We start from the raw sequence: 57,671 nt of genomic DNA on the forward strand, positions 1-57,671 counted from the left end.
TACGCCCGGGCGTGAAGTGAGGAAATAGCGGCCTTTTTGGGCGCTATTTCAGTGTGTGCGGTGTTGCTACTTCCTTTCCCGTCCTCACCTAACCATCTGAGCAGCAACTCTTGGATGCAAGTGATAGCATCTTATCCGCTGCTGCCCTTCAACCGCGGGAACGAGAAGCTGTTTCTCTTTCATCTGGTGGAGGATGTTCCTGGATTTCTTAATTCCGAATTGTAAATGTTCGGATACATGACGAGGAGAGATGGCTTTTCCATGTGAGAGGGCTAGTCGACAAATTGTTTGTTCAATGATACGTAACTCCCCATATTGATCTTGCTCCTTATGCTGTTCACTGAAATACTTCCCAATAAATTGCAGGATAATTTGCTCGCACATACGAGGACGATTCTTCACATCATCATAGGAAAAACGCAGTACTTTCCATCCATCGATCATCAAATGATTTTGACGAATGAGTCCATCAGAGAATTGTGTGCGACTGATCTCGCTGGCATGCGTGGCGTACCCATCAATCTCGATAGCAAGTTTCAGCCCTTGTCGCATGTAGGCAAAATCGATATAACGAGTGCCATCGCGGAAATCCTTGACCTCAAATTCTGGATGCAAATATAGAAACTCGCCTAATGCTCGCCACCACACCTGTTTCAGAAATAATCGCTCTGCATGACCATGACCTTCTAGTAATCTTCGCAATCGTTCACCCTTACGTTTCCTAGTGTGCTCCTGAATGAATGCCTCATAAGAAGTATCGAATACTGACAAATCCAATCTCGCCCCTTTGAAAAGAAAATAAAGAAGCCGCTCCCTAGCATCAGCAGAGGCTGAACTAGAAAAGCGGCGTGTGCTTCACTACCATTTTTTAACACTTTACCATAGGTATAATGGAGTGATCAAGCTAGAAGACGTTTTGGGTCCGTTGACTTGGGATTATTTAGAAATTAAGATGGGAAGAGGATATGAGAAAGGGGGCGTTCACCGGATGAGTACACCCTTAAAACCGATCCATCGAAGTCGTGCAAGGATTTATCTAGGGATCAAAGCATATCGGTTGAAACGATATTGGGCCTGGTTATTCGATGACAAAAAGTACGCCACTCATAAACAGAGCGACATGCTCCCTCAACGAGCTTTCACGCACCGTACACCGCTTCTAAGACAGTTGAAAGATGTAGATATGTGGCTTCAGCATAACAAAGTAATCAATTTGAAAAAGGCTGCAAAGCAGTTGAATGGCGTGATCATCCAGCCTGGTGAGACTTTTTCCTATTGGCGCTTGATTGGCAGTACACCCCGTAGGAAGGGATATGTCGATGGCATGGTGCTTTTTCACGGAAAGGTGAAGACAGGTGTAGGTGGCGGTTTATGTCAGCTTTCGAATTTGATCTATTGGATGACGCTGCATACGCCGCTTACGATAACGGAAAGGTATCGCCACAGTTATGATGTATTTCCAGATGCGGGGAGATCTCAGCCTTTTGGGAGCGGGGCAACGTGTTATTATAATTACTTGGATTTGCAAATTCGGAATGAGACACAAGAACCGTATCAGCTGATGATCCATGTTTCGGATACCCATTTAATTGGTGAATGGCGTACACGTAGTCGCAATCTTCATAACTATGAAATTTATGAGAAGAGCCACAGAATCACACGAGAGTACTGGGGTGGATATATTCGTCATAATGAAATTCACCGAAGGGTACTGAATCGAGAAGGGCAGCTCTTAAGGGATGAATGGGTGACGGATAACCATGCGATTATGATGTATGAACCTTTGTTGACTGCCGGAGATGGCAATAAAAATTGATGAAGAAATCTTAATTAAATTCATGGTGAAAATATACAAAAATGGTGATCTCTTCATTTTCATAATTGTAAAACCGAGTTACGCACATGCCCTTTCTTGCCACAAGGTAAGAAGGGCATTTTTGTTTGTGTTGACGAATAAATTTCCGTGAATGTGGGAAAATATGGTGTACATGTCATATCGGAATGGTGGTGGAAGACGGGGTGTTGATTCGGAGATGGTTAAAAGGGATAAAATCAGATCCAATCATGAAATCATCCGTGCCTCTAAATCAATCGATTTCAGGAGTACTTGACGATGATATTACCACGATTCAAGAGTTCTTTACTTTTGCACCAGATCTTTGTATACGTCAGTTTCAATTAAAAACCGGAGATAATGCCGTTTTGGTTTATTTGGAAGGGCTCATTGATAAATCTGCCATTAATAATAACATCTTATATCCGCTGATGTATGAGGTCGAGTCGATAAGCGATATTGGGTCCTCTTCCATTTCGATTGCAAAAACAGATGTTGCCACCTTATGGTCAGATCTTGAAAATGCGATTTTTCAGGGTAAAAGCATCCTTCTCATTCATGGACAGATGCGCTCAGTTATTTTACACACACAAGGCTGGCCTCAAAGAGCAATTAAAGAGCCCCAAATCGAATCCACTTTAAAGGGGTCACATCAAGGATTTGTCGAGACATCAGGGCAAAACATTGCCTTAATCAGACGTTATCTTCCAAATCGCGAACTGAAAATAAAAGAATACAACATCGGATCTCGGGGAAATACGAGAGTGTCTATGATGTATCTGGAAGATGTTGTGCAACCTGATTTCGTGACAGAAATGGAGGGCCGACTACTTCAAGTTAATGTGGATGCCATATTAAATACGGGTGAATTAGCGGAGTTTATTGAAGATCATCCGATTAGCCTATTCCCACAGTTGATCATGACGGAACGCCCGGATTCTGCAGCAGCCCATATTTTGCAAGGAAGAATAGTAGTCGTTGTCGACCACTCCCCTAGTGTAATCGTGGCTCCTGTAACATTCGCATCCTTCTTTCAAAGTGTTGATGATTACAGTAATCGCTGGCTCATAGCCAGTTTCCTACGTTTATTGCGCTTTCTAGCTTTAATTACAACGATCTCTCTATCGGCTGTATATATAGCCATTGTTTCGTTTCATTATGAAGTACTGCCTTTGGCTTTGTTGATATCGATTGGAGAATCCAGAGCAAAAGTTCCTTTTCCTCCGATTGTAGAAGCGTTTCTAATGGAGCTTGCGTTAGAGATGCTGAGGGAGGCGGGGTTACGTCTACCAGGCCCTATCGGCCAAACGATAGGTGTCGTCGGGGGTATTGTCATCGGTCAGGCGGCCGTGCAAGCGGGAATTGTGAGTAATATTATGGTTATTATCGTTGCCATAACGGCCATTTCCTCTTTTATTATACCTGATTATGATATGTCATCCTCTTTACGGTTGCTGCGCTTTCCGATGATGCTTTTGGCCGCAGTATTCGGTATGGTAGGCATTGTGATTGGACTGATGATTATAGGTGCTCACCTGATTTCAATGGAATCATTTGGCATATCCTATGGAAGTCCGATTGCGCCCATCCGATTGTCTGATTGGAAAGACGTGTGGATTCGACTCCCGATGTGGAAGATGAAAAAGCGTCCGGTCTCGGCCCATCCTACGCAACTTATAAGACAGGGGGCAAACAGAGAAGGTGAAGATCAGTCATGAAAAAGTATACGTTTAATCAACTTTCTTTGATCCAATACATTTTAATTATTTTTGAAACGCAAGTCGGCATCGGTATCTTATCCATTCCCCGAGATTTAGCTATTACTGCTGGTACGGATGGCTGGATATCCATTGTATTAGGTTCGATTTTGTCGACACTAGTAAGTTTAGTTGTCATTCGAATTATGAATAAAAACCCCGAATCTACGCTGTTCGAGCTATTATCACACTACTTTGGGACGATGGTGGGTAAAAGTATTTCTGTTCTTTGGATTTTGTATACGGCTTATGCAGCAAGTGTGGTATTGTTCTCAACCGTCTATATCGTAAAGCTATGGATTGTACCTGATATACAGGCATTTATCTTGATGATCCTGTTTATCATCCCGATCTATATCATTACCAAGCATGGAATAAGGGTAATCGGACTCTTTGCAGAGCTCGTCTTTACTATCTCGTTGTGGATGCCATTCTTGTTGTTATTTGCCTTAAAAGATACCCATTGGCTATTTCTACTTCCCATCGGTAAAGAAGGCTTGATGCCCATTTTGTCTACCGTAAAACCAACCATCCTGTCTTTTCTTGGATTTGAACTTGCTTTCATGTTATTTCCTTTTCTAAAGGACAAGAAATCCGCGTCCAAAGGTATTATCATTGGAAACTCGTTATCCATGATTGTTTTTGTAATCGTAACCGTAATTTGTTTTGTTAGATTCTCTCCTGATGAGATCAAAGATTACGCCTATCCCACACTCAGCCTACTGAAGCTCATCCAATTACCATTTCTAGAGAGGTTGGAAATCATTTTTCTTTCCGTTTATTTATTTACACTGTTCATGACGATCATTCCCTACTTGTATACAGCTGTACTAGGTGCAAGTAAATTAGTAGGCAAACAGGATCATCGGAATATGTTGCGAATCGTCGTGTGCCTCTGGTTATGCTCATCCTTCTTTTTTGTCCCTTCTTCTTCCCAAATCAATCAAATGGGTAAATCGTGGGGGATGGCAGGTACTTATTTCGCGTATGTGTTTCCTGTTTTCCTTTGGATCTACGGATGGTTCTTCCATCCCACTAGAAAGGCGCAAAAGCAATGAAAAACGTGAGAAACATAGTATTGATTGGGGTAGCTGTATTATGTTTAATGGGGTGCGGTAAAGAAGTATATATTGAAAATCAACGGTTTATGATTGCAGAAGGTATAGACCTTGATGAAGATAATAAGTTTGTCATTTACACAGCAAGTCCAGTCTTCAGTAAAGAAGCTACAAATAAATATAAAATCACAACGGCAACTGCGGATACGTTACGTATAGGTAAGAAAAAACTCGAGTCGAGAATAAGCGGTAGTTTTGGGCCAGGAAAATTGCAAAGTATTCTTATAGGAAAAAAATTATTGCAGCAAATCGATGTATTACCCTATCTTGATGTCTTCTTTCGCGATCCAAAAAATGAAATTAATGCAAATATGATCGTGGTTGATGGGTCTGTGAAAGATGTTATGTATGCCAATACGAGTGATAAAGGGGAACTGGGCAGCGTACTCAAACTAATGGTAGAAAGCGCATATAAATCCAGAATTTCAGTACTGACTACACTGCAGAAATACCATCAGCAAAAGTTGGATACTGCAATAACACCAAGCATAACTGAAATGAAAGTAGACAAGGGGGAACTTGTCATTACAGGAACCACTCTTTTACATAAAGATGGTACCTATGCAACTTCTTTGAATAATCAAGAAAGTTCTCTGCTGTTATTGTTGCAGCACAATACGAAGAATCCCATACCGTTAACATTTCACCTTCCTTCTGAGATGTTTCATACGGACGAAGAAATGTCTTATGTGAGTTTCAATATAAACAAGGTAAATGTCAACATGAAGCACAAGTTTGAAGGAAGTCATCTTACAGTCGATGTCTTGATGAAAGTTCAGATCGATTTAATGGAACGTATGTTTGATTTAGACATGGAGCAACAGAGCAGACAGTTAGAACGAGCGATTGCAGAAGAACTAACGAAAGAATGCCAAGATCTAATCAAGAAAGCAGGAAAGTATCAAGTCTATCCATTTGGTTTAGGGATTTATATAAGATCACATGATTATAAAAACTGGAAAAAGATCGAGGATAACTGGGGGCAAGTAATCTCTGATGCCATAATAAATATGTCAACGCAAGTTAACATCAAAAATATCGGTGTTTCCAAATAAAGCTAAGCAGAAGAAAAAAAGGGGGGGGATTAATGAATAAATATTCGTTCAATCAAATCTCCTTGATCCAATATATCCTTATCATTTTTGAAACCCAAGTTGGGATTGGTATCCTATCTTTGCCTCGCGATTTAGTGAATACGGCTGGAACTGACGGATGGATATCAATTGTATTGGGGTGGATGATGTCTACGCTATTAAGCTTAGTTATCATTCGTATTATGGCAAAAAATCCCGAACACACGTTATTCGAACTCTTATCTAAATACTTTGGTAAGTGGGTGGGAAAAGGTCTAGCAGCCGTATGGATTCTATTAGCGGTATATGCAGCAAGTATCGTTATGTTTTCAACCATTCATATCATCAAAATATGGATTGTACAGGAAGTAAGGAACTATATCTTAATGATCCTGTTTGTCATTCCCATCTATATGATTACCAAGCAAGGGATAAGGATGATTGGACTCTTCGCTGAGCTTGTTTGTTTTGTTACTTTGTGGATACCTTTTTTATTGTTATTTGCACTAAGGGATATCCAATGGATGTATCTTTTTCCAATAGGAAAAGAAGGCGTGCTTCCCATTCTGTCTGGCGTGAAATCAACCATATTTTCTTTTATTGGATTTGAACTAACTTTCATTCTTTATCCGTTTCTTAAGGACAAGAAATCCGCATCCAAGGGAATTGTGATTGCAAATTCATTAACGATGATGGTCTATGTTGCCGTTACAATTGAATGTTTTATTAGATTCTCTCCCAAAGAAGTCACGGATTATGTATATCCCGTACTCAATTTATTGAAAGTTATCCAATTACCTTTTATTGAACGGTTGGAGATTATATGTCTCAGCTTTTATTTGTTTATCCTATTTATGACGATGATTCCTTATCTCTATGCGGCTGCATTAGGAATAACTCAATTATTAGGCAAACAGGATCATCGGTATGCATTACGAGTCATTTTATTCGTATGGGTATTAATTCCATTCTTTTTTGTACCCAATTCTTCTCAAATCACTCGGATGGCTAACTCGTGGGGACTGGCCGGTATATGCAGTGCTTTCATATTACCACTTGTTCTATGGATGTACGGATGGATTTTTCATTTCGTTAGAAAGGAATCCAAACAATGAAGAATTTTAAGCCTATTTCGTTAACATTGGTCGTTTTAATGATTGTATCAGGGTGTGGTAAAGCCATATATATAGAGAATCAACAGTTTGTACTTACAGAAGCTATTGATTTTGACGAAAATAATAAGTTAGTCGTTTACACGTCAACGCCTGTTTTCAATAAAGAAGCCAAAGATAGATTTAAAATCACTTTCTCAAGGGCTGACACGATGCGTAAATCCAAAGGGGAAATTGATAGTAAGACGAGCGGCAGACTTGCTTATGGAAAATCTCAAAATGTTCTCATAGGAAAAAAACTGCTGCAGCAAAGAAACGCACTTCCCTATTTAGATGTTCTCTTCCGGGATTCTCGAAATGAGATCAATGCGAATGTGATTGTGATTGATGGAACCGTTAAAGATGTCATGTATACGAACATGAGCGATAAAGGCCGAATCGCCAGCGTGATCAAAGATCTTGTAGAGAGTACGTATAAGAGCAGGGTTAGTGTGCAAACTTCACTGCAGAAATTTCATTTACAAGTAAAGGATAAAGGAATGACGCCTGTACTAACTGAAATGAAACCAGAGAAAAATGAACTCGCTATTACAGGTACCACGCTTTTACACAAAGATGGGACCTACGCGGCTTCTTTGAATCATCAAGAGACTTCGCTGCTCATCTTATTGCAAGGCGACTCGAAAAACAGCATACCATTAACGTTTCACATTCCTCCTGACTTGTTCGATACGAGCAAAGAATCGTCCTTTGTGAGCTTTAACATCAAAAAAGCTAATCCAAAGATCAAAGCGAAGTTCGAAGAAGATGACCATTTGACAATCGATATTCCGATGAAGGTTCAGATCGATTTGACAGAGCGGTTGTTTCCTCTAGATGTAGATGAGAAGAAAAAAGAACTAGAACGAGCCATTGAAATCGAGTTGCAGAAAGCATGCGAGACTTTAATCAAGAAAGCTCAAAAATACCAATTAGATCCCTTTCAGTTTGGCGTTCATGTACGTGCATTCCACTATAAAGACTGGAAGAAGATAGAGGATAATTGGGGAAAAGTGTTAGCTGAAGCAACAGTCCATATTTCACCTAAGGTGATCATCAAAAGCATTGGAGTTCTAGAATAGTCATTGAGAAATGTTAATAGGTGAAACCTATAAACGCGATAGATTTTATATCTAAAGAAGAGAGTCTCCTTATGGTACAATGAGTTCAGGATATAACGATAGGAATGCTAACGAACTAGGTTTGCTAAAATAAGGAGTGAATGATTGTCATGGCTGATGTTAAAAAAATTGCGGTAATCGCTGGGGACGGTATTGGTCCAGAAGTCGTTGCAGAAGCAGAAAAAGTATTGAAACGTACCGAAGAATTATTCGGATATCAATTTGAAACAGAACACGCGCTTTTCGGCGGTATCGCAATCGATGAGAAAGGTACACCGCTTCCGGAAGAAACGTTGAAAGTTTGTCAATCCGCAGATGCTGTACTTCTTGGAGCCGTTGGTGGTCCGAAATGGGACAACAATTCCAAAGAGCTTCGTCCTGAAACAGGTCTTCTAGGTATTCGTAAAGCGCTTGGCTTGTTCTCCAACATTCGTCCTGCGTTCATCTTCGATTGCTTGAAAGAAGCTTCCACATTGAAACCAGAAGTTCTTGAAGGCACGGATTTGATCGTTGTTCGTGAGTTGACTGGTGGTATTTACTTCGGTGAGAAATTCCGTCGTGAAACAGCTAACGGCCAAGAAGCGGTTGATACTTGTGCATATAACGTAACTGAAATCGAGCGTATCGCACGTCAAGCGTTTGAAATTGCGCAAACACGTCGTAAGAAGCTTGCTTCCGTTGACAAAGCGAACGTTCTTGAAACATCCCGCCTATGGCGCGAAACGGTTAACCGTATCGCGGCTGACTACCCAGATGTTGAGCTAGAGCACGTATTGGTTGATAACTGTGCGATGCAATTGCTTCGCCGTCCGTCCAGCTTCGATGTTATCGTAACAGAGAACATGTTCGGCGACATCTTGAGTGACGAAGCAGCGATGCTGACAGGCTCCATCGGGATGCTAGCATCCGCTTCCCTTGGCGAAGGCGCATTCGGCTTGTACGAGCCGGTACACGGTTCTGCACCTGATATCGCAGGTCAAGGTATCTCCAACCCAATCGCAACCATCCTTTCCGTTGCCTTGATGTTCCGTTTGACTTTCGGTTACCACGAAGCTGCGGATTCCATTGAGCGCGCAGTGAAAGAAGTCTTGGACGCTGGTCACCGCACAGGCGACATCGCAGTGGATAAGAGCACAGCGATCGGTACGCTGGCAATGGGTCAACTGATTGTTGACGCAATGCGCAAATAATCATACAAATAAGCTCGCACTTTCGAAGCAAGTTTGCTTCGGGAATGCGGGCTTTTTTTTAATAGCAAGATGAGGGAAGGGATCCATTACCCATTCTTCAGAAGCTTATCTGCTAGGGATGGAGAGATCCGCTGGATCATTCGGAGAAGCTTTATTTTGCCAATCAGAATCTCATAACGATCTCGCTCAAAGCCCCGTACGAATTCGTTAACGAGCTGATCCGGTGTAATTTTCCCTTTGCCTCGACCTTCTGTCATTTCGGTACTGACGAGTGGCGGGATGATTTCGAATACCTTAACCCTCGTTGCTTCCAATTGATAGCGTAACCCCTTTGTGAAGAGATGGACAGCAGCTTTGGTTGCACAGTATACGGGGGCGGATTTCTTGGGAACAAGCCCGAGACCAGAGGACACATTGACGATAGCGGCATTGGGCTTCGCGGTAAGATGTGTTAAAAAATTACTGCATAACTGAATCGTAGACGTAAGATTGATCTGGATTTCACGATTGATTTTGCTCGAAGGATCAGGTTCTTGAAGGAAATCATAGTTGAGTTGGATGCCAGCATTGTTGATGAGGATATTCAGGTCGGGGTGCGCCTTCAACACGTTCTGTGTGAAGTTATGGACATCAGCTGGATTCTCCAAATTACACGGATAGGCAATGAGTGCGGGACAAGCTTGAATAGCTTGGTCTAAACGATTGACGTTACTGCTGGCAATAATTACTTTATTGCCCTTCTCCGCGAGGCGTTTGGCCAGCGAGAGGCCGATGCCTGCAGAGCCTCCTGTAATGAGAATGCAATGACCAGTTAGTTTCATTTGAGCTGCGTCCTTTCGAATGAGGGATTTCATTCAGCATAAAGGAGTCAGCCGCGAATCTCATTAACTTAGGTTAATCGAATCAGATCCTGGTTGTACTTTCCGCCACTGTGCGCGTATCCGACTAAGAGCGACCGGGGTGATGCCTAGATAGGAAGCGATATAGTACTGGGGAATTTCCTTGTCTAGTGTACCAAACTCCTCTAAGAAGCAGCGATATCGATCCTCTGCGGATAAGGTCAGCAGCTGCATTTCGCGTCTTTCTTTTTTTACATACAAGCCTTCAACCATCCGTCTCGCCAAACGTTCCCAAATCGGATCTTCGGCGGTTAGAGCCAATAGATCAGGGTAGGAGAGGCGCAATAAATTTGCGGGCTGTAATGCTTGAATAGAGAACTGGGAAGGGCTGCCTGTCAGCAAGGCGGTATAGGAAGTGATGAAGTCATTAGCTGCACAGAAGGACTTGATGCGTTCCTTGCCATCATAGGTGCTGTAATAAAGGCGAAAACATCCTGATAAGCTAAAATATAAATAAGAAAGTGAATCGCCAGCTCGAAGCAAATGCTCACCTTTGGCCAATGTTGTGGTTGTGAATAAGCTCGAGAAACGCTTCTTTTGGTCCTCTGTGAGAGGGAGCAAACGATCCAAAAATGTATGCAAAGGAATGAATGCGTTCACAAGTGGTAAGCCTCCATGGATTAAAATAATTATTATCTAGTATACGATCTAATTATTGACTTTCAAGTAGGGGGATGATACCATTTTATACGGATAATATAGAATTTAGATAGATTTTGAGGAGGAATTATACCCATGGCAGAACGTTTAGTTGGTAAACAAGCTCCTGATTTTACAATGGAGACAGCTACAGGTGACGGTACAGCATTTGGTAAAGCATCTTTGTCCGATTACAAAGGAAAATGGTTAGTTCTTTTCTTCTACCCATTGGACTTCACATTCGTATGTCCAACTGAAATCACAGCACTTAGCTATGCTGCTGATCAATTCAAAGCTTTGGACACTGAAATTCTTGGTGTTTCCATCGACAGCATCCACACTCACAAAGCGTGGATCAATACACCGGTTAACGATAATGGTCTTGGCAAATTGGCATTCCCACTTGCTGCTGACATTACGAAATCCGTTGCTCGTGACTACGGCGTTCTAATCGAAGAAGAAGGTATCGCACTTCGCGGTCTATTCATCATCGATCCAGAAGGCGAATTGAAATACGAAGTTGTGAACCACAACGACGTAGGCCGCAGCGTAGAAGAAACACTTCGTGTGCTTCAAGCGCTTCAATCCGGCGGATTGTGCCCAATGAACTGGAAACCAGGCGACAAAAACTTGGTTGTTAAATAAGTTTTAATTACATAGGAAGGCCCCTCGGTAAGCATGCGAATGCGGGCGGAGGGGTCTTTCTTGTTACATATGAAAGCATTGTGAAAGGCGGATAAGCATTTGACAGATAACGAAGAAGTACTGAATCATGACGCTATGTATTGGATTCGCGACGAAGGCACGCATGCCGTCATTGGATTGACTGAAGCGGGACTAGAACGATGGGGGATGATACTGTTTATCGAACTCCCCGAAGTTGGTGAGGTATTGACAAAAGGTGCGTACATGGGTCTTGTCGAGACCGCTGAAAGCGAAATTGATTTATTCGCCCCTATGTCTGGCAAAGTAACGTCGATGAACGTGATGCTTGAGCGCTCGACCGAGCTTCTGTACGCGTCGCCATTGGTGAAAGGTTGGCTGATTCGACTGGAGAAAGGAACGGATTAGTCCGAGCCGCCGCCGTCTCCTCCTCCCGAATCCCCGGAGTCGCTGGAACCACCAGAATCCCCGCTGTCGTGACCCCCGTCGTCGCTGTGGTGATGGCTGTGGTGTCCGCTGCCGGAATTGCGTGAGTGGTAATCATAAGTTGATGAGTCGCTCCAGTCGCTTGAAGCACTTGCAGCAGCTCCTTTTCTGCGAGCTTGTCCCTTTGTCACGTATTGATTTTTCGATTTGCGTCCCTTCCGCAAGCGGTTCCACGCTAGATAAAGAAAATAGATGATAATGATACATAAAATGTAGAAATTTAAATTCCCCAAAACTTGTTCCCCCTAAGGCCGGATATGAAAAGAGGACAAGAATAACTCCTGTCCTCTATCGTTTATTTCCCTGAAAGCTGTTTATATTTGTTCAAATACTTGACGACAGTCAGTACATAGGTCGCATGGGACCAAGTAAGCGGAGCAACAGACACCGGTTCGCCAGAGAAAGGATCCAATTGCTCAGACAATACACCACTTTCCATGGCGTGTTTGACGACCCACTCCAGCGTTTTGCGAGGAGCTTCTAGATCACCAACAGATTTGGCATACTCGATCTCCCATTCGGCGATCCAGAGGGTACAAATGATCCAAGGATTGCCGGGCACTTTCTCAATATCGGTGGAACGTTGGAAGTAATAATCATGATGATAACGGGCGGAGCCACCGACTTCGGTCTTGATCATGAGACCTTCTTTGTTTGCTAACATTGTGCTTACCACACGTGGATCGTCAGCAGGGAGTACGCCAAATTCAAAAATACCGTACACAGAGCTTTCCAATGTCATATCTTTCACCCATTGGCCGTCTTCCATATACAAGCCGCGAACGAAACGTTGTTCACCTTCGTCCCACAGATGCTTGAGGATACCTGATTTGATTTTCTCCGCGGTATGCTTGTAGCGATTGCTTCGCTCTTCATCTCCAAATAAGTTACTGAAGTTCGATGCAGCGATCAATCCGCCGTATACAGCCGAGGCAGTGAAGGTATAAATCCCGTAGCGTTCTTCCCACAGATCGTAGCTCGGCTTCGGTAAATTCAGTTCTTGATCAATGTAAGTGGACATGAATCTCGCCGCTCTACGAATGAGGTTCCGATACAGCGATTGCGCAAATTCGAGACTTCCATTTTTCTGGAAATCCTGCCATAGAGCAAATAACACAAGTGCTGTCTCATCTTCCTGAATTGGAAGCTGTACACGACCAGAATGAATATAAGGATGCCAGCTGGAACCTACCGTACCGTCCGGATTGTATTTGTGATGCAAGTAACCTTCTGGTGACAGCACATTCGCACAGAAGTTAAAGAATGGAATAATCATGCCTTGGTAGCCAGCCATGGACATGGAATAAGCGATTAACGCACCATCGCGCGGCCACATGTAGCTGTAATGATCTCGGTTGCTCTGCATGATGTCAGAATCGTTCGCGGCAATAATAGCCCCGTTCACATCGGTTTGCGTGCGGACGAGCAACAAGCTTTGTTTGAAGAGGCGTTGCACTTCAGGTGTGAGATCGAAGTAGTCGCGATCGATTTTGTTCGCCCAGCGCTGCCAGTACACTGTCACACGGTCTAGCAGCTTGCCTGGGTGACTGTCTTTGACATAGGAGTCAAGCTTCTTAACTTCCTCCAAATTCTTGCCTGCGCCCATCCAGTAGTAGAGCGTTTGATTGCCGTTAGGAGGAACGAACAGTCGGAAAGAGATCGTACTATCGACAGACCCCTGTGCAATCGCATTGCCCATGAGATGGCCATCTTCCGCATCTCGCCATGTGCCTTCTGCGTTATAGAACCTTTTGACACCGGTAGAATATTGAAATATCCCTTCCGTGCCCGTACTTCCGTTAAACATAAAGTAACGATCTTTTTTATAATGAAAAACGGTATTCGTAGAAGGGTAATAAGCGGCTGTATCACCAACCTCTGTCTCATTAATGAGCAAGTCTTGGTTGAAGAACATTCGTACTTCACGAACCGTATTCGTGTGATTGGTAATATGAATTCGTTTCAAATAAATATCCTCACGCTGGTGAACACCGTCATTCATAAGCAGAGTAACACCGAGGCCGGGATGTGTAGCTGTCACTTCAGTGACGAGGGAATCCTCCACATACGCGAGCTTGAATTGCCACTCAGGGGCATTCAGCCATGCGAAGTCGCCATCTACCCAAACACCAACACGGCACTGATAACCGCCAATATGGTTAAGCTGGCCTACGAAAGGATAGTACAGATCCCGCATGTAGGAATGCTGATCGAGGTTAATAAGGAATTTTCCATTTCCGATGACCAGATGTCTTGGCAATACAATCACTTCCCCACTCATTTGTTTGATCGCGCATTCAGATCAGGCCAAGAGGACTGAACGATGGAGCACAAGTCTTGCAATTAGGTTACCTAATTCTGACAAAGGAATCAATGATTCTTTGAAAAAAAACTGAAAATTCTTACTGGTCACGCTTTCATTTGGTACGGATATCCAAATTACTTGATTATTTCCTTTTGATGCTGGGAATGACTGGTTGAAGCAGCCAGACTCGAAATCACAGCCTCGTAAACGTGAGTTGTCAAAGATCCAATTTTCTTCCAGTTATATTCACTGTGAACGGTACGTAAGGCGGTAGCAGCAAGCTTAGAGGCATACTGCGGTTGTTCCAATAGCTGAATGATTTGTGCGGCTAAGGCATCCTTGTCGCCTGGCGGACATGTACATCCGTTAACCCCGTGGCTGACAATCTCCGCAAGGCCTCCCGTATCTGAAACGATAAGTGGCGTTCCGCTGGCCATCGCTTCCAATGCGACTAATCCGAAAGGTTCGTAGAGACTTGGGAAAATACAAATTTCTGCCCTTTGTAAAAGCAAGCTTTTGTCAGCCTCATCGAGAAATCCTGTGAAGCTTACCCGATCTCCGAAGCTAAGAGCGAGTTCCTCTAAGCTATCTCGCTCATGACCCATTCCAGCGATGACGAGTTTGGCATTTGGGTATTGAATGAGTACTTGCGGCATCGCGGCCAAAAGGGTGTGAACGCCTTTTTCATACACAAGACGGCCTAGAAAAGCAAGAACACGCTGCGGCATCTCGGTTGGGGAAATGGCGTTAGCAAGCAGTGGATTCATCGTAAATAACGCTGGATCTGGCTCAGGCAAGGGAGAAACACTGTTTGGAATTACGGTAATTTGGTGAATAGGAATATGAAAGAGCGCCTTCATTTCCTGCTGCATGGATAGACTGCAAACGATGAGATGATCGGCCGCTTCTGTTAATTTACCTTCTATGGTATGAATCCGCTTTTGAAGCGGTGACTCGAGTTTGCCAAGATTACGTCCTGTTTCCGTAGCGTGAATCGTTGCTAGAAGCGGGAGGCCCACTTGATGCTTGGCGACATGTGCCGTGTAGTAAACAAGCCAGTCATGTGCATGCACCAGATCGAATACGAGGCCCTGTCGTAAAATGCCCAACATGAGATCCGTGAACGCCATATTCATTTGAAATACACGATCTAGGAAGTGTAAGGAGTCGGTTGTAGGGATGACTTCCGCTCGATGAATATGGACCCCCTCGGAAACCTCATAAGGAAGAGACTCGGGAGACTGACAGGTGATGACATGAACGGAATGTCCATCGGCAGCAAGCTGTCTGGATAAATCGCAAACCGCTCTTGCCAGTCCGCCAATGACATGTGGCGGGTACTCCCAAGCGAGCATGAGAATACGTAGCTTGGACGGATGGCTCTGTTGGGTCGCCTCAATGTTCGAGGCAACGGCAACTTCGCTTAAACGCATGACGGTATCTACACGGGATAAGGCGCATAGAAGGGCATGATCAGAGGAAGAGGGCTGAAAAAGTCGATAATGAAGCTCGGGTAAGAAAGGCGTCTTTCGTTCCAAAGCGTGCACCAGCGTGGCTAGCTCTTTGTCAGATCCGCCATTGTCTACTGTATTCATAAGGTTATGGAATTGGGATAAATGCGTTTCGATGCGCTTCGTCGCGTAAGAGGTGACCGTATCCGCATCCAGAATGAACGTCCAGTCGCTGCTCTGCGCAAGCATCAGCTCCCGCGCCGCTTGATTCAGCGTCCGCAGCTGCAGGCTGCTAAGCGCTGTCGGGTCCTGGTGCTTCTGCGCAGCCAGCACCATGCGATCCTCCGCCGCGTGCAGCCGCGGCGTAACCCACTGGCTGCGCGGCTGCAGCCAGACCTCGGCATAGCCGCCGCGGCCCCAGCTCGACACCGGAAGCGTAGCTTCGGTGGTCGGCGCATGGGCGGCGGCGTAGCCGCCGAGCGTAGTCGTGCAGACGACTACGCTTTCATCACTGCGCGCGGCAAGGCCGCGCAGCACGGCTTCGAGCCACTGGTGGCCTTCGTACCACCAGTGCCCAAGCAGTTCGGCATCGTAGGGGCATACGATGACATAAGGCTCTTGAGGCGCAGACGTAGCCTCTGCGCCTAACGCCAGGCGCCGCTCCGCGAGGCGGCGCACCTGCGCCACCCGGCTAGCGATGAAATGCTCAGCATGCTGCTGAGCTTTCTGAGCGGCCCGCGCCGGGTCGTAGGGCACTTTGGCGTCACCCTCGCCGGTGACGCTGTAGTACTTGAAGCCCGTGTTGATGCGTGCGCCATCCGGCAGCACATAGGGCTTCAAGTAAGCCCACTCGGCCCCGCCTTCGCGGCCGAGGTCATGCCCGATATCGCGATAATATTCGCGATAATCGGGGTCGCCGGGGTAACCGACCTCGGCGCTCCAGACATGGGCGCCGGCCTCGGGATCCCGGGCGAACGCACAGGCGCCGCCTGCCGTGCGCAGCGGCAGACCTGCGATGTCCTTGTCGGGGTCGCCGTCGCGGCGAGCTAAGGTGTGCGCATGCGTATCTACGATGAAGTAACGTAGATCGAGCGCTTGCAGGTGTGGCTCAAGCGCAGGCGAATAGCCGCACTCTGGCAGCCAGATGCCTGCAGGCGCGACCCCGAAGTGCCGGCGGAATTCCTGTACCGCCGACTCGAGCTGCGCACGCAGCGTACTATCGTTCTTTACCAAGGGGAGAAACGCATGTGTCGCGGCGCAGGTAATTAATTCTAAGCAGCCTGTGGAGCTAAGGCTGCGGAACTTGGCAATGAGATCGCCGTGGAGCCGATCGTACAGGAGGCTGAGCCGGTGGTACCGATCCGCGTACAGCTTAGCTAACGGGCCGAAAGCTTCATCGCCCCATAGGCGAATGACTTCACGCTGCCCCAACTCGCAAAGCGAGGAGAGGTGCTTGCGAAGTCGTAGATGCATGCGGGAATCTTCTAGCATGGCAAGCAGGGGGGGAGATAATGACAAGGTAAGTCGGAATGGCACTTCATCTTCTATAAGCTTTTCCATCATGTCGATGAGAGGCAAGTACGTATCGACAACCGCTTCGAAAAACCAGCGCTCTTCTAACGTAATGTCAGATGCATTGTGGCGAACATAAGGGATATGGGCATGCAAGAGCAAAGCAACATAGCCTTGTACGTTAGTGCTCAATCAGTATCGCCTCCAGATTCCATATCTACAAGGTAAGTGTTCTTCGGCACATACACCGAATAGGCCGAGAAATACGCATGTTCATCAGGCGTTACTTGCGGTAAGAGAAGAGACGTTAGCTGGTAAATGAAAGGATGATCAGTTTCCACTGGATGATGATCGCTAGGCAGGCTTATCGCTGGGATTTGAATGATATTGGAATGCAGAAGCGGAAGGAAATACCCTTGCTCATTCCGGATACCTAGTTGTGCATAATACGATTGACCGAGGGCTAACCCGCTGAGAAAGCAGGAATCTCCAGGGGGTAGCATAAGCTCTGAGACCCGATCTGCGGGTTGCTGCTGCTTGCTGAAAGACATGCTGGGAGATGGATCGACTACTTCGTGAAACCGTAGTGTAGGAGATAAAGAGCGCCAGTCCTTTTGGAAATGTTCTTGCAGAAGCATCTGCTTACTGGAAGAAATCTGCCAATAAATATACTGGACAGAAGGGGATTGTGCCAGTAAATAAAGGGTATCGTGATCAAGGGCAAAGGGGCGTGCTTGAATAGAGATCAGACTCACCTTTTCTGCTTGCTTATGTTGGAAGAAGGAACAATTGCACTAATCCTATGTTTTATTGTATCATATGCGCCATATAAACCAAAAATCTCCACCCCATATGAAAGGGGGGAGATTGCTTGTGTACCACTTGCGGTTGCTCATCATGATTGGCCGAAGGTATGGGTGATCTTGTGTCTTACTTGGTAGAAATGTTTTCTTCCATGTACCTACTTTCCGTAAGTCTCATTAGAGAATCATACCGATTTGCCGATGTAAAAACCAAGAGATACTCATCTTGTTTTACATTGGTGTAGGAGGCTCTGAATCCGGTATGATACTGAACTGTCATGCTGGAGGATTGATCGTCATACTGCACAAAGGCTATCTGTCTGGAAACACTCGGAATCATGTTCACGCCGCTCTCCCCTTCATCTTAAGAATTCGGAAAACACGTAATGGATCGATCATTACTATAATTATGCTTATTCAAACACATTTAGAATGATTTGGCATTCGCTAGCTCTCTTATGAAAAAGGAATTTCACACATTTGTAACGAATATATTAAATTAATCCGGGTTCGACGATTAGGAGGGAATTCCATGAGTTTTTGCTGTGGAGCCAGTATGATTGGAACAAAAGGTACTTTGAAGCACATACGTACACAAATTCACAATGTGCCCATCCTCTTCTGCCCGGTATGTCACCATATTGAGGTTCACTATCTGGTGGAGAACGAATATGAAATCCTTGCTGAGTATGCCCATGGGGATGGTGCTGTTGAAGTCGATTTTATTGAATACGTAGATGGCAAAGATCATCTGTTGCACGACAACTGTGTAAATCATGAAGGCGAAGAGCCGCTCGATATCGTTCGCTGCCAAATTGACATGGCGTTAGATCTGTTAGGATTCGCCAAAACGATTGAGGATCAAGAATGGGAAGAGCAACTTAAGAAGCGATTAAAAATGCTTAGCGCACGCCGCGACAAGCTGAAAAATAAAAAGACCTCTAAGAATTCTTAGAGGTCCGATTAAATGGAAAACCTCCTGCTAATTTTCTGGATTTTGCTGTTTTCGAAGCAATGGCCAGAGAATAGTTGGAGGTTTTTCTTATTTGACTTCCAGCAGCAGTTTTGCGAATTCCTTCTGTAAATCACGGCTGAGGGGGATCTTGACGGAGGTATGCCTCAAATGAATGACAAATCTCCGAGAAGTGGGGAACCCGCTTTCTTTCACAAACGATACGACATGCCGCAGATTCACTAGATAGCCCTTGAAGGGGCTGAACATATGAGGCGTGCTTTGAGCCAAAATATCCGATAAATTCGAACTGGATTCCATTTGTGCCCCGTTTACCAGATGAATTCTGGAGAGTCGCTTGTCTTCCTTTTCCACAAAGAGAATGGCATCTTCGGAGATAGGGAGTTGTGATTTTTGATTTTTAACGGTAATCCACGTTGCTGAACCAGGCTGTGGTTCTTCCGAAATTCGGCTTCGATCTAATTGGATTTCTGCAATCGTTTTGCGGATGGCCGCTTGAAATTTCGGCAGCATAACAGGTTTGGAGAGAAAATAGACAGAATCAAGCTCATGAAAGGCGGTCAAGATATGCTCGGTATTCGTTGTTCCGCTAACCATAATGACCTTCATTTGATACCCCGATAGTCGTAAGGCTTGCACAACGCTGATGCCATCCAGTTTACCTTCAAGCCCAATATCCATGAGGAGTATATCAGGTTGCAGCTTATCGTAATCCCTCAGAAATTGTTCCCCGTCCGATACAATCGAAATGACCTGTAATCCACATTGCTGACAATAGTTTTCAAGTAATTGACCTACCCAGTAATTATCTTCTACGATGGCGACTGTAAAGCCATGCTTCATTTACTGATCTCACTCCAATCCTTTCTAAGACAATAACAGGAACTTTTGTCATCTTATACGCTATAACAGCCAACTTAGTCCACTTTGAAGGCAAAAGTATGATTATCTTGTATACTTTTAATGTAACTAAAGAAATTGTCAGGTTGCTTATCGCATGATTTCGTCGCTTAGAAATGAGGGAAAGCGCAATTGTTCACATGGGTAAAATTGATACTAGCTATTATTCATTTTGTTCCCATGCTCTTATTCTCCTTGTTGCTATTTCGGATTCGAATAAAGCCATATTGGAAACAAATATCGCTAGCCGTGCTGGTAGGCTCACTGCTCTCATTAATTAATAATTCGCCTTTAATATTGGTTTGCATCATATGTATTTTACTGATGTGTGTATGGAAATATCGGTTTGTTCCTGCTTTACTTATAGCACTTTCGGGCTACATTATGCCAGTTCTTATATCTACGACTGTCATTGTGTGCGTCGATTTCACGCAAGACGAAGCTTATAATGTGATCAAGGACGATCAAACTATCACTTATGTGACGCGCTTCTTTATTCAGTGTTGCACTTTCATATTCCTTATGACGCTATATAAGCGGAGATTAGGATTTACCTTTCTTTCGCATTATACGAGAATTCCGTTCAACCGGGAAAATGTCGGGGTATATTTATACATGATCGTTGTTATTGTTGGCATGATCTACCGTCATGCTTTAAGTGATAATGTATTCAGTGTAGTGATGCCTATTCAGCTATTGAGTATGGCAACGATTCTCTTCATCTATGTCATGCTAAGTAAAGAACTTGGCTTTCAACGATGAGGGACATTGAGTACCCAATGATTCCAAAGCGTGTCCATTATTAAATGCGACATAATCAAGAATAGTTTGATGATACTTCTTTTGTGGTATTGCTGCGGCAATGATGAAGGGTGCATTTTCATAGGTATCAAAATAAAGTTTGCCTTCTGCGGAGGCATACTTTTTTATTTTGTTCAGATTTACGAAAAGATGCATATCCATTTTCACAAAATGATGCTCTGTTAATGTTTCAATAAAGTGTGTAAAGGCCACCAGAGATTCGACCTGTTCTTCTCGCATGCCGTCTTCTGAATAGTAGATAATCGATTGGATGCCGAATTCGACATACCAGATCGTATCCAGATTTGCTTGCGCAGGCTTCGACCAGGTGGAAGTTTCTTCTAGATATCCTGCCTTTTTAAGTAAATCCGTATAGGGGTATTGATATGCTTGTGCCAACTTTCTCAAGGTCTCGGGAGAAGGTTTAATGACATCATTGGTCGTCCGATTACGACCCAGTTCCAAATCTCTAATATATGCATGAGATAGGCCGCTCTTATTAGCTGCTTTACGCAATGAAGCTTTGCCTCGTAACGTTTCAAGAAACTTACCGAAGTTATTGCTTGCTTCCATATGAAACACCTCCCCTGTCTTACCACCTCTATTCAACATTGCTCATCTGAGAGGGCATCGTGATAGAGGTTTTCTTAATATTATAAAGGATTGATAAAGCAATTGAAACCGTAAACAAGGGTTTATTTGCCAGTAGGTGCTCATTTAGAGATCTATGTTATAATGAATCAGCAAATTATTTATAAATTTCATCATACGTACCCCCCGAATTGTTATATATAAGGACGAAACTACTATACTGTGAGGTGGAAAGGTGCTACTGGTACTATTCAAAAAGTTTCTGGGAAAGAAAGAGTCCCATGGAAAAAATGAACCGCAAGCCTCTTCACTTGAGGTAACTATACATGAGATTCAAAAGGGAGACCTACGACTAAGGAATCAATTTATTGCTGATTATCAGCCCTATGTAGCTAAAGTAACAAGCAGGTTTTGCAAGAGATTTATTGATCCCGCAAGAGATGATGAATTTAGCATTGCCCTAGCGGCTTTTAATGAAGCTATTAATCAATACTCTTCGGTTATGGGCAGATCTTTTCTAGGTTTCGCAGAGACGGTTATCAGGCGAAGGCTCATTGATTTTATTCGTAAGGAGCAACGCTTCAAAGGGCAAATCCCTTATAGCTCGTTTGATCAAGAAGATGATGAAGATAACTTAATGAATCCCATTGAGGTTCATCAAGCCATCGAAGCCTATGAGAAGCAGAAGGGTTTAGAAGAAAGGCGAAGTGAAATTATTGATTTTAATCGCTGCTTAAGTGATTTTGACATTAATTTCTCGGAATTAACGGATGCCTCCCCCAAGCATGACGATTCAAGGCAGATGCTTTTCGGTATCGGCCGCACACTTGCACAGGATTCAGAGCTTATGCGCACTCTGTTGACGAAACGACAGCTGCCAATTAAAGAGCTGCTCGAGCAAGTTCAAGTATCTAGAAAAACCTTGGAACGAAATCGTAAGTACATCATTGCCATTGCACTAATTTTTAACGGTCCATATCCATATTTACGGGATTACTTACATATTCGCGATGAAGAAAGTTGAATGAAAGGAAGAACAGCGCATGAACAAGGGGATCGTAATGGAATTAAGCGAAAGCTCCATTATTGTAATGAATTCAAAGGGGCGTTTTGATAAGTTGCCAAGGGGGACGCGCAGCTGTGAGTTAGGTGAAGAGATTCTCTACTCACCCGTGAAGCGTCGGTTGCACGTTCCGCAAATGGCGGTCGTTTCAGCATTAGCTGCTGCTATTGTTGTGTGCTTTGTTCTCGTCACGACCTTGTCTGGTGGCGTGCCTGGCAATAGCGTTGTTGCGTACGTAACGATTGATATTAATCCAAGTGTTGAGATTGGCATTGATAATAATGAGATTGTACGTGACCTGCATGGACTGAATACAGACGGTGAGGATTTGATTCAAGCGTTAGTGTTTGAAGGTAAATCCTTAGAGGATGTAACGTCTGATATTCTCGATAAAGCCGAGCAAGGGGCATTGGCGAAGGGCGAAGGAGATATTATTATTTCCTCAACGGTTGTAGGAGCCAAAACAACGGTCAGTGACGAAGCTATTGCGACGAAGCTGAAGGCTCAGGTCAATAAACACATCGAAGACAGTCATCCGGACCAAGTGAAGAACTATGAAGTGCAAGCCTTCGCTGCGCCACAAGAAGTAAGGCAGGAAGCGAAAGCAAGTGGTGTATCCGCCGGGAAATATGCGATCTATCTCAATGCCATTGATAATGGTGCCAAAGTATCGCTGGATGACATCAAAACGACTTCTATTCATCAACTTGCCAAGGACAACGGTGGTATTCAAACGTTCGTTAAACCAGATAAACCGATTGATAAGTCTTCTTTGCAAAGGTTACTTGCTGACGAGAAGTCCGGTAAGCTTAGTGAACGAGCTGAGCAGACTTCCACTGCTGCCAAATCCGGTTCGGGTAATTCATCGAATAAAGATGACGATAAAAACAGTAAAAATAACAATGGCAAAGGTAACAATGCAGGGAGTAATACCCCAGGCAAAGTGACGCATAAACCAACGCCGACACCATCATCGAAGAATGATCGTGACAAGAATGACAATAACGGTAGAAATAATAACAATAATAATAGTAACAATGGTAAGAACAACGGAAATGATAAGAATAGCGGAAATGATAAGAATAACGGCAACGATAAGAATAGTAACGATAATAAGGATGATCGCAAACCGACCCCAAAGCCGGATCGTAAGGATGATGACGACGATGGGAAGAAACCTACGGTTACGAACAAACCAACTTCTACACCCAAGGCAACTCCAACTCCAACACCAAAGGCAACATCAACACCTAAGGCAACTGCGAAGCCTACAGTGAAACCAACAAGTTCAAGTAAACCTACGGTGAACCCATTCCAGCAATCGAAGGATGACAACGGGAAATTCCCAGGTGTCAATTGGGGGGGCTGGGGCAACAACGATCGGAACGACAATGGTAATCAAAATGAGGGAAGAAGATAAAGAAAGAGCACCTGAGGCATTTGTCTCAGGTGCTTTTGCATGTAAGTGACCTCGTTCACAGCATGGAAAGTAGAACGGACTTGTATTACAATATTGAAGTACAGAAGGAAGCTCTTGCGGGAGAGCATGAGGAAGAAGAAGAGGAAGTAAATCTGGTAGTGAACCAGCAAACCTGAGGGGGAATAGGGCTTGAAATATTCAACATTTGGGAAGTCAGGCTATAAAGTGTCGTCATTAGGATTTGGCGCCATGAATTTGCCTAGCGTACCCTTGGAACAAGCGAGAGAAGCGCTTAATTATGCTTTGGATCATGGCATCAATTACATAGATACTGCGGCAGCTTATAGGAATAGTGAGGAAATTATCGGGGAGTGCATCTCACACCGAAGACAGGATTATTTCTTAGCAACGAAAACGGGAGCACGCGATTATGCGACTGCGAAAGCCGAGATTGAGCGAAGCCTGGTTCGAATGAAGACCGATCATGTTGATTTACTGCAAATTCACTATGTGAACAATGTAACGGAATATAAGAAAGCGATGGAAGTCGGTGGCGCCTACGAGGCTGCTCTAGAAGCTCAGCGTGAGGGGAAAGTGCGATTTATCGGCATTTCCGGACATCGTCCAGATCTGCTTGTCAAATGGATCGCCAAAGAGCAATTCTCGCAAATATTATTTCATTTGAATTTGGCGCAGCCGTTTGCCTTGGATGAGCTAATTCCCAAAGCAGCTGAGATGAATTTGATGCGTGTAGCGATGAAGCCTTTATCAGGTGGATTCATTCAACCCGTGGATCGGGCGATCCGCTATCCGTATAGCCAAGATGTGCATGTAACCATTTCAGGAATGGTTAGCGTCAAGGAAGTGCAAGAGAATTTGGATGCGCAACGGAAAGAAGTTGGCCAAGAGGAGCGCCACGAACTAGAACAGCTTGCACTTGAGTTAGGTGAGCACGATTGCAGACGGTGTAACTATTGCTCCTGTCCGTTGGAAATCCCGATCCCTGACGTGATGATCGCGAGCAAGTTCAGGGAGAAATTCGGCTTGCTGCCGAAAGGGGATGGATTTTTCCAGCGTCATCAGGAAAAAATAACTAGCTGTGCAGACCATGATCCTTGTAAAGTGGTCCCGCTGTGCGAAGCGAAGTGTCCGTACCAACTACCTATGTCATCGGTTGTGCAGAAGGCTGCTTCGTTTTATTAGGAGGAAGCCGCTATTGGAGACTCGGTAATGATGCTGCATGACTACATGCGCGTCAGTTCAGGCCAATAACTGGAAAAAGTCCAGCTAATATTGACTAAATACATCGATTTAGAGGAATAGATGGATTTTATGTAGTTAATTTAGCAGGATTGGCTTGGAATCGGCAGATATGCGGAAAATAACTGGAGGTTTTCCAGTTAAATGGAATTCGAAGAGAAAAGTGAAGGAATTAGCGGGAGTTTTTACAGTTACTTGGTGGGGGCAAACGGATAGGGACGCGAGATAGGAAGCAAGACAGGAAATAGGTATCGCCTTGAGAGGCGAATCGTGGGAAGATTACAAGCAAGAATCGAAATATGGATGAGGGTAGGGATCATTTCCTATGTTTACTAAAATAACAGACATCACAACGCGTGTGTACACCTCGTTGTTGGATAATACAGAAAGGGCAGACGCGATTCTCGTCTGCCTCACAGAAGCGGAGCTGCGCCAGGACGGCGTCCTCGGCCAGCCGCAGCTCGACCAGGCCCTTGAGCGCATGCGCGCAAAGGGCCTATTCACGGGCGCCTCAGGCGAGCTCGAGGCGCTGCCGACCCACGGGCTGCTGCCGTACGCGTACGTGCTTGTTGCGGGGCTCGGCCCCGCAACCACGCGCGATACGCTGCGCGCAGCCGCGGTCTTTGCAGCGCGCAAGATGCTCGCGCTGCAGTTCGAACGCTTGGCGCTGAAGCTGCCAAGCGGCTTCGACAGCCGGTCAGCCGCCTCGGCGTTGACCGAAGGGCTGCTCCTCGGTACGTACCGCATCGCGGCGTACCGCAAGAACGAGCCTGCGCGCGCGGAGCTGCGCCAGGCGGTGTTGCTCACAGAAGCGCCTGCGGATGCAGCGCTTCTGCAACAGATCGCAGCCGCCGAAGCGGTTGCGGAGGGCACGAACTATGCCCGGGATCTCACGAACCTCCCGGGCAACAAGCTTGTGCCGGCTTCCCTCGCAGAGGAAGCCATCACACTCGCCCAGCACTATGGCTTCGCCATAGAAGTGCTGGATGAGCACGACATCGCCGCCCGCGGGATGGGCGGCCTCATAGCGGTGGGCGCGGGCAGCGTCCACCCGCCCCGCATGATCACCCTGCGTTACACGGGTGATCCGAGCAATGCCGACGTGCTGGGCCTCGTCGGCAAGGGCGTGACCTTCGATACCGGCGGTATCTCGATGAAAAAGCCCGACGGCATGGAAGAAATGATCAGTGATATGGGCGGAGCCGCCACACTGCTCGGTGCTCTGCACGTCGTCGGTCAATTGAAACCGAAGGTGAATCTGGTTGTGGTCATTCCCGCAGCAGAGAATATGACGTCCGGTACGGCGTACCGTCCAGGGGATATCGTCACGATGCTCAGCGGGCATTCCGTGGAGGTGCTCAATACCGATGCGGAGGGTCGTATTATTTTGGCAGAGGGGATCACCTACGCGAAAGCGCAAGGGGCGAACCGTCTGATCGATGTGGCGACATTAACAGGTGCGATTTTGATCTCATTTGCAGATATCGCAACAGGGGCCGTTACGAATGACGATGAGTTCATAAAGCCATTTCTGCAAGCAGCAGGAGCTGCTGGCGAGAAAGTATGGCAGCTTCCGAACTATCCCGAATATCGTGCGATGCTGAAAAGTGATGTAGCGGATATCAAAAACGCGACATCCTCCGAACGCTGGGCAGGCGCGATTACGGCGGGGCTGTTCATCGGATACTTTGCTGAGGAAACGCCGTGGATCCATTTGGATACCGGTGGCACAGCTTGGCTGTGGTCGGCCAAAGGCATCGAGCCCAAAGGGGCAACCGGTGTTATGGTTCGTACGTTAGCTGCGTATTTGTGCGGCGAGCAGCTAACTTAATCTTTTGAAAAAAAAATCACCCACGATTGAGACTTCCTTACCTACTTGTTGCATGTAGGCTGAGATCTCAAACGTTGGGTGATTTTATGTTTTGTGGCTATTAGGCGCCAACCTGTTGCCCCACAGAGGCAGGCTGTTTAAAGTTGGCTTGCAGCAACTCCTGAATATCAGAAGTACGAATAAGTAGACGATTCACTTCATTGGTTGTATAAGAGAGCTGTTCGGTGCGCTGTTCGAGCTGGGCTAAGGAAATGCCAATCCAATTCTTCTTACGGCGATGCTTGAACAGATCGTATTTGAGTACAGTAAGCGTTGCCGCAAATGGATCTGGCTTTACATACACATCTTTCATGTTATCTGCCAGGTTGAAGAAAAGCTTGCCGCCATTCCATTTGATATAACCAGGTTCAAAAAGGATCACGAGAAATTCAGTGTCTCCGCCGTCCTTGTTTTCCATCGAAATAAGGCGTACAGCGCCGTTCACTTTGGGCTTAATATATTGATTCGAGCGGATATCTGGTAAAAAAGGCACGACAAGAATCGGGCAAACACTAGCGATATACAAATAAGTAGTTGACTCCAATTTCATAGAGAGTACAATGAAAATCAAAAAGAGCAACGAAGTTGCCAGCAAACCCCAATATTTAGGTTTCATAAGTTTACGATGATCCCGCCTGACATGATAGATTAGGTAGTCACTTCTATATTAACATAAGCGACCCATAGGTTGTAAACTATTAGATCCTGCTAACTTGCTAGACCGACAAAAGGAGGTTTATGACCTGTGAAATTATTCGATTCGAACGCGCGTAAGTCGAAGAAAAAAATGTCCACCTACCGTAAAAGCTTGCTAGTCGCGACATTTGAGGGCTTTCCAGCTGTTATTATTTTTCAACTGCTTGGCGGACCGTTCTTAACTGGTTACTTGATTTACTTGGGGGCAAGCTCGACCGAGATTGGCCTTATTCTGGCGATTACGACAGTCGTGAATATCGTGCAAATTGCGATGGCAGTCGTCATGCAGAAATTCCGCAATCGGAAGCGGATGCTGATTATTTTCGGATCCACGCATCGAATATTATGGGCTTGTGTAGGGTTAATCCCTTTTCTATTACCTCAAGAGTACTGGGTGATTACGTATATGATTCTGTACACGGCTGCGCATCTAGGAAATGCGGCTGGGGGGATTGTGTGGACCTCACTGATCAGTGATGCGGTACCAGGACCGATTCGTGGACGTTATTTTGGACTGCGTAATACCATTCTGGGCGGCGTGAGCTCGCTGGCGCTATTCGTAGGTGGCCAGATTCTTGATAAATACCCGGGTGAGGAAGGCTTCAATTACATTTTCATGATCGTAAGTGTCTGTGTGGTTCTTAACGTGATTGCTTACTTTTTGTACCCTAATCCACCTTTTGAGCCTTCAACGGCAACCAACCCTGTTGGTATGCTACAGAAGCCATTAATGGACCGTGCGTTTCTTAAAGCGATTATTTTCCTAGCCGCCTTCCTCTTCGTGCAAGGATTGACCGTGCCTCTTTTCTCCTATGTCATGCTGAAGTTGATGAACATTTCCTATGGAACTGTTTCCTATATCACAGTGGTACATACCTTAGTCATGATGGCTAGCTACTATGTATGGGGAAATTTGAATGCGCGATTCTCGGCGCAAACCTTGCTATTATGGTCGTTACCGATCATTGCGTTAGCATGTTTACTATGGGGAGCTATCGCTTTCATTCCTGCTGTTGTTGTGCTTTTCATGGTTCATATTGTGCTCGGAATTGGCTTGGGAGGCTTCAATCAAATGGTTTTCGCTTTTACAATTGGGGATACTCCAAAGAGTGAGCGTCCGATGTATATTGCGACATACTCGGCGATCACAGGCTTCGCGGCTTTCTTGGGACCTGTTGCAGGCGGGAAGATTTATGCCTTAATTGTGGATCAACCTGAGTGGGTGCAGGTGTATGGCGTGTCTACGATTGTTGGTGCAATTTTGCTCATACTAGGATTATGGGTAGGACGTTATGTCTTACGAACAGAGATAAGGAGTGGCGTTTAGGATGTCAAAAAAAAGAATCGGCCTCATCGGCTTGGGCGATATTGCACAAAAAGTTTATTTACCGCTGCTTTCCGTCAATGAAAGGGTGGACCTTGTAGGGATTATGAGCTCTACCCCAGCGACTGTGGAGCGCATGAAGACGAAATATAGGGTGCCTTTCGGGACGACGCAATTGGATGAATTGTTGGCGCTTGGGTTGGATGCTGTTTTCGTCCATAGTCCGACGTCGACGCATTACGATATTGCGATGACATGTATGGCGCATGGCGTTGCGGTCTATGTAGATAAGCCGCTTTCGTATGCGTGGGCAGAGTCCGTGGAAATGGTTTCCTATGCGGAGCGCAAAGGTGTACTGCTTGCTGCGGGCTTTAATCGTCGCTACGCTCCCCTTTACATGGAGGCCAAGGCATGGTTACAGGAAGCGGGCGGATTCGATGTGGCCTCAGCCGTCAAACATCGTACCAAGCTGCAAGGTCATAGTGCCAAAGAAACGCTTTATGATGATCTCATCCACATGCTGGATACGTTGCTTTGGTTAGGAGAAAGCTCCTACGAAGTGAGGGCCTCCCATCAACATATAGATGATAGTGGCAAGCTGCTGCATGCCTCTGGCACGTTAGGCTTTGGTTCCGCGACAGGTTCCTATAGTATGGTTAGACTCGCTGGCGTGGATTTGGAGAAGGTAGAGCTGCACGGCAGCGGAAGATCCGTCGAGGTGACGAATTTGGAGTCAGCGGTCTTTTATGATAAAAATGCCGCTCCGCGCCTGCGCACCTTCGGCAGCTGGGACACGGTGCTGGAGCGTAGAGGCTTCGCTGGTGTCGTCCAGCATTTCTTGGACTCGCTGGATAATCCGAATGATTGCGGCATTCGGGGGGATCTGGTACTGGCTTCGCACGAGCTGGTGGAGAAGTTGTCGGTGTAAGGGGATTGAGGGAGCACAGCAACGAGGATAAAGTCCTGCCCGCCAGCGCGGCGGAGGGACAAAACCAGAAATAGCGCCCCCGAAGGGCGCTATTTCTATGTCCTTGGTTGTTGGCCCGCAGGATAAGGCCCTTTTTGGGCCTTAAAGCCCTGCCCGCCACCGCGGCGGAGGGGTAAAACCAGAAGTGTTTGCTTTATCCGCACGTACAGTTCAGAACCGGCTTCCGAGCGGCCAATGCTTCATCCATCCGACTGACGACAGTTGTGTAGGGGGCGTTTTTAACCAACTCTGGATTCTCTTCTACTTCTTTGGCGATGGCAATCATCGTATCGATAAAGCTATCGAGCGTTTGCTTGCTTTCAGTCTCCGTCGGCTCGATCATGATGCATTCTTCAACGCTGAGCGGGAAGTAGATCGTTGGCGGGTGGTAGCCGAAGTCGAGTAGTCTTTTGGCAATATCGAGTGTACGTACACCGAGCTTCTTCTGGCGATTCCCAGATAGCACGAATTCATGCTTACAGAAGCGGGGATGCGGTACATCGAAATACGGCGTTAACCGAGCTAGCATATAGTTGGCGTTCAACACAGCGTATTCGGATACTTTGCGCAAGCCTTCCGGACCGAGCGTACGAATGTACGTGTAGGCACGAACGAGGATGCCGAAGTTGCCGTAGTAGCCTTTGACGCGACCGATAGACTGCGGATAGTTGTAGTCGAAATAGTAGCTGTTATCTTCGCGCTTGGCGACAAGTGGCGTTGGCAGAAACGGAATCAGCCGTTCTTTGACGCCGACAGGGCCAGCGCCAGGGCCGCCTCCGCCGTGCGGGGTGCTCATGGTTTTGTGCAGGTTGAGATGGACCACATCGAAGCCCATGTCCCCTGGTCGCGTGATGCCCATAATGGCATTCGCGTTCGCGCCATCATAGTAGAGCAGTCCGCCTGCGGCATGCACGATTTCGGCGATCTCAACGATTTGTTCTTCGAACAAACCGAGTGTGTTCGGGTTCGTGAGCATGAGCGCGGCTGTATCTGAACCGACGGCACGGCGCAATTCGTCAAGATTCACGAGTCCCCGATCATCGGATTTGATTGTCACGGTTTGGAACCCAGCAACCGTTGCACTGGCGGGATTCGTGCCATGCGCCGAATCAGGACAGATGACCTTGGTCCGATGCTCGCCGCGGCTTTCGTGATAAGCACGGATCATCATAAGCCCCGTCCATTCACCATGTGCGCCAGCCGCAGGCTGCAAGGTTACGCGATCCATTCCCGTGATCGCTTCGAGATCATGCTGGAGATTGTACAGCAGCTCCATCGCGCCTTGTATCGATTCTTCCGGCTGATATGGGTGAATATGGGCAAAGCCAGGGAACCGGGCAACGTCTTCGTTGATTTTGGGATTATATTTCATCGTACACGAGCCTAGCGGATAGAAGCCATTATCTACCCCAAAGTTGCGACGAGAAAGCGCCGTGTAGTGGCGGATGACATCGACTTCATACACCTCAGGCAGGTCGGGTTCTAGCTGCCGGCGAAACTTGGCAGGGAGGAGTTCATCGATATTCACGTCGGGAACATCCGATTCGGGCAAGGAATACGCGACGCGTCCGGGGTGGCTCATTTCAAAAATGAGTGCTTTTTCGTTGTTCATACGAGTTCCTCCAATGCGGCTGCGAAGTTATCGATATCTTCGCGTGTTCGTTGCTCGGTGACGGCGATTAACATATGGCCGGCCAGTTCGGGATAGTCGCGGCCTAGATCGTAGCCGCCGATGATGTTCCGCTGGAGGAGCTGACGATTCAGCTCCTCGATGTTCGTGCCGTCTGGCAGCTTGACGGCAAATTCATTGAAGTAGCTGCCAGTGAACGGCAGCTCGAGTTTGGTTGACGCGGTGAGGCGATTCGCCGCGTAATGGGCTTTGCGGACGTTGAGCGTGCCAACGTCTTGAATGCCTTGCTTGCCCATCGTGGACAAGTACACGGATGCGCAAAGCGCGAGAAGCGCCTGGTTGGAGCAGATATTCGACGTGGCTTTCTCACGTCGTATATGCTGCTCCCGCGCTTGCAGCGTAAGCACGAAACCGCGCTTGCCATCGCGGTCCACGGTTTGGCCCACGATGCGCCCCGGCATGCGGCGCATCCAGCTCTCCGCGACGGCGAAGTAGCCGCAGCTCGGCCCTCCCAGCGCAGCTGGGATGCCGAGCGGCTGGCAATCGCCGACGACGATGTCAGCGCCGAGCTTGCCCGGCGCTTCGAGCAGCCCGAGCGTGAGCGGATTCGCGCTCACGACGAGCAGTGCGCCCGCGCCGTGCGCGAGCGGCTCCACAGCCGCGAGATCCTCCAAGCAGCCGAAGAAATTCGGCGATTGGAGGATGACAGCGGCTGCGTCGATCTCGAGCTTGGACGCGAGATCGTCCAGATCCGTGACACCTTCGGGGGTCACGGAGATCTCGACGACCTCCAAGTTCAGCCCGCGGGCGGACGTGCGCAAGACGGCGCGCGCCTCTGGGTGCACCGCGCGGGACACGAGCAGACGGCTGCGCTTCGTCGCGCCGCTGGCTAGCGCGCCGGCTTCGGCCAGCGCTGTGGCGCCATCGTACATCGAGGCGTTCGCCACGGCCATGCCGGTCAGCTCACAGATGTACGACTGAAATTCAAAAATCGCCTGCAATTCCCCCTGGCTAATTTCCGGTTGATAAGGCGTGTACGCTGTGTAGAACTCCGAGCGCGAGATGACATGATTGATCACCACCGGAAGGTGATGATCGTAGATGCCAGCGCCAAGGAAGCTGGCGTAGCGCTGAAAATCCGCGTTGCGCTCCGCCAACTCGCGCATATATCGGAGTAGTCCCTGCTCACTGAGGGCATTCCCTACTTGCAGTTCACCTTGAAACCGCACCTGCTGCGGGATATCGCTAAACATTTCTTCCATGGAGGAGATGCCGATGGTCTCCAGCATTTCCTTTTGATCCTGCTCCGTAATAGGCAAATAACGATGTTTCATAACCGAAGATGCTCCTTCCGACCCGGATTCGGGAATTATTTCTTTTTGTGAAAAGGGGTAGAGACTACTGTTGCTTTCACTTGAGCGCCTCTGATTTCAACATACACATCCGTACCCAAAGCACTATACGCGGCATCAATCAGAGCTAAGCCGACATTGGTTTTGTACGTTGGAGATTGCGTACCTGTTGTTACTTCACCAATCTGTTTACCCTCGGCGTATACGGCATAATGAGGACGCGGAATGCCGCGTTCTTGCATTTCAATACCGACAAGCTTACGGGGCAAACCGTTCGTTTTTTGCTCGAGTAGCGCATCCCGCCCAATGAAATCACCTTTATCCAGCTTTACAAAAAAAGAAAGTCCCGCCTCAAGCGGCGAAATTTCTGAAGATAGCTCCTGTCCGTAAAGGGGGAGTCGCGCTTCAAAGCGCAGCGTATCTCGAGCTCCTAAACCTGTCGGGATGAGCCCATGCTCAGCACCAGCTTCGAGTAGATTACGCCAAAGCGTAATCGCATCCTTTTGATCCACATACAACTCAAAGCCATCTTCACCTGTATACCCAGTACGAGAGAGCAGCGTTGTTACTTCTCCTACCTTCACGTCAGGGAGGAAATGAAAGGTTTTAACCGTCTGAATCGGTGCATCTGTCAATTTAGCTAAAATGGTTAAAGCCTTCGGACCTTGTAGAGCCAGCAAGGCAGTCTCTTCAGAAACATTGGTCAGTTCTACCTGACCTGCAAGATGCTGTTGCAGCCAAGCGATGTCCTTCTCGATATTCGAGGCATTGATAACGAGCATATAGTCATCGGCGCTGAACTTATAAACGAGCAGATCGTCAACCACACCGCCATTCGGGTAGCATAGGAGGCTGTACTGGCACTGGCTTTCGACCAGTTTGGATACATCATTCGTCGTAACGCGTTGTAAAAATGCGAAAGCATCCGGGCCTTGAATACGTACTTCGCCCATATGCGACACATCAAAAAGCCCCGCTTGCCCCCTGACAGCATCGTGCTCCTTCTGAATGCCAGTGAACTGTACGGGCAGCTCCCAGCCGCCAAAATCAATGATTCGCGCGCCATATTCCGCGTAAATCGGGAAGAGCGGTGTTCGTTTCAGCATGCAAATAACCTCACTTTCATTGGACTTATTTACCGTTGGTTATATTTCGGAAACACAAATAGGAGCAAAAAGTATGCAACACAAACATACCTTTTGCCCCTGTCCTTTATACCTGAGAGTTGCCTAGAACGGTAGAATCTATACATTCCATCGTTAAGTTTCCCCTTGGGTGTCCGATTTCCCGTAAATAACGAGTGTTCGAAGCTCTCCAGAGTCGCGTCCGATACAGGTCCTTTTGCCTGAGAGATTCACCGCTCCGGGCTTACTCCTTCGGCGCCGCTATCGTGCTCAGCAGTCTCTCCCTGTATCCTCATTCGCCAATATTTAATTAGCCTTATAATATTCATTATGCGCCTAAATTGGTGTGAATTGTCAACAGTAACTTTTGATTTGGAAGGTCAGTGGAGGGGCTCCATGCTCGTTTCACTGCTTCTGGGACGTCCATCTTGACTTTGATGTTCACAGTAGATTAAGCTAAAAGCAAAATTTGTAAGTGAGTGAGGCGTGGACTGATGAGCAACGTACAAGCCAATTTGTTATACACCAAAGAGCACGAGTGGGTAGAGAAGCTATCGGATACGGTGGTTCGCATAGGGATTACCGATTTTGCACAGGATCAATTAGGAGATATTGTATTCGTAGAACTTCCGAAAGTTGGCGCTGCTGTAACCGCAAATGAAAGCATTGGGAGTGTGGAATCGGTCAAAACGGTTTCGGATATTTTCTGCCCAGTATCAGGCAAAGTAACAGCTGTGAACAGCACATTGGAAGGTTCGCCAGAGCTGGTTAACAATGCGTCGTTCGGTGAAGGCTGGATGGTTGAGGTTGAAATCTCAGGACCAGAAGCATTGGAAGGCTTATTGAGCGCTGCGGAATACGGCTCCTACATCGGTAACGACTAGGTTGTCTCAATTAAGATGTAAGTAGAACGGATGGAGGTTTTTCCATGCAATTTGGGCAAAAGCTGCCTCAGGATCCGAACGATCGTGTTCCTCCTGGGCAAACGCTGACACAAGGCTGGCCTGTGCTGCACTATGGGTCCGTGCCCTACTACAACGACATGAGCAAATGGGATTTGCGTTTGTTCGGTTTGGTGGAAGAAGAGTTCACCATTTCGTATAAGGATTTCATGGCGCTGCCGCGTAAGGAATTTGCTAACGATATCCACTGTGTGACCACATGGTCCAAACTGGATAATGTGTGGGAAGGCATTGCTGTGTCGGAGCTCATGAGCAAAGTGAAGCTGAAACCAGAAGCAACTCATGTGATGCTGCATGCTGAGCATGGATGGACGACGAATCTTCCGCTGGAAGATTTCCTGTTGGAGACGTCTTTTCTGGGCATCCGACATAATGGCGTGCTGCTGACACCTGACCACGGAGCCCCCGTGCGAATGGTCGTACCGCATCTGTATTTCTGGAAAAGCGCCAAATGGCTGCGAGGCATTGAGTTTATGGCGAAGGATAAGCCAGGATTTTGGGAGCGGAATGGTTACCATATGTACGGAAATCCTTTCAAGGAACAGCGTTACGATTTTGATTGACTTTTTAAGCCCACTAAAGCGATTGTGCTATAGTGGGCTTTTTTCGTGAATGGAGTGGGAAAGTTGAGTTAGAAGTTTGTCTTGCTGAGTCAGAAAAGTAAGTTGATCTGATGGGAGTTTCTTAAATCTCCTGTGCGCCAGGTGAATAGATGGATTTTCTGCAGTTAAATATTGGGATTTTCCGGATAAACGCAGAATAGATGGAAAACCGAGTCAATTTCACAATTCAAATTGAAAAATTGGCTAGAGTTCTTGCGTGCCTAAGAATTCACTTTTTTTTAAAATTAGGCAGCGGTGGCAACTTGTTTAAGTTGTTGGTTCCATTTGTCTAAGGCAAATTTGCATACGGTATAAGCGAGTGTACTCAACTGGAAATCAACTTCGGCTCTCGTTCCCCGGTGACGTGTGCGATGAAGACCAAAATATTCTTTCAAATATGCAAACACGCGCTCAACGGCCGTCCGCTTTTTATACAGTTGTTTGAAGCCCTCACTCCCTCTTGCAGGTACGGTGTTTTTACGAATATCTTGATCCACCTTTATTTTATACACTTTCTGGCATCCACTTTCCGCGAGAGGACAGTTACTGCACTCTTTTGGACGTGTGAATTTGAGTGTCTTGTAGGTCGGATCATAGCTATCGTATACGTAGGCTTTTCCTTGTTCGCAAATCGGGTGAAAGTCCTTATTAAACCCTTCGGGCGGCTCTGTATGGTGAATGAAATCAATAATCGGAAAAGCGTCCAACGAGTGAATTAGTTTATAAAGTGGATGTGCGTCATACCCTTTATCGGCCATGATATGCTTGATTTGAAGCATAGGAAATTTGTTCGCTAGTGCTTTTAACAACACGACTCCACCACGTTGATCGTTGATATTAGCTGAGCTTAGAAAACCAGTTAGCACATATTGACTGTCCGCGTCCACGATAACATTTGCTTTGTAGCCATACCAAGATGTTAGGAAGCCTTTAGCATTTTTCTTTGCACACCGCTCTGGCGCCCGAGGCAATTCTTCCATCAGCTCTTCATAGGTGTAAGGCAACATGTCAGCCACTGGTTTTTCAAAAGTAGACAGCGTTGCTTCATATGCTTTACGCTCCTCAGCGCGACGGATCGCTTCTTCCTTCTTCGGACGACCGCGTCCATACTTTTGAGGCGTAGGGGGAGGAGCCGTTTCTTCTTTCACATCCTCTTCAATGGGAACCGAAAGTTGCTCGATCTGCGGCGTAAGTGGCTTTTGATTTTGACGTGATGTTTTGCGCTTAACGGCTCCATCGGAAAATACCGCGTTCCAAGCCTCCACTGCTGAAGAGTCGAACGCCAAATGAAGCCCAGGTATAAATCCTTCTGAGATCGCATCTAGCACTAGCCCATCCTGAACCATTTCGATGAGCTGGTGATCATTTAAAACACGAATGAGACGAGAGTACGAAGCCTCACTTGGCGTAGTGTCAGAACCGGTAAAGCGGCATTGCATGCGGAACTCAATACTCGTTTTTAGACGGCGAACAATATCTTTCACGAAGTCCATTCGTTCTATTTTTGCAATGAGGAGCGAATAGAGCATTGCTGGAAAGTTTAATGTCTGCGGTGGACCCAAACGCGACTGTTTTCTAAGTCGTTGTAAAACCGATTTGAAATCCAGATGTTCAAGTATGGGAGCATACCGGTCATCGGGCTTAATTTCCAGTAATTGTTGGAAGGAAAACAATTCTTGCTGTTGAATAGAATACATAGGGAATACCTTTCTTCATCTCGGGTTGTTGGTTTCGACGCCTTTTACTTCGAGATTTGGGGAGGTAGTCCCTTTTTTTGTGTGAAAAAAGCTAGGTTTGGTGCGGGTTTGAGATTGTGAAATTGTCTCAAACCTGCAGTTAATTTTGACCATTTTACCCGATCTGAGCAACAACGGCAATTTTAACTACATGTTTTACAGTTAAATCGAATATTCGAGGAAATTCCTCAAAAATAGCTGTATATTTTCCAGTTAAATCCCAGTTCCGCTCTCCAATTTCGCCTTTTCCCTATACGCTGTTGGAGAAAGACCAATGGTTCGTTTAAACATGCGGGAAAACATCAAGGGGTCTTGGTAGCCCACGGAAAGGGCAATTTCGGCTATCCCGAGAAGCTGCCTGCGGAGAAGGCGGCAAGCTTTTCTCATCCGAAGATCGGTCAAATACCGGTAAGGGGACATGGACAGACGCTGTTGGAAGAGACGGCACAAGTATTTGGTGTCTAGCCCTACATGCTCAGCGATTTCATTTAGACTAATGCGATCGGCATAGCGGGTGTTCATAAAGGAAACAGCATTGCGTATATGGTGTCCGACATCTGCTCTTAGCGTCGGCGCGTCGTCCGGTATTGCCAACGTTCCGAATATTTGGTACAGCAAAGCAGTCAGAAGGAGCTCTTTGGCCGGTTCGTTGCGCAGGCTCATTAAATTGTCAAAAAGAGATTCAATGGACAGTGACGAGTCAGCCGTTCGGACAGGAGACAGGACGGTAAATCCGGCCAGTTCGACTAGACGGGGGGCCAATGTCCCGACGAAGCCGAACCACGAGTAACGCCAGGGCTCATCTGAATCGGCACAATAGGAATGGACGGTGTCAGGCATGACAAGGAACAGCTCACCTGGGCCAATCGGTTCCGTTCTGCCTCCTGTTGAGTAAGTGCCGTATCCGCTGTGAATGTAGTGAAGGATATACATATCTCTTACAGAGGGCCCGAATGACATGTCCGGCAGGCAACTTTGCGTGCCGACCTCTAGCACCGCAAGATCGGTCAAACCGATCGGTTCTGTATAAATAAATTCCACGTTTGCTTTCGCCTCTTCCTCAAATAGAGAAGATATGCCATAAGATGGGGAACTCTGGCTATTTTGATTATAAAGGATGAACACTACAATTTACAGTAGGAGGGATTCAAATGGAGTATACTACATTCGGCCGCACCGGACTTCGAGTATCGAAACTCGGGCTTGGCGGCGCACCCCTTGGAGGGGTTTTTGGACCTACGGATGAACGCGATATCGAGAAGATGATCCATGAGGCGTTAGACAGCGGAATCAATTTTATCGACACAGCGCCGAGCTACGGCAGAGGTGAGTCGGAGCGCCGAATCGGCAGGGCGTTGAACGGCGGCAGAAGAAACGAAGTTGTGCTGGCATCGAAAGCAGTAGGTCCGGGAGAATCGTTCGATTATGCGACAACGATTCGCTCAGTGGAGGATAGTTTGGAACGGCTTCAAACCGATTGGATTGATCTGCTGCAAATTCACGATGTGGAGCAGGTTCCGTATGACACGGTTGTGAATGAGACGCTTCCTGCTCTGGAGAAATTGCGGGAAGACGGAAAGATTCGATATATCGGCGTTTCGACAAGGATATTATCACTTTTGGAGCGTTATGTCCGGCTAAATGGGTTTGACAGCATCCAGTTTTATACGAGATATATGCTGATTGATCATACGGCGAAGGACGTACTGCTCCCGCTCGCAGCAGAGAAGGAAATCGCTGTTATTAACGGAAGCGTGCTAGGACTCGGTTTGCTTGCCGATACGCCAGCACCGTTTTTGAGGCCAAACCTCGTGTACGAGGCAACGAAGCGGATGGATCAGCTCCAGTTTTTGCGTAAAACAGAGCCACACGGTCTTGTCGAGCCAGCCATGCGTTTCAGTCTGTCGCATCCGGGTATTCACGTTACCTTGACAGGAGCTGCCACATCGAATGTGCTGCGCACGAACTTGGCATTTTGTGATGGGCAGGGTCTGGATCCAGAGGAGCTGCAACGGGTGTATGCCTTATTTCAGGGCAAAAGTTTATTTCCAGCGGAGAAGGAGGAAGCGAAGTGAACACACAAGGAAGCATCCTGCCAAGGATTGTAGCGGAGGAGCGAATGGTTCCTCCGGAGTGGGCGCTACAGGAACAGTGGTTGTTTGCTACGCTGAATCAGGCGGCGAAGGAGTTTGTGGCGCGTTACACACAGCCAGATGGAAGTCTGATTTGGCAGAAAGAATGGCCGGGTATGGACGGCTCGGATGACCCCTATGAAGGGTTTATGAATCTAGCGCTGCTCTACGTGTTAGGGGGCAGCCGTGAGCTCCATGAAGTATCGCGTAAGATTTGGGAAGGGATTACTTGGCAATGGACCGAGTATGGCCAAATTCAACGAGAATTCGATGCGTACTATGATTGGATGCATCACGGTGAAGGGTATTTATTTCTCTACTTTCTCGGACTAGCTGGCCCTGTTACAACGAAAGACAAGCAGAGAGCCTTACGCTTTGCCAGCATGTATATGGGAGACGATCCGGAAGCTCCTAATTATGATAAAGCACAGAAGCTTATACGGTCACCATTGACCGGAAGCAAGGGTCCGCGGTTCACGGTGTCGGAAGAGGATTGGGTCACGCATCGCAGCATTCTCGACCATTATCCTGCACCATATGAAGATATTCCTGGTGTCGATTTTGCGAGCGGCAAATGCCCTTGGTCCAACGATGACGTATATCAGAGCCTGATTGCGATGATGAATGAGCGAATGAACCGGGGAGACGTCCCGCTGAATTTGAATGCAACCGGATTGATTACGCACGCATTCATGCATAATGGAGACACCGTATATCGCGATTGGGTGGTCGATTATCTCGCAGCATGGGAAGAGCGTACCCGCCATAACGGAGGAGTTATTCCCGACAATGTCGGACTGTCAGGCGTAATCGGCGAGTACAACGAGGGCAAATGGTGGGGAGGCTACTACGGTTGGAGATGGCCGCACGGCTTTATGACCATCATTGAGCCGCTGACGAACGCGTGTATGAACGCCGTTTTGCTTACGGGAGACATGAACCAGCTTGAGTTAGCCCGTTCTCAGCTAGATGCCAACTGGGCGCTGCGTCGGGAAGAGAATGGTCAAGTACTCGTGCCGAATAAACACCGGGATAACGGCTGGTACGATTGGCGGAAGGCGCTGCCGAAGTACCCGGTCTATTTGTGGACGATGTCGATGGCCGATGAGGATTTAGAGCGGATTGACCGGATTCCGAAGGATCATGATTGGAATGAAATTACGGTGCCTGTCGTATCGGGAAGGGACAGCCGGACAGGAAGGGAAACGAAACACTATATCGGCAATACAGAGCCTTGGTTCCAGTACATTCGAGGGTTTAACCCCGACTATCCGAAGCGGATACTAGCTGCCAATATGGAGCTGGTCGGTCGACAACTTGAGCGAATGCGCTCTGAGGAGGGCGACCCGCATGGGTGGAAAAGCGGCTTTGCAGACGGCGACTTTTCTAATATTCACATCTGGCAGGAAATGTGCCCAATTTATTTCGAATCGCTAGTACAACTGACACTGGGAGGACCGATGCATATTTCGCACGGTGGCTTGCAGCATGCGCGGGTACGCTATTTTGACTCACAGGAGAGGCGGCCAGGTCTTCCGCTTGGCGTATCTGCGCTAGTGGAGGCGCTTACAACGGACGGCGTGACACTGCAACTTTGCAACACCAGCTTATATGACGAGCGCGAGGTCGTCATTCAGGCAGGGGGCTTCGGCGAGCACGAATTCACCAGCGCCGAGCGAATCGACGCAGAGGGGTGCCCGGTGCAAGGCTCGCACATGGAGCTCAAAGGCAAATGGTTGACGATTCATCTAAAACAAGGCACTGGCATTAGGCTGAGGCTTGGCATGAAGCGTTACGTCAATTCGCCGAGCTATGAGATGCCTTGGCCGAATCCGTATGCCGCCGATGTGCTGACTGGCCGTAAGGGGCAGGAAGGCGAAGCGCCATGTACATAGACAGCCACGTTCATTTTTGGAAACCATCGCGTGGTGATTACGGCTGGTTAAAGCCCGAGAATGAGCTGCTCTATCAGGACTACTTGCCAGGGCAGTTGCTTCCGGAGCTGGGCGCTTTCGGTGTGAAGGGGCTTGTAGCCGTACAGGCCGCCGTTACGGCTGAAGAAGCGGCATTCCTGCTGGAGATGGCACAGACCTGGCGGGTAATATCCGGCGTGAGCGGAGGGCTCGATCCGTTCGCGGATACTTTTCACGAGGAGCTCGCGTCCCTAAAGGCTGACCCGTGCTTTACGGGCATCAGACTTAGCGGCAGCGCATTTCGCTCTGAGCGGTCCAAGGCCGACCAGAGTAAACTACGGTCGGCACTTGCTGCTCTGATGCAGGCTGGGCTAACGCTAGATCTGCTCGTAAAACCCGAAGACCTTTCGGACGTAGCGTCGTACTTAGAGGAACTGCCGCTGCTCAATGCGGTCGTCAACCATCTCGGCTGTCCAGACATTCGTGGGCAGCGAATGGAACCGTGGCGAACAGGCATGGAACGGCTATCCCAGCATCCAAGCGTGGTGGTTAAACTGTCCGGTATGATCACGATGGCAGGCGGATTTTATCCTGAAAAGCTTCGGCCTTACATCGCTCAGTTGCTTCAGTTGTTCGGCAGCGACCGGCTGCTGTTCGGCAGTGATTGGCCGGTCGCGTTGCAGGCAGGCGGCTATAGGGACGTCATCGATTTGTTCGAGGCGGTACTTCCTGATGACCTCACAGAGGAGGAGAAGGGAATGATTCGCGCGGGCAACGCAAGCCGATTCTACCCGATACTAACATGATGAGAAGGATGTATAGGGCGCAGGTGAAAGTAGGATGCGAAGCGAACTTTGCTCTCGCGTTAGCAGAAGCAGCTGAAAGCTGGCAGAGCGAACTTCGCGAACAGGGTTTGTTGAGTTGCTCGATTTTCGCGAGGGGGAGTGGTGTATTCCTTTATTTTGAAACGGCGAGCGAATGCTGCGAATCCGAATGGGAATGGCCAACAACGTGCAAGCAGATGCTGGAGACATGGCCGGGTGATGGAGGCATGCAGCGGTACTCAGTTCCGATGCTCGATATTTACCACGATGGGGAGCCGGAGATAAGGGAAGCCAGAGAAAATGGCGGCCGTGAGCGAATAGGGATGCTCGCGCGACTGAAACCATCGAAGTACAGCAGTTATATCTTCTATCATTACGCTTTGCAGGAGGAGAAACCGAGCTGCTTTAATCCGACCTATATCATCGGAGCGTACGAGGATCTGATCTTCTCCTATCAGGAACGTCCGTCACCCGCGTTCGAGCACGGGGCGACACGAAGGAAGTGGCCTGCCCCGATTACGCCAGAGAACTGGCACGACATCATGCAGCCGCATTTTGTCCCATGGTCGGAGAACGAGCAGGGATCTATTTTGTGGGAAACTATGGACACAATCCTGAGCTTTTAAAAACTGTGATCACAATGAGATGTCACCCTTACCAACTTAACCACCCTTACCATCGTTGATCTAATGGTCAATAACTTTGGATGCAGGGGGAACCTAGATACCTTATTTGGCTGAAACTGGCTGAAATCGAACGCAAGGGGAACGTAGATACGCTAATTGGCCAATTTTCGTTATTTATCGAGTATTTCGACGAAATAGAGTACTGTAGTTCCCCTTCGATGAAGATTTCACCTATGTACCCACAATTAGGACATCCTCGTTCCCTCTCGAAGGAGTGCGTAAGGGACGACGAGGGCTGTCTCGCTGAAGCCGCAGTGTACGAAGGCACAAGGAGATCGTCAGACTAAGGTCAGCATGATTGAGCCGAAGCCCGTGTTTGGCGATAGGAGGAATAACCGAGGTGTTCCAAAGGTTACATTTGGAACGCCTCTTCTTTGCATTGTCTCACGATTCTTCCAGGCCTCCCGCCGGGATCTGGTCTACCGTCGTCTTCAGCAAGCGGTATTGTCCAGGCGTACTCCCCATGCGTGATTTGAACAGCTTGCTGAAGTAGCTGACATTGGCATAGCCGATTTCACGGCAAATGTCCTCCAGCGAATATTTGGGCTGCCGCAGCAGCTCACAGGCTCTTTTAATTCGCAGATGAATCAAATGGTCGTTGATCGTTGTGCCCGTTGTTTCCTTGAAAATACGGCTCAAAAAGGATGTGCTTCGCTGCACGTGACCGGCAACCGTCTCAATTGTGATGTTGTTATTGTAGTTCTTCTCCATAAATTCGGTGGCCAGCTGCAAAGTCATATCATTCAGCTTCAACCGTTTCTCCCGATTGTGCACAATGATTTGGATACACATCTCCATCAAGCGCGCTTCCATATCGCGAAGCGTTTGGATACTAGACAGCACGAACGGTCGATCGCCGAGCACGGCGGTCATATCTCCGCCGGTTTGCACTAGCGTTTTTACGATCTCCCCGCTTAATTGAAAGAAGAGTTGCTGCACGTTGGCTTTCCCCAGCCTGCGGGCGGTCACCTCATTCGTGATACGGTTGATCGTCTCCGCACATTCGTCCTCGTTCAATTGAAGCAGCGCCTGAAGCAGCTTTGTCTCTAGCTCATAGGGGTAAAAATAAGTCTCTTCATCTTGCTTCCAGGAGCTAACGATGGTGTAAGGCACGATTTCGCCTTTGCCGACATACATTTTCAGGCTGAGCGCTTCGACGGATTCTTCATAGGCGGTTTGAGCGGAATACACATCTGTGTGGATGCGGCTAAGTCCAATCGTTGCAAGGATGCCGTAGCGGCTCTCCATATTTCGCTGCAGCTTCCTAGCAAGCTCAATCAGAACCTCGTCTTGATGGATAGGCACAGCAACAATAATGATGATGATGCGTTCATCGTCTCTGGCGAAGATTTCGCCGTCGATTTCGGGTCCCAGCTCTTCAATCAAGCCATATTGAAATAGATGAAAATGGAGATTGCCAGTTGAGTCATTCAGTAAGGATTGCTCCTCGAGCTCGATCGTCAAGATGGCAAATCGTTCAAAATTCAGCTTTAACCCCAAAAGCTCCGCTGCATCCTTCTCTAATCCACTGCTTTGCTGAGAAACCGCCCGCCCCTTAATGAGGTCGCTCAAATATTTCTCTTTGATCGCGGAACGGTTATCGCCAAGCAACGTTTCTACCCGTTCCTTCTCGCTGAGGATCGTTTCCCGGCTATGGCGAAGCCGTTCGAATGCCTGTTGAATGAAGCTCGCTTCATCGGCGGCCAGCAAGGAGGCCTCTGGGCTTGCTCTATCGCCGCCACTAATATAGGCGATAACGCTTTTGAGTGGCCGGTACAGCCTTTGTGAGATGTAGAACAGCAGCAAAATGGCCACAGTGACGTAAATAGCGGATATGGCAGCCACAATCATTTTAATGCGGCTCAGCCCCTCAAGCAGAACAGATCGTTTGGTCAAATTGACAAACTTCCAGCCTGTCACACTAGAAGTAGTGTAGGTCACGATCCATCGTCGATCGTCGACGTATGATCCGCTTCCAGGAGTGGATAGAACGCTTTTATCCAGCTTCCCGATTAGCGCTGCCGCTTCTTCCGTTTCACTGTAGAGAGGTTCGCCTTGGGAACCGAGAACAAGCGTCAGCCCCTTTTTATTATGATAATGGCTCAAATATTCTTTGAAGAGCAGGTCAAGCTTCAAATTGATCACGATGGCCCCATCAACTGGACCAATGAGCGGCATTTTCTGCATTAAACTGGTGGCAAGTGTCCCCTTCACCGCATTGCCAGGACGATTGGTCAGCCACAGGGTCCGGTTCGCGGTGTCTTCACTCATGACGGTCATCCAAGAACGGTCGGTGAAGGAAGATAACGGGGACATTTTCATATCAGAACGGGAGGTCAGAATGAGATCGAGTTTATTGTATACGAGATAAATGGAGTCAATATAAGGACTCAGTTTCTGCTGCTCTTCCAAGAATCGTGTCAAGTCAATGAGTGAAGACACGCTTAGTTTATCGTTTATTTTGTGATACAGATAGGATTGGGTCATGACCATGCTCGAGGCGATATTCTGTATCGCAGTAAGTTCTTTATGAATCAGTTCCCGCTGCTGTTCCATGATCGATTGATTATATTCAATTGAATTCTGAATGCTGGTATCCGCAGAAATCGTGTAGGTGACCGAAGAAATGAGGATGACAGTGACAATGACGATCGCCGTCATCGATAACAATAGTTTGACGAAGAGAGATCGGTTGCGAATCACTTGAAGACTAGGCATCCAGACCCTCCTTTCGTAGTGTTAGCGTTTTCAATATGGGGTGGATATCATACTCAGCACCAAGCAAATTATAGCACAGAATGAAATAAGGGGAAGGTGAGAGGCGAAAAACATACGAAAAATCGGATAACATAATGCTATACAAACAGCCACAGAAAGGAAAAACATAACAAAAATCGAATGAGATGATTGTGTAGTTGTGTGCCACGGGATATCGTTAAGGATGTAACCGTTCCCAATTCCCGGCCGGGGTAGAGCGCGTTAAGGAACGGAAATCATGATGTGAAACAGGGGGAGATTATTGTGCCTATCTATAAAATGAAACCAGTCGCACTCACCGTCTTAGCAGCCAGCATGGCAGCAAGCGTACTTAGCGGGTGTTCCACAGAAAAGAATACAGCTTCCGTATCGAGTCAACCGAGTAGTGCAGCAAAACCAATTGAAATCTCGTGGGGCATTCAATTCCAAGCGCCCGCGGTCGTTGCCGATACGCCTGTGCAGAAATGGCTTGAACAGAAATTCAATATCAAAATCAAGCCAGTTAAAGTAACCGATGCTAGCATCGCTTCCGGTGACGTACCGGATGTGTTCATGCTGGGTGATCCATCGAATGTATCTGCCTACCAAGCGCAAGGTGTCTTGATGGATCTAGATCTCAATATGGTGAAAGAGAAAATGCCTGAATACTATAAAGATGTTGAGCAGTCGAAAGCGCTGTTCCAGACGGTAACGTTTGGCGACAAGCTCTGGGCAGTTCCGATGTTTATCGATTTGAAACCTTATGATCTTACGATGTTGTGGCGCAAAGACTGGCTCGACAAAGTCGGTATCACCAAGCTCCCTGAGACCCTAGATGAATTCGAGCAGGCGGCTTATGCGTTCGCCAAGAAGGATCCGGACGGAAACGGCAAGAACGACACATACGGCTTGACTGGTACGGCGACATCGACTTGGTCGACGGGCTTCTACTCGATATTTGGCGCTTATGGCGTTCAACCAACGATGTGGCACGAAAAGCAGGGACAGATTATGAACGGTTCCATCATGCCGGAGGCGAAGAATGCTCTTGAAAAGTTGCGTAAATGGTATGCTGACGGCGTGATCGATCCGGAATATATTACGGATACACAAGATTCGTACCGCAAGAAGTTGTACAACAATCGAATCGGTGTGATTGAAGAGCAAGTCGGTAAAGCAGCGCTCGCGGATGGTGCGACAAATGTAGCTATGAAGGACATCAATCCGAATGCTAAGCTCCAACTGGGCAAAAATCCGAGGGGCCCTGGCGGCAGCGGAAGCTGGGACTGGGGAATCAAGAGTAATTTCGTTGTGCTTGGCAACAAAGTGAAGAATGACCCAGCAAAGCTGAACAAAATTTTTGAAATTTTGCGAGCAGAGAGCAGTGACGAAGAAACAATCAATATGACTAGCTTGGGTGTAAAAGGAACGCAGTGGGATTTTGTAGCCAGCGGAGCGACTTCTGGTGCAACGAAAACCTTAACAGGCTTCGAAAAACAAGAACAGCGTGATGCGGTTGGCATTCGATTGTTCTCCCTGGGCAATATCACGACGCGGACTTACCGGGATAAATATTCCAATCCGCAGATGAACGAAGCCGTTCGTACCTATTCTTCCGCACCAAACCAGACAGATGCGCTGCTGTTTGCTGCGCTTCCGTCAGATGGCAAATATAAGAAGGATTTGACGGCGCTAACGCAAAAATATTTTGCCCAAATTATTAGTGGAGAATTGCCGCTTAGCGATTTCGATAAGTATGTGGCGGAGTGGAAAGCGAAGGGCGGAGACGAGCTGACCAAGGAAGCTAACGACATGTACCAGAAGCAGTTTAAAAAATAATCAGCTTGAGAAGCGAATCCGAATCCTCGGCCGCAAGTCGTTCGCCGCTGCCGGGGAGGAGTCGCAACTGGCCCTGAGGAAGTGCACATGACATGAAAACGATTTTGAAAAATAGGGAGCTGTTTGCGCTCTATCTGTTTGCTTTTGCCTTTTTTCTCGTATTCAAATATGGCCCGATCTACGGGGTACTGATTGCTTTTAAAGATTTTCGCGTCATCGACGGGATATGGGGCAGTCCTTGGGTGGGCTTTAAGCATTTCGAGGCGCTATTTCATTCGGCCGATTTCTATCGGTTGCTGAGTAACACGCTGCTGCTGAATCTGTATTTGCTGCTGTTTGCTTTTCCCGCACCGATTGTGTTAGCGCTTTTGCTTAATGAAATCAGATCCCGCTTTTTTCAGCGCTTCGTACAGATGACCATGTATCTGCCGCATTTCGTATCGTGGGTCATCATGTCCGGCCTTGTCATCTATTTCCTGTCGCCGACCACGGGCATCGTTGCTGAGATCGTCGGCTGGTTCGGTGGGAAACCGGTATTTTATATGGGGCATAAGGAATATTTTCGCTCCATTGTAGTTGGTTCGGCCATTTTGAAGGATATCGGCTGGGGCTCGATTATTTATTTCGCAGCGCTGTCGGGTATTAATCCCGAACTGCATGAATCAGCTACGATGGATGGAGCGAATCGCTGGCAACGTTTGTTTCATATTAATATTCCGTCGATTATGCCGACGATTGCGATTATGTTCATTCTCAGCTTAGGCGGCTTCTTGAGCGCAAACTTTGAACAAATTATCAACTTGCTCAATCCAGTCACCTTTGATACAGGCGATGTGATTGACACGTACGTCTATCGCGTAGGACTACAGCAATTTCAATACAGTTATACGGCTGCAATCGGCTTATTTAAGTCGCTAGTTGGGTTGCTGCTGATTCTGGGGGCTAACTTCACTGTGCGCAGACTAAGCAAGGGAGAAAGCGGCTTATGGTAGGAGGATTTGCAACATGAGGATTAGAAACTGGCAGGATCGCTTGAGCGTCAGCATCATTTATATCGTACTTGGCATACTCGCCATTATTGTCGTCTACCCATTTATTCACGTACTGTCGGTTTCGTTAAGCGGAAGGGGAGAGGCGCTTCGCAGCGGCTTTCACTGGATTCCGAGGGATCTGACCTTGACGCCATACAAGGAACTGCTGACCTATCCGTTCATCTGGAAAGGGTACGGCAATACGCTGTTCCGTATGGTCGTCGGTACAGCGCTTACACTGATCGTTACCGTATGCGCAGCCTACCCACTGTCTCGCAATGAAATGCCATGGAAGCGGGTATTGGTACTTCTCCTGCTCTTTACAATGATCTTCGACGGTGGAATCGTGCCGAACTATCTGCTTATGAAGGAGTTGCATCTGCTGAATACGCGGTGGGTTTACGTGCTGCCGAGTGCGGCAAATGCGTTCCAGGTATTGGTGATGATTTCGTTCTTCCGCTCGATTCCAGATGCGCTAATCGAGGCAGCGCGGATTGATGGGGCACGTGATCTGCGTATTCTTACTCGCATCATTTTGCCGCTATCTGTCCCCGTATTGGTTACGATCGGTCTCTGGTCGCTTGTGCATCACATTAATGCTTTTATGGACAATTTACTGTATGTGACCGATCAATCCAAATTCGTGTTGCAGCAGATTGTCCGGCAAATTCTGATTGAGAACAGGCTCGATCCGTTTACGACGGCTGTGAATGAAATTCCACCTGCGCCAGAGAGTTTGAAGATGGCAGCGGTAATCGTATCCGCCCTTCCAGTGTTGGTGATGTATCCTTTCCTGCTTCGTTATTTCGAGAAAGGTACAATGATTGGTTCGGTGAAAGGATAACGCAGTCCTGAATACGTCTCTCCAGTAACAAGTAAAATTTATTTTGCGAAGGGATGTAGAGATATGCTTAGAAAAAAAGCAATCATTCTCACGATTACCGCCATTTTGTTGAATTTGTTCGTTTTACCTGCTATTCAGGCCGAATCCGGATTACCGGAAACGGCCTTCTATGTGGCCACGGATGGAAGCGATTCCAATGCGGGCGGGATCAATGAGCCTTTTCGAACGCTAGAGAAGGCTAGAGATGCCGTTCGACAGTTGAAGAACACTACGGGCTTGCCGGATGGTGGTGTGACCGTTTATTTACGTGGCGGCACGTATAATCGAACATCCAGCTTTCAGATCGAGCAGCAGGACTCCGGTACGGCTGACAGTCCGATCACGTACAAAGCCTATCCGAACGAGAAGGTAAGTCTGTCTGGCGGCCAATCGCTCGAGAAGAATTGGTTCACGCCAGTTACGGATCAGGCGATCCTGCAGCGGATCATTAGTACTGACGCTCGTACCAAAGTGCTGCAAGTTGATCTGAGCAGTCACGGCATTTCGGATTACGGCGTAATGAGCCGACACGGTTATTACAAGGCGAACGATGTCAGTCAGGTTCCGCCTATGGAACTGTACGTGGCAGGCGAGGGCATGACACTTGCACGCTGGCCGAATAACGGTACGGTGCAAATGGGTGACATCATTGATGCGGGGCCTACTCGCAAGGATGCTGATTTGCAGGATCGAGGAGGGACATTCAGTTACACGTACGATCGGCCGCAATACTGGACGAATGCCGACGACATTTGGCTGGATGGTATTTTCGGTTACAGCTGGGAATGGTCGTATAACAAAATCACTTCGATCGATACAGTGAATAAACAGATTACATTGCGCTACGGTGAAATGAGCGGCTTGTTCAAAAACTGGTACCCAGATTTCCATTTCGCGCAAAATTTGCTCGAAGAGATCGATAAGCCCGGCGAATATTACATTGACCGTACGCAGGGCGTCTTGTATTTCTTGCCGACGGCATCGTTTGAAGCGGAGCATCCCGAGATTACCGTTACGATGTTGAAAACACCGATGATAAATTCAGTAGGGGCATCCTATGTCACATTCGAGGATCTGACGCTGGAGAATGGTCGCGATTCGGCTGTGGTGATTATGGGGGGAGAACATGTACTGCTATCGCACTGCGAAATCCGCAACTTTACAAACGGCGGCGTGCAGATTAATACGCCTAGCCGATGGTTATACAATGATTTTGCGACAGCAACGGGGGTGAATCACGGAATAACGAGCAGTCACATCCATCATATCGGCGGGACGGCGGTCACTTTGAACGGAGGCAGCCGTGTCACGCTTGCGCCTGGTAACAACTATGTGGAAAATTCGCACATCCACGATTTTGCTTATTATCATAAGGCGTACAATCCAAGCGTCATTCTGACCGGTGTGGGTAACCGTGTATCGCACAATGAAATTCACGATGCGCCGCATCCGGGCATTTTGATCTTCGGCAATGACCACCTCGTGGAGTACAACAATATTTATGATGTATGCAAAATGTTCTCCGATCTGGGGGCCATCTATATGAACGCAGGCGAGACACCGCAACAGCGGGGAACCGTCATTCGGGGAAATTATTTCCACAACATTGGTGAATCCAAAGCTGGTGTAGAAGGTGTTTATCCAGACAATTTCACAATGGGGCTGACGATTGAAGATAATATTTTTTACAAAATGGGCAACTCCGCAGTTAAAAATAACGGTGGGGCACACATCAAGAAACGGAATAATCTATTTATCGATAGTGAAGTACCTTATGATTATGCCGACATCTATCTAGGAGACGCACCAGATAAGCAGATCCCTAAGAACTACATGCCGAAATGGCAGACGTTGTTTGCTCAAAACAATAATTTTGTAGGTACGCCGTATTTGGTCAAATATCCGGAGCTCGCGGACTTCTTTACGGAAAATCGGTATTATCCAACCACGAACACCTTAGAGAATAATGTGATCTATAACCCTACCAGGGCTCGCAGCAGCATCACTAACGCGCAAGGGGCGTACGATAAGTTTAATCTGCTGCAGTATGCGAACAACTGGGTGACGAACAGTGATCCTGGCTTTGTGAATCTGGCGGCTGGCGATCTCAATTTGAAAAGCGACGCTGCAGTTTTCCAACAAATTCCCGGCTTTCATTCGATTCCTTTTGACGACATAGGGATTATTGGCAAAGCGGGACCGTATCTGGCGCCAGATACCATTCCAATAGAAGGTGTTCGGGCTTACGACACAAATGTGAAGATTGGCATCGGCAAAACGTATGAGCTGCATACGGCCGTGTTACCGTGGGACGCAACGAATCCAAAGCTGCTCTATACGTCCAGTGATTCAAGTGTGGTCAAAGTGGACAGCAAAGGAACGCTTAAGGGGGCGGGCATCGGGCAAGCCGTCATCACAGTCACTTCAGCAGAAAATCCGCTGCTTCATGATGAAGTCATGATTGACGTCGAGATCGGAGACGGTATTTACGAATATACCGATTTCGAGACGGGGCGAAACAGCTGGCCGGTGGATCCGAATCGGTCCGTCATCGATATAGGTGGCAATCATAAGTATAAAGTGCTGAAAGGTGCGACGGCGGTTTCGCCGAACGAATATACCAACTACGAACTAACATTTAAGATGAAGACACCGCCAACGATGCCAAGTCTAGGAACGATCTATTTCTTCGACAGACTAGGTTCGAACGGCGGGGGCCGTGTTGGCTACCGCAAGGTGGAGGACGGCACGTCCAAATGGCTTCTTTATAATAAGGCCTGGGGGACCGTTAAGGAAGTGAACCTGCCATACGCAGATTTAGCGCCAGATACCGAGTACAACGTCAAGCTGCTTGTAAAAGGGGCTGACATCAGCCTCTATGTGGGTGGCGTGCTGAAGCTGAAGGCGACGGATGCGACGTACAATCCATCTGGTACGGTCGGCTTTTATGCAGGCGGCTTCGACTACCTGCTGTTCGATGACATCAAGCTGTCGGTACCGACAACGAAGGTTGCGGGGCTGCTGTTAGATAGAACCAGCGCGAATATCGGGGATGATGAACAGCTGAAGCTGCAAGTTAGCTTTGATCCTTCAGATAGTGTAAATCGTGCTGTTTATTGGACATCGAGCAATCCGAGCGTAGCCGTTGTCGATGCAAACGGCTTGGTTACCGCCGTCGGAGCTGGTGAGGTGGACATTACCGTGACATCGGTCGAGACGCCTGAAGCGTCAGCGACTAGCCACATCATCGTGTCGGACGTTCTGCTGAAGACGGATTTTGAATCCGGTGGAGGCGGCTGGCCAGTGGATCCGAATCGTAGCATTATCACGGTGAACGGCAACCATAAGTACCGGCTTTTGAAAGGCGCGTCAGCCACATCCCCTCGTTCGTTTACGAACTACAATTTGACGTTCAAAATGAAGACACCGGCCACCATTCCGAGCGCAGCGACGTTATATATATTTGATCGCTTGGTCTCCGGCAGCGGCGACCGAATCGGATACCGGAAGACGGTGGACGGTGCGTCGCAATGGATTCTTTATAACGGTTCGTGGGCGACTGTGAAACAGACTAGCCTGAACTATGAGGACTTGGCTCCGAATACGGAGTATACCTTTGAGCTGATCGTGAACGGAGCGGATATCTCCCTATTCGTCAATGGGGTGCTCAAATTAAAAGCTTCCGATCCTGCACACAATTTGACAGGAACAATTGGGTTCTATGCAGGTGGCTTCGATAATTTGCAGTTTGATGACATCGTGGTTACGCAGCTTCGTGAACCGATAACGGAAGCAACCATCACTACTGCCCAACCGGATGGAACAAATAACTGGTACGTGCATCCGGTTACGATTCAGTTAAGTCGTGGCGAGCATTCGTCTACTCTAGCACAAACGAACTATAGTTTGGACGGCGGAGCGACTTGGAGCGTGTACACATCGCCAATCACGCTCGACCAAGACAACGGAGCCATTGACTTCCGTTACCGTTCAACGGATCTTGCCGCAAACACGGAGACAGCGAAGACGCTCACACTTCGTCTTGACCAGGTTGCACCAATAACAACAGCTATACTGTCACCAGTGCAGCCGGACGGACCGAATGGATGGTACGTCCAACCGGTTACCGTGACACTATCCGCGTATGATGCGACTTCTGGTGTGACGAGTATTGTGTATAGTCAAGATGCAGGAGCGACTTGGCAGCCCTATTTGGTGCCGATAGTGATCAATACGGATGGCTTCCACACGATTTCTTATCGTTCTACTGATCAAGCTGGGAACGAGGAAGCCGTACAAACAGTTAATGTTCAACTAGATTTATCAGCTCAGATCGTTGCTGTTGAACCAAGAAGGAGAACGCCATGATTCCGTTCTATCAATTAAGAGAAGCGATAATAGCTGTTCAAGCAAGGCCAACAACGCTGACGTCTGGGGCTTTGACACCAGCGAAAAGAAGGGAGCTGCTGGAAGCCCAGCATCTAGCAGGATTGCTTAAGGAAATTCATGAGGAAGCGGAGAGGGCCAGGCGTGAGCCTGTTCCTCTCCTTTCTTTCACGGATTTCCAGGCGTATCATTCGGCAGGAACGCGCAAGGAATTTGAAAAGCCGTATTTTGAACGCAGAGGACGCTTGCTTGCCCTTGCCTTGACGATGGCGCTTGATAATAGCGATACGTATAAGATGACGTTGGAAAATCTGATCTGGGAAATATGTAATGAGTATGCCTGGGCTGTACCGGCGCATCTACCAGATACGATAGATAAAGTGTTGACGGCGCGTGTCCCTCCGAACCGCTATGTGGACTTGTTCGCTGCTGAGACGGCTCATGCTTTGGCAGAAGTACTGTATCTTGTAGGAGACCGTTTGAATGACTGGGTCACGCACCGAGTGAAGCAAGAAATCGAGCAGCGTGTGTTCCAGCCTGTATTTGAAAGTGCTCACCATTTTATTTGGACCTCAAAGACGAACAATTGGTCAGCCGTATGCAGTGGTGCCGTCGGTATGGCGGCGCTGTTGCTAGTCGATGACCGGGAACGACTTGCTGGCATGCAGGACCGGGTTGTGAGCGCCATGGATAGCTTCCTTGCGGGATATGGGGATGATGGCTGCTGTCCGGAGGGGCTCGCATACTGGAGGTACGGTTTTGGGTATTTTGTTTATTGGGCAGAGATGCTTTACGAGTTTACTAACGGATCGATCGATTTGTTAAAGGGGGACAAAATTAAGCGGATTGCCGAATTCCCGGCAGCTGTCGCACTCAGCGATACTTCCTGCATCAATTATTCCGATTGCAGGCCAACCTTCAGACCGGCTACTGGACTAATCAGTCGTTTGTGCCGCAGACTTGACATCGCTCCGCCGAAAATGACGAGTGTGCCTTCGTTTCATGAAGATCATTGCTACCGCTGGCCGTTTACTTTCCGCAACATCATGTGGACAGAGACCGAATGGCTGCATGCTCCAGGAGCAGAGGGGACCTTATACTTTGCCAGTACGGATTGGTTGGTGGATAAGCGTGAAACCGCGAAGGGCTTGTTTGCCTTTTCCGCCAAAGGAGGACATAACAACGAGCCTCACAACCATAACGACCTCGGGCATTTTATTCTCCATATCGAGGGCGATACGCTGTTGGCAGATCTCGGAATGGGGGTATATACCCGCGAATATTTCGGGAAAGAACGCTATGACCACCTGCATGCATCATCTGGGGGTCACTCGGTTCCTATCATCAATGGTGAGCATCAGGCTGCCGGTGAAGCATATAGGGCAATCGTTACGAAAAATGATACGAATGATGGAGCTGTCAGGTTTGAACTCGATTTGACGCAAGCGTATAGACCGGAGGCGCGAATCCGCTTTTTCCAACGGTCCTTCGCGTGGAAGGTCTGCCAAGATGAAGCCAGAGCAGAGCTAACGCTAACGGATCATTTTGTATTCGATGAGGGAACAGGTGAGGCAGAAAGGAGCTTAACGGAGCATTTCATCAGTTTCCACAAGCCTGTTATCAGAGGTGGAGAGGTAACTTGGCTGGGTGAGAAGGGGAGTGTCGTGTTACGATTTGAACCGTTAAAGCTGTCTGCGCATGTGGAAACCGTAGAGATACCTAGTCGTGATCCCGAACCATTGACGGTATATCGATTGCATCTTCACGCCGAGCAGTTGGCCCAAGTGTATACGTGCAGGCTTGTCATGTCTTGCTGTATACACTGAGCCCATCCACTTAAGCGTTGCACATCGTGTAATTATGGAATAGAGAGGAAGAGAACGCATGCGATTTCGCCAGGTGCATCTTGATTTTCACACCTCGGAAGCAATAACGCCGATTGGAGCACGTTTTGATAAGGGGCAGTTTCAGGAAATGCTTAAGCTAGGCCATGTGGATTCCGTGACGATTTTCTGCAAATGCCATCACGGCTGGGCTTATCATCCGTCAGAGGCGAACGAGATCCATCCTGGACTGAGCTTCGATTTGCTTGCCGCCATGATTGAAGCTGCACATGTTGGAGTGCCACCAGATGGTTGTTATCGAGTATGAATGTTCCACGAAAGAAGAACAGGTTCATTAGGACCTGTTCTTCTTCCTGCTCATAAGGCGATCCATCCAACCGACAAGTGACCAATAGGCACCTGAACACATACAATGGTTAAGAGTTGGAAGGGAGTGGCCGGAGCATGCCTGCAATTATTAACGGTGGAATCAAAATCCTCAATGTCGCTCAGGGTTCCAATGTCCAGATTGGCGATACTTTGGCAATTAACCTTACCAGCTCCTCCAAAATCTTTGCGGGAGCCAACTCGTTTTCGCCAGGGGATAGCTTTGGAAGTGTTCAGAATGTACTCAATGGAAGTACCAATACAGTGGATCCTGATGTTGTGGATACGCCAAATAACACGATTTAATTGATGCTTTTCTATTTCCACAAATTGGACGAATGCTGAGTAGAGATTGACGGTCCTAAAGTGATAGGGGGCTGCGAAAGATATACGGAACGCGAATCCATTTTAGGGGATAGAGAAGCTTGTTAAAACGAAAAGTGATTCGGATATATATCGGAAATATGATGTGGTTCCTTCCAGTCCTAATTTTGATCATGGGGGTCAATCCTTCTGTCGCAGGCAGTTTTTGGTGGAAGGCGCTGGGGTTTCTACTCTTCGCTGGCATTGTTGTCGTATGTATCAGTTCTTGGCTTCAGGTGCATCGTGAACAACGTGAACTTGATAAAAAGCGGCTCGATTATGAGTCTGTTGTATACCGTCAATTCTAATGTCAATTCTAATAAGACTAACTGACCGTCGATGCGATACGCATGGGCGTTTTTTTTCGTACACCTAAAGATCGTATCCGTTTTTCGATAATAAATAGATGTCAGCAGGTAGGGGGATGTATTACACTAGTAGGTACTATTACGCAGGAAAGACTTGGCACAATTCAGGAGGCCATCTGTAGATGAAGCATCGACAAGTGCTACAGTACATTAATCAGCATTTTAAAGTGAAATTAATTTTGACACTGTCGATCATCATCATTCTTTGTTCCCTCATTACTGGGTACATTTCGTATCGCATTTATTTGAATTTGTTTGAAAGTGAGATCAGTAAGCAGTATTTAACGACCAGTGAACAGACGATGGAGCAAATTGGCTTTAAAATCCAAGATATGTATCGGATTACTGATTTTATTATTTTTCACCCCCGCGTTGAGCAAATTGTGCAAGGGATCCGTGCGGAACCACCAGAGGGCGAGACTAAAGCCTATCGTAGATTTATTTTGGAACGTGAATTGTCGGAAATTTTGTTGCCATTGAAAAATGAAACACCGCAAATACGTGCGTTATATATCGTGGATTTGGAAGGGAATAATTACTACTTCAGTCATACGAATCCGTCGATGCAGATCACGTTTCCTGACTTTTACAATAAGGTGAAGACGGGTGTGAACCAGACCTCAGCAGAGATCGTGTGGCAGCGATTAAATATTCCGGATTCCTCCGATCCTTCGGGGAAGAAAAGCAATCTGGTCGCAACCCGCTTGCTCAAATCGACGAAGCAGCAAGCGGCATACGGGACGCTGGTCATGATTATTGATGAGTCTTTTCTGACAAGCCCTTTAGACAAACTGATGGCTGGCAGGACGACGGGAGCGTATATTTTCGACCAATATAATAAATTGCTGTATAGTCGAGCGCCGCAGGGCAGGGCTGGGATTATTCCCGCATGGGAAAATCAGGAGCGGTCTTTTATCGAGCGGAATGAAAATGAAGATTATTTGTTTGTGAAAAGCACCTATGAAGCCCGATCTTTCAAGCTTGTTAGTGGTATTTCCTTGGCGGATATCGAGGAAAAGGGCAGGAT

At 47.4% G+C, this 57,671-nt stretch carries 49 protein-coding genes, 2 pseudogenes and 1 riboswitch (1 of these 52 running past the window's edge); of the genes and pseudogenes, 33 read left to right on the forward strand and 18 right to left on the reverse strand.

Going from position 1 to position 57,671, the window contains the following annotated elements:
• Window positions 1-84 precede the first annotated feature (84 nt).
• Window positions 85-771, reverse strand: coding sequence for a DUF559 domain-containing protein (locus GC096_RS21300; protein ID WP_171633004.1), 687 nt, complete (start codon window positions 769-771; stop codon window positions 85-87).
• A gap of 217 nt (window positions 772-988) precedes the next feature.
• On the opposite strand from GC096_RS21300, the gene GC096_RS21305 reads away from it, so the two are divergent.
• The 7 genes from GC096_RS21305 (at window position 989) to leuB (ending at window position 9,244) form a co-directional block, all read left to right on the forward strand.
• Complete coding sequence (locus GC096_RS21305; protein WP_171633006.1) at window positions 989-1,816, forward strand: VanW family protein; 828 nt, start codon at window positions 989-991, stop codon at window positions 1,814-1,816.
• A gap of 248 nt (window positions 1,817-2,064) precedes the next feature.
• Window positions 2,065-3,552, forward strand: a complete 1,488-nt coding sequence (locus GC096_RS21310) for a spore germination protein (RefSeq protein WP_171633162.1) — start codon at window positions 2,065-2,067, stop codon at window positions 3,550-3,552.
• On the forward strand, window positions 3,549-4,649 hold the full coding sequence (locus GC096_RS21315) for a GerAB/ArcD/ProY family transporter (protein WP_171633007.1): 1,101 nt from the start codon (window positions 3,549-3,551) through the stop codon (window positions 4,647-4,649). The genes GC096_RS21310 and GC096_RS21315 overlap by 4 nt, the downstream gene beginning before the upstream one ends.
• Window positions 4,646-5,764, forward strand: coding sequence for a Ger(x)C family spore germination protein (locus tag GC096_RS21320; RefSeq protein ID WP_171633009.1), 1,119 nt, complete (start codon window positions 4,646-4,648; stop codon window positions 5,762-5,764). The genes GC096_RS21315 and GC096_RS21320 overlap by 4 nt, the downstream gene beginning before the upstream one ends.
• A 32-nt stretch (window positions 5,765-5,796) precedes the next feature.
• Window positions 5,797-6,897: a GerAB/ArcD/ProY family transporter gene (locus GC096_RS21325; protein WP_171633010.1), complete on the forward strand. Its 1,101-nt coding sequence runs from the start codon at window positions 5,797-5,799 to the stop codon at window positions 6,895-6,897.
• Window positions 6,894-8,015: a Ger(x)C family spore germination protein gene (locus GC096_RS21330; protein ID WP_171633012.1), complete on the forward strand. Its 1,122-nt coding sequence runs from the start codon at window positions 6,894-6,896 to the stop codon at window positions 8,013-8,015. The genes GC096_RS21325 and GC096_RS21330 overlap by 4 nt, the downstream gene beginning before the upstream one ends.
• Before the next feature lie 149 nt (window positions 8,016-8,164).
• The gene (gene leuB / locus GC096_RS21335) at window positions 8,165-9,244 is read left to right on the forward strand and encodes a 3-isopropylmalate dehydrogenase (RefSeq protein WP_028554011.1); all 1,080 of its coding nucleotides are present in this window, start codon (window positions 8,165-8,167) and stop codon (window positions 9,242-9,244) included.
• 86 nt (window positions 9,245-9,330) lie between these two features.
• Here leuB and GC096_RS21340 read toward each other — a convergent pair whose 3' ends face one another.
• Both GC096_RS21340 and GC096_RS21345 read right to left on the reverse strand, forming a co-directional pair.
• A complete protein-coding gene (locus GC096_RS21340; RefSeq protein WP_171633013.1) occupies window positions 9,331-10,065 on the reverse strand; it encodes an SDR family oxidoreductase in 735 nt (244 codons plus the stop codon).
• 63 nt (window positions 10,066-10,128) lie between these two features.
• Complete coding sequence (locus GC096_RS21345) at window positions 10,129-10,743, reverse strand: Crp/Fnr family transcriptional regulator (protein WP_171633015.1); 615 nt, start codon at window positions 10,741-10,743, stop codon at window positions 10,129-10,131.
• 135 nt (window positions 10,744-10,878) lie between these two features.
• On the opposite strand from GC096_RS21345, the gene GC096_RS21350 reads away from it, so the two are divergent.
• Together GC096_RS21350 and GC096_RS21355 are read left to right on the forward strand one after the other, a co-directional pair.
• A complete protein-coding gene (locus GC096_RS21350; protein ID WP_028554012.1) occupies window positions 10,879-11,427 on the forward strand; it encodes a peroxiredoxin in 549 nt (182 codons plus the stop codon).
• Window positions 11,428-11,526: 99 nt separating this feature from the next.
• On the forward strand, window positions 11,527-11,853 hold the full coding sequence (locus GC096_RS21355; RefSeq protein ID WP_171633017.1) for a glycine cleavage system protein H: 327 nt from the start codon (window positions 11,527-11,529) through the stop codon (window positions 11,851-11,853).
• On the opposite strand, the gene GC096_RS21360 is transcribed toward GC096_RS21355, so the two are convergent.
• From GC096_RS21360 to GC096_RS21380, 6 genes and pseudogenes are all read right to left on the reverse strand, one after another.
• Entirely contained in the window at window positions 11,850-12,164 is a 315-nt protein-coding gene (locus GC096_RS21360; protein WP_171633018.1) for a hypothetical protein, read from the reverse strand. The genes GC096_RS21355 and GC096_RS21360 overlap by 4 nt on opposite strands.
• Before the next feature lie 62 nt (window positions 12,165-12,226).
• The gene (locus GC096_RS21365; RefSeq protein WP_171633020.1) at window positions 12,227-14,191 is read right to left on the reverse strand and encodes a glycoside hydrolase family 15 protein; all 1,965 of its coding nucleotides are present in this window, start codon (window positions 14,189-14,191) and stop codon (window positions 12,227-12,229) included.
• A gap of 179 nt (window positions 14,192-14,370) precedes the next feature.
• Window positions 14,371-16,527, reverse strand: coding sequence for a 1,4-alpha-glucan branching protein domain-containing protein (locus GC096_RS21370; RefSeq protein WP_246302877.1), 2,157 nt, complete (start codon window positions 16,525-16,527; stop codon window positions 14,371-14,373).
• Between the two features lie 69 nt (window positions 16,528-16,596).
• A pseudogene (locus GC096_RS39580) lies at window positions 16,597-17,391 on the reverse strand (polysaccharide deacetylase family protein); the annotation flags it as partial.
• Window positions 17,388-17,954: a DUF4912 domain-containing protein gene (locus GC096_RS21375; protein ID WP_171633023.1), complete on the reverse strand. Its 567-nt coding sequence runs from the start codon at window positions 17,952-17,954 to the stop codon at window positions 17,388-17,390. The pseudogene GC096_RS39580 and the gene GC096_RS21375, both read right to left, overlap by 4 nt.
• 175 nt (window positions 17,955-18,129) lie before the next feature.
• On the reverse strand, window positions 18,130-18,342 hold the full coding sequence (locus tag GC096_RS21380) for a hypothetical protein (RefSeq protein WP_312886319.1): 213 nt from the start codon (window positions 18,340-18,342) through the stop codon (window positions 18,130-18,132).
• 192 nt (window positions 18,343-18,534) lie between these two features.
• On the opposite strand from GC096_RS21380, the gene GC096_RS21385 reads away from it, so the two are divergent.
• Window positions 18,535-18,957, forward strand: a complete 423-nt coding sequence (locus GC096_RS21385) for a hypothetical protein (RefSeq protein ID WP_171633026.1) — start codon at window positions 18,535-18,537, stop codon at window positions 18,955-18,957.
• 87 nt (window positions 18,958-19,044) lie between these two features.
• Here GC096_RS21385 and GC096_RS21390 read toward each other — a convergent pair whose 3' ends face one another.
• Window positions 19,045-19,818, reverse strand: coding sequence for a LytR/AlgR family response regulator transcription factor (locus GC096_RS21390; RefSeq protein ID WP_171633028.1), 774 nt, complete (start codon window positions 19,816-19,818; stop codon window positions 19,045-19,047).
• A 189-nt stretch (window positions 19,819-20,007) separates the two neighbouring features.
• Between GC096_RS21390 and GC096_RS21395 the strand changes: the two genes are divergently transcribed.
• Window positions 20,008-20,637, forward strand: coding sequence for a hypothetical protein (locus tag GC096_RS21395; protein ID WP_171633029.1), 630 nt, complete (start codon window positions 20,008-20,010; stop codon window positions 20,635-20,637).
• On the opposite strand, the gene GC096_RS21400 is transcribed toward GC096_RS21395, so the two are convergent.
• Window positions 20,608-21,249 carry a helix-turn-helix domain-containing protein gene (locus GC096_RS21400; protein ID WP_171633031.1) on the reverse strand — a complete coding sequence of 214 codons (642 nt, stop codon included), beginning with the start codon at window positions 21,247-21,249 and terminating at the stop codon, window positions 20,608-20,610. The two genes, GC096_RS21395 and GC096_RS21400, sit on opposite strands and share 30 nt — an antisense overlap.
• A 253-nt stretch (window positions 21,250-21,502) precedes the next feature.
• Between GC096_RS21400 and sigI the strand changes: the two genes are divergently transcribed.
• From sigI to GC096_RS21425, 5 genes are all read left to right on the forward strand, one after another.
• Window positions 21,503-22,291: an RNA polymerase sigma factor SigI gene (sigI, locus tag GC096_RS21405; protein ID WP_171633033.1), complete on the forward strand. Its 789-nt coding sequence runs from the start codon at window positions 21,503-21,505 to the stop codon at window positions 22,289-22,291.
• A gap of 19 nt (window positions 22,292-22,310) precedes the next feature.
• Window positions 22,311-23,750 (forward strand): anti-sigma factor domain-containing protein, encoded by a 1,440-nt coding sequence (locus GC096_RS21410; protein ID WP_171633034.1) that lies wholly within the window; start codon window positions 22,311-22,313, stop codon window positions 23,748-23,750.
• A gap of 20 nt (window positions 23,751-23,770) precedes the next feature.
• Window positions 23,771-23,926, forward strand: a complete 156-nt coding sequence (locus GC096_RS21415; protein ID WP_171633036.1) for a hypothetical protein — start codon at window positions 23,771-23,773, stop codon at window positions 23,924-23,926.
• Window positions 23,927-23,939: 13 nt separating this feature from the next.
• Window positions 23,940-24,953 carry an aldo/keto reductase gene (locus GC096_RS21420; protein ID WP_171633038.1) on the forward strand — a complete coding sequence of 338 codons (1,014 nt, stop codon included), beginning with the start codon at window positions 23,940-23,942 and terminating at the stop codon, window positions 24,951-24,953.
• 382 nt (window positions 24,954-25,335) lie between these two features.
• Complete coding sequence (locus tag GC096_RS21425) at window positions 25,336-26,841, forward strand: leucyl aminopeptidase (RefSeq protein WP_171633040.1); 1,506 nt, start codon at window positions 25,336-25,338, stop codon at window positions 26,839-26,841.
• A gap of 100 nt (window positions 26,842-26,941) precedes the next feature.
• Here GC096_RS21425 and GC096_RS21430 read toward each other — a convergent pair whose 3' ends face one another.
• Complete coding sequence (locus tag GC096_RS21430) at window positions 26,942-27,496, reverse strand: hypothetical protein (RefSeq protein ID WP_171633042.1); 555 nt, start codon at window positions 27,494-27,496, stop codon at window positions 26,942-26,944.
• 129 nt (window positions 27,497-27,625) lie between these two features.
• On the opposite strand from GC096_RS21430, the gene GC096_RS21435 reads away from it, so the two are divergent.
• Together GC096_RS21435 and GC096_RS21440 are read left to right on the forward strand one after the other, a co-directional pair.
• Window positions 27,626-28,903, forward strand: coding sequence for an MFS transporter (locus tag GC096_RS21435; protein WP_312886315.1), 1,278 nt, complete (start codon window positions 27,626-27,628; stop codon window positions 28,901-28,903).
• Between the two features lies 1 nt (window position 28,904).
• Entirely contained in the window at window positions 28,905-29,828 is a 924-nt protein-coding gene (locus GC096_RS21440; RefSeq protein WP_171633044.1) for a Gfo/Idh/MocA family protein, read from the forward strand.
• A gap of 193 nt (window positions 29,829-30,021) precedes the next feature.
• Here GC096_RS21440 and gcvPB read toward each other — a convergent pair whose 3' ends face one another.
• Genes gcvPB through gcvT form a run of 3 tightly spaced genes read right to left on the reverse strand, consistent with a single transcriptional unit; the run spans window position 30,022 to window position 33,961 of the window.
• On the reverse strand, window positions 30,022-31,479 hold the full coding sequence (gcvPB, locus tag GC096_RS21445) for an aminomethyl-transferring glycine dehydrogenase subunit GcvPB (RefSeq protein WP_171633046.1): 1,458 nt from the start codon (window positions 31,477-31,479) through the stop codon (window positions 30,022-30,024).
• Window positions 31,476-32,831, reverse strand: coding sequence for an aminomethyl-transferring glycine dehydrogenase subunit GcvPA (gene gcvPA / locus GC096_RS21450; RefSeq protein ID WP_171633048.1), 1,356 nt, complete (start codon window positions 32,829-32,831; stop codon window positions 31,476-31,478). Before gcvPA ends, gcvPB begins: the two co-directional genes overlap by 4 nt.
• Window positions 32,832-32,866: 35 nt before the next feature.
• Window positions 32,867-33,961: a glycine cleavage system aminomethyltransferase GcvT gene (gene gcvT / locus GC096_RS21455; protein ID WP_171633166.1), complete on the reverse strand. Its 1,095-nt coding sequence runs from the start codon at window positions 33,959-33,961 to the stop codon at window positions 32,867-32,869.
• Between the two features lie 211 nt (window positions 33,962-34,172).
• A riboswitch (glycine riboswitch) is annotated at window positions 34,173-34,269 on the reverse strand.
• Window positions 34,270-34,467: 198 nt separating this feature from the next.
• Here gcvT and gcvH point away from each other — a divergent pair.
• Both gcvH and GC096_RS21465 read left to right on the forward strand, forming a co-directional pair.
• Window positions 34,468-34,857 (forward strand): glycine cleavage system protein GcvH, encoded by a 390-nt coding sequence (gene gcvH, locus GC096_RS21460; protein ID WP_171633049.1) that lies wholly within the window; start codon window positions 34,468-34,470, stop codon window positions 34,855-34,857.
• Between the two features lie 44 nt (window positions 34,858-34,901).
• Window positions 34,902-35,498, forward strand: coding sequence for a sulfite oxidase-like oxidoreductase (locus tag GC096_RS21465; RefSeq protein WP_171633051.1), 597 nt, complete (start codon window positions 34,902-34,904; stop codon window positions 35,496-35,498).
• Window positions 35,499-35,782: 284 nt separating this feature from the next.
• On the opposite strand, the gene GC096_RS21470 is transcribed toward GC096_RS21465, so the two are convergent.
• Both GC096_RS21470 and GC096_RS21475 read right to left on the reverse strand, forming a co-directional pair.
• Window positions 35,783-37,234 carry a transposase gene (locus tag GC096_RS21470; RefSeq protein ID WP_171633053.1) on the reverse strand — a complete coding sequence of 484 codons (1,452 nt, stop codon included), beginning with the start codon at window positions 37,232-37,234 and terminating at the stop codon, window positions 35,783-35,785.
• 252 nt (window positions 37,235-37,486) lie between these two features.
• Window positions 37,487-38,314: an AraC family transcriptional regulator gene (locus GC096_RS21475; RefSeq protein ID WP_171633055.1), complete on the reverse strand. Its 828-nt coding sequence runs from the start codon at window positions 38,312-38,314 to the stop codon at window positions 37,487-37,489.
• 110 nt (window positions 38,315-38,424) lie between these two features.
• On the opposite strand from GC096_RS21475, the gene GC096_RS21480 reads away from it, so the two are divergent.
• The 4 genes from GC096_RS21480 to GC096_RS21495 are packed head-to-tail and all read left to right on the forward strand — an operon-like array spanning window position 38,425 to window position 42,768.
• On the forward strand, window positions 38,425-39,348 hold the full coding sequence (locus GC096_RS21480; protein WP_171633056.1) for an aldo/keto reductase: 924 nt from the start codon (window positions 38,425-38,427) through the stop codon (window positions 39,346-39,348).
• On the forward strand, window positions 39,345-41,300 hold the full coding sequence (locus GC096_RS21485) for a DUF8034 domain-containing protein (RefSeq protein WP_171633058.1): 1,956 nt from the start codon (window positions 39,345-39,347) through the stop codon (window positions 41,298-41,300). The genes GC096_RS21480 and GC096_RS21485 overlap by 4 nt, the downstream gene beginning before the upstream one ends.
• Window positions 41,291-42,124 (forward strand): amidohydrolase family protein, encoded by an 834-nt coding sequence (locus GC096_RS21490; RefSeq protein WP_171633059.1) that lies wholly within the window; start codon window positions 41,291-41,293, stop codon window positions 42,122-42,124. Before GC096_RS21485 ends, GC096_RS21490 begins: the two co-directional genes overlap by 10 nt.
• Before the next feature lie 23 nt (window positions 42,125-42,147).
• On the forward strand, window positions 42,148-42,768 hold the full coding sequence (locus GC096_RS21495) for a hypothetical protein (protein ID WP_171633061.1): 621 nt from the start codon (window positions 42,148-42,150) through the stop codon (window positions 42,766-42,768).
• A gap of 444 nt (window positions 42,769-43,212) precedes the next feature.
• Here GC096_RS21495 and GC096_RS21500 read toward each other — a convergent pair whose 3' ends face one another.
• Window positions 43,213-45,546 (reverse strand): helix-turn-helix domain-containing protein, encoded by a 2,334-nt coding sequence (locus GC096_RS21500; RefSeq protein WP_171633063.1) that lies wholly within the window; start codon window positions 45,544-45,546, stop codon window positions 43,213-43,215.
• A gap of 303 nt (window positions 45,547-45,849) precedes the next feature.
• Here GC096_RS21500 and GC096_RS21505 point away from each other — a divergent pair, with 303 nt between their 5' ends.
• From GC096_RS21505 to GC096_RS21545, 9 genes and pseudogenes are all read left to right on the forward strand, one after another.
• Window positions 45,850-47,403: an extracellular solute-binding protein gene (locus GC096_RS21505; protein ID WP_171633064.1), complete on the forward strand. Its 1,554-nt coding sequence runs from the start codon at window positions 45,850-45,852 to the stop codon at window positions 47,401-47,403.
• Window positions 47,404-47,495: 92 nt separating this feature from the next.
• A complete protein-coding gene (locus tag GC096_RS21510) occupies window positions 47,496-48,395 on the forward strand; it encodes an ABC transporter permease (protein ID WP_171633066.1) in 900 nt (299 codons plus the stop codon).
• Window positions 48,396-48,408: 13 nt separating this feature from the next.
• The gene (locus tag GC096_RS21515) at window positions 48,409-49,278 is read left to right on the forward strand and encodes a carbohydrate ABC transporter permease (protein ID WP_171633067.1); all 870 of its coding nucleotides are present in this window, start codon (window positions 48,409-48,411) and stop codon (window positions 49,276-49,278) included.
• A gap of 63 nt (window positions 49,279-49,341) precedes the next feature.
• On the forward strand, window positions 49,342-53,685 hold the full coding sequence (locus GC096_RS21520; RefSeq protein WP_171633069.1) for an OmpL47-type beta-barrel domain-containing protein: 4,344 nt from the start codon (window positions 49,342-49,344) through the stop codon (window positions 53,683-53,685).
• Window positions 53,682-55,529, forward strand: coding sequence for a heparinase II/III family protein (locus tag GC096_RS21525; protein ID WP_171633071.1), 1,848 nt, complete (start codon window positions 53,682-53,684; stop codon window positions 55,527-55,529). The genes GC096_RS21520 and GC096_RS21525 overlap by 4 nt, the downstream gene beginning before the upstream one ends.
• Before the next feature lie 58 nt (window positions 55,530-55,587).
• Window positions 55,588-55,827, forward strand: a pseudogene (locus GC096_RS21530) (alpha-amylase family protein); the annotation flags it as partial.
• Window positions 55,828-55,991: 164 nt separating this feature from the next.
• Entirely contained in the window at window positions 55,992-56,219 is a 228-nt protein-coding gene (locus GC096_RS21535) for a spore germination protein (protein WP_057309976.1), read from the forward strand.
• Window positions 56,220-56,338: 119 nt separating this feature from the next.
• Complete coding sequence (locus tag GC096_RS21540) at window positions 56,339-56,584, forward strand: hypothetical protein (protein WP_171633072.1); 246 nt, start codon at window positions 56,339-56,341, stop codon at window positions 56,582-56,584.
• Between the two features lie 182 nt (window positions 56,585-56,766).
• Window positions 56,767-57,671: the 5' portion of a cache domain-containing sensor histidine kinase gene (locus GC096_RS21545; protein ID WP_171633074.1), read on the forward strand. It continues 934 nt past the right edge of the window; only the first 905 of its 1,839 coding nucleotides appear in the window; its start codon is at window positions 56,767-56,769; its stop codon lies beyond the right edge, outside the window.

It is taken from the genome of Paenibacillus plantarum (assembly GCF_013141695.1).
Taxonomy (GTDB): Bacteria; Bacillota; Bacilli; order Paenibacillales; family NBRC-103111; genus Paenibacillus_E; species Paenibacillus_E plantarum.

Bases quoted from the DNA above. Each gene is read 5' to 3' on its own strand.
- GC096_RS21305 (WP_171633006.1), top strand. From the start codon at position 989: ATGAGTACACCCTTAAAACCGATCCATCGAAGTCGTGCAAGGATTTAT.
- GC096_RS21310 (WP_171633162.1), top strand. From the start codon at position 2,065: ATGAAATCATCCGTGCCTCTAAATCAATCGATTTCAGGAGTACTTGAC.
- GC096_RS21315 (WP_171633007.1), top strand. From the start codon at position 3,549: ATGAAAAAGTATACGTTTAATCAACTTTCTTTGATCCAATACATTTTA.
- GC096_RS21320 (WP_171633009.1), top strand. From the start codon at position 4,646: ATGAAAAACGTGAGAAACATAGTATTGATTGGGGTAGCTGTATTATGT.
- GC096_RS21325 (WP_171633010.1), top strand. From the start codon at position 5,797: ATGAATAAATATTCGTTCAATCAAATCTCCTTGATCCAATATATCCTT.
- GC096_RS21330 (WP_171633012.1), top strand. From the start codon at position 6,894: ATGAAGAATTTTAAGCCTATTTCGTTAACATTGGTCGTTTTAATGATT.
- leuB (WP_028554011.1), top strand. From the start codon at position 8,165: ATGGCTGATGTTAAAAAAATTGCGGTAATCGCTGGGGACGGTATTGGT.
- GC096_RS21340 (WP_171633013.1), bottom strand. From the start codon at position 10,065: ATGAAACTAACTGGTCATTGCATTCTCATTACAGGAGGCTCTGCAGGC.
- GC096_RS21350 (WP_028554012.1), top strand. From the start codon at position 10,879: ATGGCAGAACGTTTAGTTGGTAAACAAGCTCCTGATTTTACAATGGAG.
- GC096_RS21380 (WP_312886319.1), bottom strand. From the start codon at position 18,342: ATGATTCCGAGTGTTTCCAGACAGATAGCCTTTGTGCAGTATGACGAT.
- GC096_RS21385 (WP_171633026.1), top strand. From the start codon at position 18,535: ATGAGTTTTTGCTGTGGAGCCAGTATGATTGGAACAAAAGGTACTTTG.
- GC096_RS21390 (WP_171633028.1), bottom strand. From the start codon at position 19,818: ATGAAGCATGGCTTTACAGTCGCCATCGTAGAAGATAATTACTGGGTA.
- GC096_RS21400 (WP_171633031.1), bottom strand. From the start codon at position 21,249: ATGGAAGCAAGCAATAACTTCGGTAAGTTTCTTGAAACGTTACGAGGC.
- GC096_RS21410 (WP_171633034.1), top strand. From the start codon at position 22,311: ATGAACAAGGGGATCGTAATGGAATTAAGCGAAAGCTCCATTATTGTA.
- GC096_RS21425 (WP_171633040.1), top strand. From the start codon at position 25,336: ATGTTTACTAAAATAACAGACATCACAACGCGTGTGTACACCTCGTTG.
- GC096_RS21430 (WP_171633042.1), bottom strand. From the start codon at position 27,496: ATGAAACCTAAATATTGGGGTTTGCTGGCAACTTCGTTGCTCTTTTTG.
- GC096_RS21440 (WP_171633044.1), top strand. From the start codon at position 28,905: ATGTCAAAAAAAAGAATCGGCCTCATCGGCTTGGGCGATATTGCACAA.
- gcvPB (WP_171633046.1), bottom strand. From the start codon at position 31,479: ATGAACAACGAAAAAGCACTCATTTTTGAAATGAGCCACCCCGGACGC.
- gcvPA (WP_171633048.1), bottom strand. From the start codon at position 32,831: ATGAAACATCGTTATTTGCCTATTACGGAGCAGGATCAAAAGGAAATG.
- gcvH (WP_171633049.1), top strand. From the start codon at position 34,468: ATGAGCAACGTACAAGCCAATTTGTTATACACCAAAGAGCACGAGTGG.
- GC096_RS21465 (WP_171633051.1), top strand. From the start codon at position 34,902: ATGCAATTTGGGCAAAAGCTGCCTCAGGATCCGAACGATCGTGTTCCT.
- GC096_RS21470 (WP_171633053.1), bottom strand. From the start codon at position 37,234: ATGTATTCTATTCAACAGCAAGAATTGTTTTCCTTCCAACAATTACTG.
- GC096_RS21480 (WP_171633056.1), top strand. From the start codon at position 38,425: ATGGAGTATACTACATTCGGCCGCACCGGACTTCGAGTATCGAAACTC.
- GC096_RS21490 (WP_171633059.1), top strand. From the start codon at position 41,291: ATGTACATAGACAGCCACGTTCATTTTTGGAAACCATCGCGTGGTGAT.
- GC096_RS21500 (WP_171633063.1), bottom strand. From the start codon at position 45,546: ATGCCTAGTCTTCAAGTGATTCGCAACCGATCTCTCTTCGTCAAACTA.
- GC096_RS21510 (WP_171633066.1), top strand. From the start codon at position 47,496: ATGAAAACGATTTTGAAAAATAGGGAGCTGTTTGCGCTCTATCTGTTT.
- GC096_RS21515 (WP_171633067.1), top strand. From the start codon at position 48,409: ATGAGGATTAGAAACTGGCAGGATCGCTTGAGCGTCAGCATCATTTAT.
- GC096_RS21520 (WP_171633069.1), top strand. From the start codon at position 49,342: ATGCTTAGAAAAAAAGCAATCATTCTCACGATTACCGCCATTTTGTTG.
- GC096_RS21525 (WP_171633071.1), top strand. From the start codon at position 53,682: ATGATTCCGTTCTATCAATTAAGAGAAGCGATAATAGCTGTTCAAGCA.
- GC096_RS21535 (WP_057309976.1), top strand. From the start codon at position 55,992: ATGCCTGCAATTATTAACGGTGGAATCAAAATCCTCAATGTCGCTCAG.